The sequence below is a fragment of the Burkholderia ambifaria AMMD genome, from assembly GCF_000203915.1.
In the GTDB taxonomy this organism is placed as follows: domain Bacteria; phylum Pseudomonadota; class Gammaproteobacteria; order Burkholderiales; family Burkholderiaceae; genus Burkholderia; species Burkholderia ambifaria.
Window position 1 is genome coordinate 2,116,501 of the sequence record NC_008391.1, and the last position, 55,911, is coordinate 2,172,411.

General features: G+C 67.1%; 56 protein-coding genes (2 of these 56 cut by a window edge). 21 read left to right on the forward strand and 35 right to left on the reverse strand.

Annotated elements, in window-relative coordinates; all coding sequences use genetic code 11:
- From BAMB_RS25435 to BAMB_RS25445, 3 genes are all read right to left on the reverse strand, one after another.
- Positions 1-116, reverse strand: the start of a protein-coding gene (locus tag BAMB_RS25435) for a histidine-type phosphatase (RefSeq protein ID WP_011660022.1). The gene continues 1,507 nt to the left of window position 1, outside the view; the window shows 116 of its 1,623 coding nt (coding positions 1-116); it begins with the start codon at positions 114-116; its stop codon lies beyond the left edge, outside the window.
- Between the two features lie 185 nt (positions 117-301).
- Positions 302-736 (reverse strand): HAD family hydrolase, encoded by a 435-nt coding sequence (locus tag BAMB_RS25440; RefSeq protein WP_011660023.1) that lies wholly within the window; start codon positions 734-736, stop codon positions 302-304.
- Positions 737-1,052: 316 nt separating this feature from the next.
- Positions 1,053-2,411: an NAD(P)/FAD-dependent oxidoreductase gene (locus tag BAMB_RS25445; RefSeq protein ID WP_011660024.1), complete on the reverse strand. Its 1,359-nt coding sequence runs from the start codon at positions 2,409-2,411 to the stop codon at positions 1,053-1,055.
- Positions 2,412-2,511: 100 nt separating this feature from the next.
- On the opposite strand from BAMB_RS25445, the gene BAMB_RS25450 reads away from it, so the two are divergent.
- Entirely contained in the window at positions 2,512-3,465 is a 954-nt protein-coding gene (locus BAMB_RS25450; protein WP_006749336.1) for a LysR family transcriptional regulator, read from the forward strand.
- Between the two features lie 39 nt (positions 3,466-3,504).
- Here the strand turns inward: BAMB_RS25450 and BAMB_RS25455 are convergent, their stop codons facing one another.
- Entirely contained in the window at positions 3,505-3,702 is a 198-nt protein-coding gene (locus BAMB_RS25455) for a hypothetical protein (RefSeq protein ID WP_041491567.1), read from the reverse strand.
- Between the two features lie 192 nt (positions 3,703-3,894).
- On the opposite strand from BAMB_RS25455, the gene BAMB_RS25460 reads away from it, so the two are divergent.
- On the forward strand, positions 3,895-4,800 hold the full coding sequence (locus tag BAMB_RS25460) for an AraC family transcriptional regulator (protein WP_011660025.1): 906 nt from the start codon (positions 3,895-3,897) through the stop codon (positions 4,798-4,800).
- 283 nt (positions 4,801-5,083) lie between these two features.
- Complete coding sequence (locus tag BAMB_RS25465) at positions 5,084-5,971, forward strand: NAD(P)H-binding protein (RefSeq protein WP_011660026.1); 888 nt, start codon at positions 5,084-5,086, stop codon at positions 5,969-5,971.
- 34 nt (positions 5,972-6,005) lie between these two features.
- On the opposite strand, the gene BAMB_RS25470 is transcribed toward BAMB_RS25465, so the two are convergent.
- Together BAMB_RS25470 and BAMB_RS25475 are read right to left on the reverse strand one after the other, a co-directional pair.
- Positions 6,006-7,208: a benzoate/H(+) symporter BenE family transporter gene (locus BAMB_RS25470; RefSeq protein WP_011660027.1), complete on the reverse strand. Its 1,203-nt coding sequence runs from the start codon at positions 7,206-7,208 to the stop codon at positions 6,006-6,008.
- 224 nt (positions 7,209-7,432) lie between these two features.
- Positions 7,433-8,458, reverse strand: coding sequence for a fatty acid desaturase (locus tag BAMB_RS25475; protein WP_011660028.1), 1,026 nt, complete (start codon positions 8,456-8,458; stop codon positions 7,433-7,435).
- Between the two features lie 306 nt (positions 8,459-8,764).
- On the opposite strand from BAMB_RS25475, the gene BAMB_RS25480 reads away from it, so the two are divergent.
- A complete protein-coding gene (locus BAMB_RS25480; RefSeq protein WP_011660029.1) occupies positions 8,765-9,589 on the forward strand; it encodes a phosphate/phosphite/phosphonate ABC transporter substrate-binding protein in 825 nt (274 codons plus the stop codon).
- A gap of 40 nt (positions 9,590-9,629) precedes the next feature.
- Here BAMB_RS25480 and dbpA read toward each other — a convergent pair whose 3' ends face one another.
- The 5 genes from dbpA to BAMB_RS25505 form a co-directional block, all read right to left on the reverse strand.
- Positions 9,630-11,027 carry an ATP-dependent RNA helicase DbpA gene (gene dbpA, locus BAMB_RS25485; RefSeq protein ID WP_011660030.1) on the reverse strand — a complete coding sequence of 466 codons (1,398 nt, stop codon included), beginning with the start codon at positions 11,025-11,027 and terminating at the stop codon, positions 9,630-9,632.
- Entirely contained in the window at positions 11,024-11,221 is a 198-nt protein-coding gene (locus BAMB_RS25490) for a hypothetical protein (protein WP_006756243.1), read from the reverse strand. Before BAMB_RS25490 ends, dbpA begins: the two co-directional genes overlap by 4 nt.
- Before the next feature lie 476 nt (positions 11,222-11,697).
- Complete coding sequence (gene mqo / locus BAMB_RS25495) at positions 11,698-13,380, reverse strand: malate dehydrogenase (quinone) (protein WP_011660032.1); 1,683 nt, start codon at positions 13,378-13,380, stop codon at positions 11,698-11,700.
- 486 nt (positions 13,381-13,866) lie between these two features.
- The gene (locus tag BAMB_RS25500) at positions 13,867-14,172 is read right to left on the reverse strand and encodes a hypothetical protein (protein WP_011660034.1); all 306 of its coding nucleotides are present in this window, start codon (positions 14,170-14,172) and stop codon (positions 13,867-13,869) included.
- Positions 14,173-14,240: 68 nt separating this feature from the next.
- The gene (locus tag BAMB_RS25505) at positions 14,241-14,729 is read right to left on the reverse strand and encodes an Lrp/AsnC family transcriptional regulator (protein WP_011660035.1); all 489 of its coding nucleotides are present in this window, start codon (positions 14,727-14,729) and stop codon (positions 14,241-14,243) included.
- A gap of 125 nt (positions 14,730-14,854) precedes the next feature.
- Here BAMB_RS25505 and BAMB_RS25510 point away from each other — a divergent pair, with 125 nt between their 5' ends.
- Both BAMB_RS25510 and BAMB_RS25515 read left to right on the forward strand, forming a co-directional pair.
- Positions 14,855-15,892 (forward strand): histone deacetylase family protein, encoded by a 1,038-nt coding sequence (locus tag BAMB_RS25510; protein WP_011660036.1) that lies wholly within the window; start codon positions 14,855-14,857, stop codon positions 15,890-15,892.
- Between the two features lie 69 nt (positions 15,893-15,961).
- Positions 15,962-17,107 carry a branched-chain amino acid ABC transporter substrate-binding protein gene (locus BAMB_RS25515; RefSeq protein ID WP_011660037.1) on the forward strand — a complete coding sequence of 382 codons (1,146 nt, stop codon included), beginning with the start codon at positions 15,962-15,964 and terminating at the stop codon, positions 17,105-17,107.
- A 49-nt stretch (positions 17,108-17,156) separates the two neighbouring features.
- Here BAMB_RS25515 and BAMB_RS25520 read toward each other — a convergent pair whose 3' ends face one another.
- Positions 17,157-18,035, reverse strand: coding sequence for a mechanosensitive ion channel family protein (locus BAMB_RS25520; protein ID WP_011660038.1), 879 nt, complete (start codon positions 18,033-18,035; stop codon positions 17,157-17,159).
- Positions 18,036-18,366: 331 nt separating this feature from the next.
- Between BAMB_RS25520 and BAMB_RS25525 the strand changes: the two genes are divergently transcribed.
- Positions 18,367-19,737 (forward strand): M23 family metallopeptidase, encoded by a 1,371-nt coding sequence (locus BAMB_RS25525; RefSeq protein WP_041491569.1) that lies wholly within the window; start codon positions 18,367-18,369, stop codon positions 19,735-19,737.
- Positions 19,738-19,849: 112 nt separating this feature from the next.
- On the opposite strand, the gene BAMB_RS25530 is transcribed toward BAMB_RS25525, so the two are convergent.
- On the reverse strand, positions 19,850-20,587 hold the full coding sequence (locus BAMB_RS25530; RefSeq protein WP_011660040.1) for a fucose-binding lectin II: 738 nt from the start codon (positions 20,585-20,587) through the stop codon (positions 19,850-19,852).
- A gap of 920 nt (positions 20,588-21,507) precedes the next feature.
- On the opposite strand from BAMB_RS25530, the gene BAMB_RS25535 reads away from it, so the two are divergent.
- Complete coding sequence (locus BAMB_RS25535) at positions 21,508-21,789, forward strand: hypothetical protein (protein ID WP_011660041.1); 282 nt, start codon at positions 21,508-21,510, stop codon at positions 21,787-21,789.
- Between the two features lie 67 nt (positions 21,790-21,856).
- Here BAMB_RS25535 and BAMB_RS25540 read toward each other — a convergent pair whose 3' ends face one another.
- The 12 genes from BAMB_RS25540 to BAMB_RS25595 all read right to left on the reverse strand — a co-directional run bounded on the left by BAMB_RS25540 (position 21,857) and on the right by BAMB_RS25595 (position 36,961).
- Positions 21,857-23,290 (reverse strand): hypothetical protein, encoded by a 1,434-nt coding sequence (locus BAMB_RS25540; RefSeq protein ID WP_011660042.1) that lies wholly within the window; start codon positions 23,288-23,290, stop codon positions 21,857-21,859.
- Positions 23,287-24,654, reverse strand: coding sequence for a glycoside hydrolase family 71 protein (locus BAMB_RS25545; RefSeq protein WP_011660043.1), 1,368 nt, complete (start codon positions 24,652-24,654; stop codon positions 23,287-23,289). Before BAMB_RS25545 ends, BAMB_RS25540 begins: the two co-directional genes overlap by 4 nt.
- Positions 24,651-25,943 carry a polysaccharide biosynthesis protein gene (locus BAMB_RS25550; protein ID WP_011660044.1) on the reverse strand — a complete coding sequence of 431 codons (1,293 nt, stop codon included), beginning with the start codon at positions 25,941-25,943 and terminating at the stop codon, positions 24,651-24,653. Before BAMB_RS25550 ends, BAMB_RS25545 begins: the two co-directional genes overlap by 4 nt.
- Complete coding sequence (locus BAMB_RS25555; RefSeq protein ID WP_127456227.1) at positions 25,931-27,109, reverse strand: glycosyltransferase; 1,179 nt, start codon at positions 27,107-27,109, stop codon at positions 25,931-25,933. The genes BAMB_RS25550 and BAMB_RS25555 overlap by 13 nt, the downstream gene beginning before the upstream one ends.
- Positions 27,069-28,163 (reverse strand): polysaccharide pyruvyl transferase family protein, encoded by a 1,095-nt coding sequence (locus BAMB_RS25560; RefSeq protein WP_011660046.1) that lies wholly within the window; start codon positions 28,161-28,163, stop codon positions 27,069-27,071. Before BAMB_RS25560 ends, BAMB_RS25555 begins: the two co-directional genes overlap by 41 nt.
- On the reverse strand, positions 28,150-29,211 hold the full coding sequence (locus BAMB_RS25565; RefSeq protein ID WP_011660047.1) for a glycosyltransferase family 4 protein: 1,062 nt from the start codon (positions 29,209-29,211) through the stop codon (positions 28,150-28,152). Before BAMB_RS25565 ends, BAMB_RS25560 begins: the two co-directional genes overlap by 14 nt.
- Positions 29,208-31,460 carry a polysaccharide biosynthesis tyrosine autokinase gene (locus BAMB_RS25570; protein WP_045554965.1) on the reverse strand — a complete coding sequence of 751 codons (2,253 nt, stop codon included), beginning with the start codon at positions 31,458-31,460 and terminating at the stop codon, positions 29,208-29,210. Before BAMB_RS25570 ends, BAMB_RS25565 begins: the two co-directional genes overlap by 4 nt.
- Positions 31,461-31,485: 25 nt before the next feature.
- Positions 31,486-31,923, reverse strand: a complete 438-nt coding sequence (locus tag BAMB_RS25575) for a low molecular weight protein-tyrosine-phosphatase (protein WP_011660049.1) — start codon at positions 31,921-31,923, stop codon at positions 31,486-31,488.
- Between the two features lie 47 nt (positions 31,924-31,970).
- Positions 31,971-33,086, reverse strand: a complete 1,116-nt coding sequence (locus BAMB_RS25580; RefSeq protein ID WP_227739338.1) for a polysaccharide biosynthesis/export family protein — start codon at positions 33,084-33,086, stop codon at positions 31,971-31,973.
- Positions 33,087-33,218: 132 nt separating this feature from the next.
- Positions 33,219-34,625: an undecaprenyl-phosphate glucose phosphotransferase gene (locus tag BAMB_RS25585; RefSeq protein WP_011660051.1), complete on the reverse strand. Its 1,407-nt coding sequence runs from the start codon at positions 34,623-34,625 to the stop codon at positions 33,219-33,221.
- A gap of 647 nt (positions 34,626-35,272) precedes the next feature.
- Positions 35,273-36,082, reverse strand: coding sequence for a TlpA family protein disulfide reductase (locus tag BAMB_RS25590; RefSeq protein WP_011660052.1), 810 nt, complete (start codon positions 36,080-36,082; stop codon positions 35,273-35,275).
- A gap of 288 nt (positions 36,083-36,370) precedes the next feature.
- On the reverse strand, positions 36,371-36,961 hold the full coding sequence (locus BAMB_RS25595) for a DUF4410 domain-containing protein (protein ID WP_011660053.1): 591 nt from the start codon (positions 36,959-36,961) through the stop codon (positions 36,371-36,373).
- Positions 36,962-37,053: 92 nt separating this feature from the next.
- On the opposite strand from BAMB_RS25595, the gene BAMB_RS25600 reads away from it, so the two are divergent.
- Entirely contained in the window at positions 37,054-38,115 is a 1,062-nt protein-coding gene (locus BAMB_RS25600) for an RNA-guided endonuclease InsQ/TnpB family protein (protein ID WP_011660054.1), read from the forward strand.
- A gap of 244 nt (positions 38,116-38,359) precedes the next feature.
- On the opposite strand, the gene BAMB_RS25605 is transcribed toward BAMB_RS25600, so the two are convergent.
- The gene (locus BAMB_RS25605; protein WP_011660055.1) at positions 38,360-39,364 is read right to left on the reverse strand and encodes a hypothetical protein; all 1,005 of its coding nucleotides are present in this window, start codon (positions 39,362-39,364) and stop codon (positions 38,360-38,362) included.
- A gap of 305 nt (positions 39,365-39,669) precedes the next feature.
- Between BAMB_RS25605 and BAMB_RS25610 the strand changes: the two genes are divergently transcribed.
- On the forward strand, positions 39,670-40,395 hold the full coding sequence (locus tag BAMB_RS25610; RefSeq protein ID WP_011660056.1) for a class I SAM-dependent methyltransferase: 726 nt from the start codon (positions 39,670-39,672) through the stop codon (positions 40,393-40,395).
- Between the two features lie 31 nt (positions 40,396-40,426).
- Here the strand turns inward: BAMB_RS25610 and BAMB_RS25615 are convergent, their stop codons facing one another.
- The gene (locus BAMB_RS25615) at positions 40,427-40,903 is read right to left on the reverse strand and encodes a GNAT family N-acetyltransferase (protein ID WP_011660057.1); all 477 of its coding nucleotides are present in this window, start codon (positions 40,901-40,903) and stop codon (positions 40,427-40,429) included.
- Positions 40,904-41,034: 131 nt separating this feature from the next.
- Here BAMB_RS25615 and pdxR point away from each other — a divergent pair, with 131 nt between their 5' ends.
- A complete protein-coding gene (gene pdxR / locus BAMB_RS25620) occupies positions 41,035-42,513 on the forward strand; it encodes a MocR-like pyridoxine biosynthesis transcription factor PdxR (RefSeq protein WP_011660058.1) in 1,479 nt (492 codons plus the stop codon).
- Positions 42,514-42,567: 54 nt separating this feature from the next.
- Here the strand turns inward: pdxR and BAMB_RS25625 are convergent, their stop codons facing one another.
- Positions 42,568-43,605 (reverse strand): aldo/keto reductase, encoded by a 1,038-nt coding sequence (locus tag BAMB_RS25625; RefSeq protein WP_011660059.1) that lies wholly within the window; start codon positions 43,603-43,605, stop codon positions 42,568-42,570.
- A gap of 129 nt (positions 43,606-43,734) precedes the next feature.
- Between BAMB_RS25625 and BAMB_RS25630 the strand changes: the two genes are divergently transcribed.
- The 5 genes from BAMB_RS25630 to BAMB_RS25650 all read left to right on the forward strand — a co-directional run bounded on the left by BAMB_RS25630 (position 43,735) and on the right by BAMB_RS25650 (position 48,073).
- Positions 43,735-44,622 carry a LysR family transcriptional regulator gene (locus tag BAMB_RS25630; protein WP_011660060.1) on the forward strand — a complete coding sequence of 296 codons (888 nt, stop codon included), beginning with the start codon at positions 43,735-43,737 and terminating at the stop codon, positions 44,620-44,622.
- A 187-nt stretch (positions 44,623-44,809) separates the two neighbouring features.
- On the forward strand, positions 44,810-45,109 hold the full coding sequence (locus tag BAMB_RS25635; RefSeq protein ID WP_011660061.1) for an ArsR/SmtB family transcription factor: 300 nt from the start codon (positions 44,810-44,812) through the stop codon (positions 45,107-45,109).
- Between the two features lie 20 nt (positions 45,110-45,129).
- Entirely contained in the window at positions 45,130-46,482 is a 1,353-nt protein-coding gene (locus BAMB_RS25640; RefSeq protein ID WP_011660062.1) for a pyridoxal phosphate-dependent decarboxylase family protein, read from the forward strand.
- Between the two features lie 232 nt (positions 46,483-46,714).
- Positions 46,715-47,182 carry a cupin domain-containing protein gene (locus BAMB_RS25645; protein WP_011660063.1) on the forward strand — a complete coding sequence of 156 codons (468 nt, stop codon included), beginning with the start codon at positions 46,715-46,717 and terminating at the stop codon, positions 47,180-47,182.
- Positions 47,183-47,251: 69 nt separating this feature from the next.
- Positions 47,252-48,073, forward strand: coding sequence for an SDR family NAD(P)-dependent oxidoreductase (locus BAMB_RS25650; protein ID WP_011660064.1), 822 nt, complete (start codon positions 47,252-47,254; stop codon positions 48,071-48,073).
- Between the two features lie 105 nt (positions 48,074-48,178).
- On the opposite strand, the gene surE is transcribed toward BAMB_RS25650, so the two are convergent.
- From surE to BAMB_RS25665, 3 genes are all read right to left on the reverse strand, one after another.
- Positions 48,179-48,958, reverse strand: a complete 780-nt coding sequence (surE, locus tag BAMB_RS25655; RefSeq protein WP_041491572.1) for a 5'/3'-nucleotidase SurE — start codon at positions 48,956-48,958, stop codon at positions 48,179-48,181.
- A gap of 187 nt (positions 48,959-49,145) precedes the next feature.
- Positions 49,146-49,448 (reverse strand): AzlD family protein, encoded by a 303-nt coding sequence (locus tag BAMB_RS25660; RefSeq protein WP_006749368.1) that lies wholly within the window; start codon positions 49,446-49,448, stop codon positions 49,146-49,148.
- Positions 49,438-50,175: an AzlC family ABC transporter permease gene (locus BAMB_RS25665; RefSeq protein WP_011660066.1), complete on the reverse strand. Its 738-nt coding sequence runs from the start codon at positions 50,173-50,175 to the stop codon at positions 49,438-49,440. Before BAMB_RS25665 ends, BAMB_RS25660 begins: the two co-directional genes overlap by 11 nt.
- A gap of 124 nt (positions 50,176-50,299) precedes the next feature.
- On the opposite strand from BAMB_RS25665, the gene BAMB_RS25670 reads away from it, so the two are divergent.
- From BAMB_RS25670 to BAMB_RS25680, 3 genes are all read left to right on the forward strand, one after another.
- Positions 50,300-50,758 (forward strand): Lrp/AsnC family transcriptional regulator, encoded by a 459-nt coding sequence (locus BAMB_RS25670; protein WP_041491573.1) that lies wholly within the window; start codon positions 50,300-50,302, stop codon positions 50,756-50,758.
- 217 nt (positions 50,759-50,975) lie between these two features.
- Positions 50,976-51,545, forward strand: coding sequence for a hypothetical protein (locus tag BAMB_RS25675; RefSeq protein WP_041491714.1), 570 nt, complete (start codon positions 50,976-50,978; stop codon positions 51,543-51,545).
- Positions 51,546-51,694: 149 nt separating this feature from the next.
- Positions 51,695-52,420, forward strand: a complete 726-nt coding sequence (locus tag BAMB_RS25680) for a YebB family permuted papain-like enzyme (protein WP_011660069.1) — start codon at positions 51,695-51,697, stop codon at positions 52,418-52,420.
- Between the two features lie 82 nt (positions 52,421-52,502).
- Here BAMB_RS25680 and BAMB_RS25685 read toward each other — a convergent pair whose 3' ends face one another.
- From BAMB_RS25685 to BAMB_RS25700, 4 genes are all read right to left on the reverse strand, one after another.
- Positions 52,503-52,790: a helix-turn-helix domain-containing protein gene (locus BAMB_RS25685; protein ID WP_006761397.1), complete on the reverse strand. Its 288-nt coding sequence runs from the start codon at positions 52,788-52,790 to the stop codon at positions 52,503-52,505.
- A 155-nt stretch (positions 52,791-52,945) separates the two neighbouring features.
- Positions 52,946-53,578, reverse strand: coding sequence for a LysE family translocator (locus tag BAMB_RS25690; RefSeq protein ID WP_011660070.1), 633 nt, complete (start codon positions 53,576-53,578; stop codon positions 52,946-52,948).
- A 201-nt stretch (positions 53,579-53,779) separates the two neighbouring features.
- Positions 53,780-54,577: a protein kinase family protein gene (locus BAMB_RS25695; RefSeq protein WP_249174977.1), complete on the reverse strand. Its 798-nt coding sequence runs from the start codon at positions 54,575-54,577 to the stop codon at positions 53,780-53,782.
- A 72-nt stretch (positions 54,578-54,649) separates the two neighbouring features.
- Entirely contained in the window at positions 54,650-54,982 is a 333-nt protein-coding gene (locus BAMB_RS25700; RefSeq protein ID WP_011660072.1) for a DUF2322 family protein, read from the reverse strand.
- Positions 54,983-55,199: 217 nt separating this feature from the next.
- Between BAMB_RS25700 and BAMB_RS25705 the strand changes: the two genes are divergently transcribed.
- Together BAMB_RS25705 and BAMB_RS25710 are read left to right on the forward strand one after the other, a co-directional pair.
- Complete coding sequence (locus BAMB_RS25705) at positions 55,200-55,526, forward strand: thioredoxin family protein (protein WP_011660073.1); 327 nt, start codon at positions 55,200-55,202, stop codon at positions 55,524-55,526.
- Positions 55,527-55,536: 10 nt separating this feature from the next.
- A protein-coding gene (locus tag BAMB_RS25710; protein ID WP_011660074.1) for a secondary thiamine-phosphate synthase enzyme YjbQ crosses the window boundary here: on the forward strand, positions 55,537-55,911 show its 5' portion. It continues 45 nt past the right edge of the window; the window shows 375 of its 420 coding nt (coding positions 1-375); the start codon lies at positions 55,537-55,539; its stop codon lies beyond the right edge, outside the window.

Here is a 55,911-nt window from a genome sequence, read left to right on the forward strand (position 1 = left end):
TGCGTGCCGCTGTTGTCTGCCGACGTGGCGGGCGTGCTGGACGTCTCACCGCCGCACGCGGCGAGCAGCAGGCAGAGGACAGCGATGGCGGAGGCGGTGCGGGTCGGGCGTGTCATCGTGGCTTGAAACGGGCGGGGCGACGCAGGAAGTGCGTCGTTCCATCTCCGGGCGGGATCGGTCGAACCCGGAAGTGTTGCAAGCGACTTTGACAGCAGAATGTCAGGCTTCGGTCGGGCGATCGTCGGCATTGCGCCGGATTGCCGCCGGCCGGCGCGAGCCGGCCTGTGTGCAGGTGCTCAGTTCAGTGCACGCCTGCCGATGCGATCGATCGCACCGTGTCGGTGATGCGCACGCAACGCGACAGGCCGAACGTTTCGGCTTCACGGCGTTCCGGTTCGCTGCTCGCGACACCCACCGCGCGCTCGGGCGGCACGCCCAGCGCCTGCAGCGCGACGTCGAACGGATGCTGATTTGATACGGAATCCTGCTGATTGGCGTCGGTCACGACGACCGAGAAGCGGTCGAGGTTCGCACGGCCGAACTGGCCTTCGAACATGTCGCTGAGCCGGGCGGCCGGCAGCGTCGTGACGAGACCGAGTCGGTATCCATGCTCCGACGCGCTGTCGAGCCACTGGATGATCGCATCGCGCTGGTTGCGCGATTCGTGCGAATCCGGTGTCGCTTCGATCTGCGCGAAGGCGGCGTCGAGACGGGTGACAATGGCTTCGATGACCACGGTGATTCCTCTCCTGAGACGTGACGATCCGTTCGCGGACGGGAATGCCACACACCTTAGCGTCGATCCGGAATAGGCGACCAATTAATATTTATGTCCGACTCATACGATTCGACTAATGAATGGGGTGGCAAGCCATAGCCAGCGCGGAAGGCGCGCGACGCGGTGCGTGTCGCACGATTTGCATCGTATCGATGGGCTTGAACTTGATGCACCAAAGGTGCGCGCACGATGACTGCACCGGGTATGTGCATCAGGAAAAACGGCGTATCGGGCCCGATACGCCGTCATGCGATGCCGTGTGCGAACCAACTGATCAGTGCAGCTTGATCGACGGCTGGTTGCGGCTTTGCAGCCAGTGGCTCAGCGACTGGAACAGTGCGCGCTTCAGTCCGTACACGCTGAACAGGTGCTTGCGGTACAGGAACTTGTACAGCCCGATCGCGGCGAGCCCGTCGACGATCAGCGAGCGCGAACGCACGCCGAGGTCGCCCTGATACACGGCGCCGGCCTGGCCGAGCGACACGACGGTGCCCGCGTCGCGGAACGTGAAGCCCGCGACGGGCTTGCCGGCGAGGCGCCGCGCGAGCGCTTCGCCGAGGTACACGGCCTGCTGGTGCGCGACCTGCGCGCGCGGCGGCAGGAAACCGCTCGCATCGGCCGACGGGCACGCGGCGCAGTCACCGAACGCATACACATGCGGATCGTCGGGCGTCTGCAGCGTATCGGTCACGATCACCTGGTTCGACCGGTTGAGCGCGATGTCGCCGAGTTCCCGCAGGATCGCGGGGCCCGCGACGCCGGCCGCCCAGATCGTGATGTCGCTCGCGAGTCGCTCGCCGGTTGCGGTGGTGACCGCATCCGCGCCGACTTCCGCGACGCGCGTATCCGTCAGCACGTCGACGTTCAGCGTGCGCAACTGCGCGTGCATCCTGGCCGACAGCCGTGCGTCGAGCGCCGGCAGGATGCGCGGGCCGCCTTCGATCAGGCGGATGTGCACGTCGCGTGCGGACACCAGCGCCTTGAAGCGATACGTCGTCAGCTGCTGGATCGCGTGGCGCAGCGCCGCGGCCAGTTCGACGCCCGTCGCGCCCGCGCCGATCACGTTGATGCAGATCGGTGCCGCGGGTCGCGCCGGTTGCTGCTCGGCCACATGGTTCGCCTTCGTGCAGGCGGCGAGGAACTTGCGGCGGAAATCCTCGGCCTGGTCGAGGTTTTCGAGCGGCAACGCGTGGCGCGCGGCGCCCGGCACGTTGAAGAAGTTCGTCACGCTGCCGACGGCCAGCACGAGATCGTCGTAGCCGAGCGCGCGCTGCGGCAGGATCTCCGTGCCGTCCGCGTCCTGCACCGCGGCGATCGTCGCCGTGCGTGCCGCGCGGTCGACCCGGTGCAGCGCGCCCTGCACGAAGCGAAAGCCGTGGCGCTTCGCCTGCGCCGCGTATTCGATCGTGTGCGACGCCGGATCGCGATGGCCGGACGCGGCTTCGTGCAGCAGCGGCTTCCAGAAGTGCGTCGGATAGCGGTCGACGAGCACGACGTCGGCTTGCCCGCGGCGGCCCAACGTGTCGCCGAGGCGCGTGGCGAGCTGCAGGCCGCCGGCGCCGCCGCCGACGATCACGATGCGCGGCACGCGCGGTGCGCGATCCGTTGCAAGGGTAGGCGTGATGTTGTCCATGTTGTGGCTCCCGCTGATGACGATTCGGATGACATTGCTCAAGAACCGACGATATAGTTTCGAACCTACTAGAACAATTCAATGTTTATAAGCGACTCATATGTATTCACTTATAGGAAAGACCGCGACGTTCCGGCAGCTGAAGGCGCTGGACATGATTGCGCGGCTCGGCAGCGTGTCGCGCGCGGCCGAGGAGCTGAACCTGACGCAGCCGGCCGTGTCGCTGCAGGTTCGCCTGCTCGAGCAGGCGGTGGGCGCCGCGCTGCTGCAGCGGGTGGGGCGCGGCGTGCAGCTCACCGCGGCCGGTGAAATCGTGTCGCGCTATGCGCGCGAGATCCTCCATCTGTGGAGCGAGGCCGGCGACGAAGTGGCCGCGCTGACGGGTGATCTCGGCGGCACGCTGCGGATCGGCGCGATCACGACGGCCGAGTACCTGATCCCGCCGCTGCTGGTGAAGTTCACCGCGACGCGCCCGCACGTGAAGACGTATTTCAAGGTCGGCAATCGCGACGACATCATCCGCATGCTCGCGACGCATGAAATCGATCTCGCGGTGATGGGCAGCGCGCCGAAGGAACTGCGCACGCACGCGGTCGAGTTCGCGAAGCATCCGATGGTGTTCGTCGCCGCGCCCGGTCATCCGCTGATGCAGCGCAAGCGCGTCGCGCTGAAGGATCTCGAATCCGCGCACCTGCTCGTGCGCGAGCGCGGCGCGGGGACGCGCTCGACCGTCGAGAGCCTGTTCAAGACGTCCGGCTACCGCTTTCATGTGGGCTCCGAACTGTCGAGCAACGAGGCGATCAAGCAGATGGCCGAAGCGGGGCTCGGCATCGCGTTCCTGTCGTTGCACGCGTGTGCACTCGAGCTGCGCACCGGGCTGCTCGGGCAATTGCCGTTTCCGGGCAATCCGATCGTGCGCGAGTGGTACGTGATCACGCTCGCCGACCGGCGGATCTCGCAGGTGACGGGGCTGTTTCGCGATTTCCTGATCAAGCAGGGCGCGCCGGTGATCGACGGCGCGACGGTCGCGTCGCACGAACGGCGACGCAAGTAGGCGGATCAAGCCCGCGCGTGACGCCGTGCGTGTCGACCGTCAGACGAGCCCGAAGTCGTCGTTGCTGTCGGGAATCGATGCGAGCAGCCGTTCGAGCCGGTACCAGCCGATCATGCGCAGGCACCACAACGCGATACCGATCCGATCGTGACGCGGCGCGGGCCGGGCAGGGCGGCATGCGCCGCGGGACGGTGAAGCGGTGGTGAACGCCGCGCGTTGCGGGCAGTAATGGGGCATGACGGTCTCCGGAAGTGTCGGATGAGGCCATCGTAAGCGGCGCCGCGCCCGTCGGCGCGCACGCAAGGATGGGCCGGAGCAGAAACGGATGATCATTTTTCCGCGTGGCGCGGGAATGGCCGTGCAAGCCCGGCGAGCGGCCGGAAAAAGCGTCACAATGCGCGTTCGACCCACGACTGGTGGAGCAGAACCATGAGCGATCCGATTCCCGCCGCGCCGACCGACAACGGCGTGCCGGTCAGCCTGCGCTCGAGCCGCGGGCGTGGCTGGCATGGCTTCGGCGCGTCGCTGCTGGAGATTCGCGCGGGCACGTACCGGATCCCGGCCGCCGAGCATCACCGCATCGGCGTGCATATCGGCTCGCCCGTGCGCGCGGATTGCGTGTGCGACGGCGCCCGCGTGTCGCGCATCCAGGCGCATGGTGACGTCGACGTGATTCCCGCCGGCCTGCCGGGCGAATGGACCGACAGCGCCGACTGCCGGATCCTGCACATCGCGCTCAGCGATACGTTCGTGCGGCGCACGTTCGACCAGCTCGAGCTGAAGCCGTCGCAGGCGCAAATCCGCCGCCGGCTGCAGGTGCGCGATCCGCGGCTGCAGCACATCGCATGGGCGATGGCCGCCGAACTCGAAGCGGAAGACGCGTCGGACCCGCTCTATGCTGAGAGCCTGTGCACCGCACTCGTCGCACGGCTGGCCGACAGCCAGCCGGCATTCCGCGAGCACCGGCGTACGCTCGCGCCGAAGGCGGCGGCGCGCGTGATCGACTATGTCGAGGCCAACCTCGAGCGCCGCATGACGCTCGCCGAACTCGCGGCGCTCGTGTCGATCAGCGTGCCGCATTTCAAGGTGCTGTTTCGCGAGACGCTCGGGATGCCGGTGCATCAGTACGTGGTGCGGCGCCGGGTCGAGCGCGCGAAGGCGTTGTTGCTCGAAGGCCGGCTCGGCATCAGCCAGATCGCGCTCGAAGCCGGTTTCGCGCATCAGAGCCACATGGCGCACTGGATGAATCGCGTGCTGGGCGCGACGCCGACGGAGATCGCGCGGTCGGGCGCGCGCGGTGGGCTGCGGCTCGCTTACGACGGCGAGGACCGTTGATCGACCGTCGCGCGAGATGGGTTCTCCACGCGGGCGCCGATCGGCGAGTCTACGCTCCATCAGACGTAGGACCGCTCCAGCTTGGCCGGCAATGCCCGGTTAGTCTCTAATCCAAGCCGATTGTCCAACGGCCTGTTGGACAATACCGGGTCCTGCCATGCAGCGGACATCGTCGGCAATCGCCAAAACCGTCATCCGTTCCTGTCCGGGGCATCCGTCTGTGCGCGCCACGTTGGCCGCGCGTGCCGACAATCACCTCACCTTCATCCACCAGGAGCGGATCGTGTTCGTGATTTTCGGAGCATCAGGCAACGTCGGCTTGTGGACCGTGACGACCTTGCGCCAGGCAGGCCATCCCGTGCGCGCGGTCCTGCGCGACGCAGGCCATCGTGAACGTTTCGCACAGCTCGGCTGTGACGTGGCGATCGCCGACCTGACGGACGCGCGCGCGGTCGCCGCCGTGATCGATGGCGCGCAGGCCGTGCAGATGCTGTGTCCGGTGCCCGTCGCCGACAGCGACCCGGCCGCGACGATGGCGCGGACGATCGACATCGTGACCGGCGCACTCGCCGCGAACCCGCCGCCGGCGCTGCTCGCGCTGTCGGACTACGGCGCGGAGCGCGATGGCAACACGGGCATCACGCGGCTCTTTCATTATCTCGAGGAACGGCTGAAAACGGTCCCGACGCAACTCACGCTGCTGCGCTCGGCAGAACACCTGCAGAACTGGACACGCGTGTTGCCCGTCGCGCTCGGGACCGGCGTGCTACCGAGCTTTCATCATCCGGTCGACAAGCTGTTCCCGACAGTCTGGGCGCCCGACGTGGGCGTCGCGGCGGCGCGGCTGCTGCTCGATCGGACCGAAGCGGGCAACGGGGCACGTATCGTCAGCATCGAAGGACCGCGGCGCGTGAGTGTGCGGGAGATCGCCGACACGCTTGCCGCGAAAGCCAATCGGGAGATCGTCGCGTGCGAACTGCCGCGCGATGCATGGACCGCGACGCTGTTGCGCGCGGGGCTCAGCGAACGTCATGCACAACTGATCGTCGATCTGTACGACGTGCACAACGCGGGGCAGATCGATGTCGAGGCCGGTGTGTCGGAGCGGGTGTACGGCACGACGACACCGGCGGAGGCGCTCGCCGCGCTGGTGCGCGAACACGCGCGGTGAGCCACGCGGCGGCCGAAGCCGCGCGCGATGCGCGTTACGCCTGCCGCCGCACCCGGCTCAATACCGCATACGCGATGGACCCGATCACGATCCCCCAGAACGCGGAACCGAGCCCGAGCCATGTCATCCCCGATGCGGTCGCGAGGAACGTGATCACCGACGCTTCGCGATGATCCTCGTCCTCGAAGATGCCGTGCACGTTCGCGCCGATCGCGCCGATCAGCGCGAGCCCCGCAAGGATCGCGACGAAGGCCTTCGGCAACGCGAAGAACAGCGTGACGATCGTTCCCGCGAAAAGCCCGCCGATCAGGTAGAACACGCCGTTCGCGAGGCCCGCGATATAGCGCCGGTCCGGATCCTCGTGCGAGTCCTTGCCGGTGCAGAGCGCCGCGGTGATCGCCGCGACGACGATCGTGATCCCGCCGAAGCACGCGACGACGAGCGACATCACGCTGGTCGTGGTGATGATCGGCCGGGCGCTCGTGTGATAGCCCGACACGCGCAGGATCGTCATGCCCGGCAGGAACTGGCCGGTGAGACTGACGACGACGAGCGGCAGCGCGAGGCTGAGCGTGGTGCCGAGCGTCCATTCGGGCGCGATGAAGATCGGCCGCGCGATGCTCGGCGACACGCTCCCGAGCTGCGTCATGCCGAGCAGCGTCGCGAGTGCCGCGCCCGTCAGCAGCACGAGCACGATGCTGTAGCGCGGCAGCAGGCGCTTGAAGATCACGTAGGCCGCGATCATTCCGAACCCGAGCACCGGCTGCGCGGTCGCGGCGGAGAACGCGTGCATGCCGAACGGCAGCAGGATACCGGCCATCATCCCGCAGGCGATGCCGCGCGGAATGTGACGCACGAGCCGGTCGAAATAGCCGGTGATGCCGATCACGAGGATGATCAGCGCGGCCGTGATGTACGCGCCGACGGCCTGGTTCAGCGTCAGTTGCGGAAAGAGGCCGACGAGCAGCGCGGTGCCGGGCGCCGACCACGCGGTCACGACCGGCACCTTCAGCTTCCAGCTCGCGAACACCCCCGACACACCCGCGCCGATCGAGATCGCCCAGACCCACGACGTCACCATCGCGTTGGACGCATGCGCGGCCTGCGACGCCTGGAAGAAGATCGCGAGCGGGCCCGCATAGGAAATCAGCACCGCGAGAAAGCCCGCGGTGATCGCGGAGACGGACCAGTCGTTGCCGATCGAGCGGATCGCGCCGGGCGAGGTGTTCGGTTGCATCGTCGTAGGGGAGTGCGGCGCGCGGCCGGAAGGCTGAGCCGGGGCGAATGATTGTTGGAAGCCCCGGACGAGCCGTCATTCTGCGCATTGCCGATGGAATTGGCAATTCGCCGATGAGGGGCGATATTGTCGGCTTTTCGTAAGGAATGTGGCGCGGCCGGATGGCCTTGCCGGTGCGCGGTCGACTCGGGCGGCGTCACGATGCAGCACGGCCCGAGCGCGCATCACGTACTGATCTGAAGATAGCCGTCGATAGCGGCCACCGTCGCGCCGCTGCCGGTCGACAGCGACGCCGTGCCCTGGTCGAACGGATGCACGGGCGTGTCGGTCGGCGTCCACGCGTGGCGCGCCAGCAATTCGCGATACCCGCCGCGAATCACGAAGCCGCCGCATTTTTCCGCGTACGCGTCGCGCCGCATCCGGTACGCGCGCGGCAGGTCGTACCACGGCAGCTTCGGCAGGTCGTGATGCACGAGGTGATAGTTGTTGTTCAGGTACAGCAGCCGCATCGCGAAGCCGGCTTCGTTGATTACGATGCGCGCCTTCGGATGTCGCGCCGCGCGGTGCTCGAACAGCGAACGGATCATCGCGAGCGACAGCGCGGGCCACGTGACCGCCAGCAGGTAGTACCACCACGGCACGCCGATTGCCCATTGCAACCATGCGAGCAGCGCGACCACGCAGGCGGCGTGCGTGATCCACATCCGCAGATAGCGGAAGTCGCCGCGCCGGAATGTGCGGAACGTGTCGATGAACATCGCGATGACGCTCATGGGCGGCCCGAACACGAGCCGTCCGACGAAAGTGGTGCGCGCAACCGTCAGTGCGCGACGCCAGCGCGGCAGCCGCGCCCACTGCTCGCGCGACACATAGTTCGTTTCCGGATCGACGCCCGGTACGGTCAGGTCCTCGTCGCGGTGATGATCGAGGTGCGTGTCGCGGTACAGCGTGTACGGATACCAGATCGTCAGCGGCGGATAGCCGAGCAGCCGGTTCACGAACGCGGAACGCGTCGGATGGCCGTGCAGCAGCTCGTGCTGCAGCGACATGTGCCACGCGCCGAGCAGGATCAGCGGCGGCGTCGCGGCCGCGAGCGGCAGGCGTTCGGCGCGCACGAGCAGCAGCACGGCGAGCCAGCCGCCGTAGATCGCGGCGACCAGCAGCCAGGTCGGCCACTCGATGCGGGCGGTGAAGCGTGCGTCGAGCCTGGCGATCGCGCGCGCGTGGTCGACGTCGAAGTATTCGGCCATGGTGCTGAAGCGGGATGAAACGGGTAGTGCGGGCGATGCGGGGAAGCGGACGAGCGCGCCGGTGCGGGGCGCGATGCGATGGGCCGACAGACGTCGCGGCTCGCGGTCGACCGCTACAGCGGCATGCGACCGCGTTGCGACAGTGGAACGCTAACCGGGCCGCATCGTCAGGCCAACCAAGCAATTCGCATTTGCTTATCGGTGCGCGACCGATAAGCATTGGCAGCCACCGCCGCGTGCCGAACCTTGCGGAAATATGGGCGAGCCGGCTTTCTCCCGGGCACCATCGATGCGTAGAATGCGCGCATGAGCCAATGGATCGCCGGACTGCCGATGTACAACGTGACGCCGCGCCACGCCGCACTGTGGCGCGCGTTGCTGCGTGACGCGCTCGACGCATTCGCGCGCACCGGCGGGCCTGCCGGCGTCGTGCTGCTGGATGAACCTTTCGGCGATCTGCACGCGCTGTGGCGGCGCAACGACCTGCTGTTGTCGCAGACGTGCGGCTATCCGTACCGGATGCGCGGCTTGCGCGATGCCGTGCACCTGATCGCGACGCCGGCTTTCGATGCGCCCGGCTGCGACGGCGCGCGCTACAGCAGCGTGCTTGCCGTGTCGGCGCGCGTGCATGCGGGCGGTGCGACGACGCTGGCGGCGTGTCGCGGATTGCGGGCTGCATTCAACGGCGACGATTCGCACAGCGGGATGAATGCGTTCCGGCATGCGGTCGCGCCGCATGCGCATGACGGACGTTTCTTCGGTTCGGTCGTGTCGTTCGGCTCGCACCTGAACGTGCTGCGCGCGTTGGCGGCCGGCGACGCCGATTGCGCGGCGATCGACTGCGTGACGTTCGCGTACGTGCGCGATGCGCTGCCCGAGCTGTTGAACGAGATCCGGATCATCGGCATGACGGCGTCGGCGCCGGGGTTGCCGTTGATTGCGTCGAAGGCGCTGGAATGGGAGCGGGTGGAGGCGTTGCGGGATGCGCTCGATCACGCGGTCGCGGTCGATCCGGAACGGGCGAACGTGCTGCGGCTGAAGGGATTCGAGCGCCTGCCGCCGGGCGCGTACGACACGATTGCCCGGTTCGCGCGGGACGCAGCCGCGCAAGGGTATCCCGAGCTGGCGTGATGCGGCGGCGCGGCTGCCGTGACAGCCGCGCCGCTCGAGGTTACTCCTCGTCCATCAACCGGACCTTGACCCGCTTGCCCTTGATCTTCCCCGCATTGAGCTTGCGCAGCGCGTCGTGCGCGACGCCGCGCTCGATCGCGACATACGTCGAGAACTCGGTCACGTTGATCTTGCCGATCTGCTTGCCGTCGAACCCCGCATCGCCGGTCAGCGCGCCGAGCACGTCGCCCGGGCGGATCTTGTCCTTGCGCCCGCCGAGGATCTGCAGCGTTTCCATCGGCGGCAGCAGCGTGTCGTTGCCGGCCGGCTTCAGTTCCGCCAGCGGATGCCATTCGACTTCGCGCTTCAGCGCCTGCTCGATCGCGCCCACGCGACCCATCTCGTCCATGCTGGCGAGGCTCAGCGCCCAGCCTTCCTGATCAGCACGGCCGGTGCGGCCGATACGGTGCACGTGCACCTCGGGGTCGGGCGTCACGTCGACGTTGATCACCGCCTCGAGCTGCGCGATATCGAGCCCGCGCGCGGCGACGTCGGTGGCCACCAGTACCGAGCAGCTGCGGTTCGCGAACTGGATCAGCACCTGGTCGCGCTCGCGCTGGTCGAGCTCGCCGTGCAGCGCGAGCGCGTGGAAGCCCTGCGCGTGCAGCACGTCGAGCAAGTCCCGGCATTGCTGCTTGGTATTGCAGAACGCGATCGTGCTCACCGGCCGGTAGTGGTTCAGCAACTGGCCGACCGCATGCAGACGTTCGGTTTCCGCCACTTCGTAGAAGCGCTGACGGATCTTGCTGTTGTCGTGGCGCTCCTCGAGCTTCACTTCCTTCGGATTGCGCAGGAACTGCTGGCTCAGCTTCGCGATGCCGTCCGGATAGGTCGCCGAGAACAGCAGCGTCTGGCGCGTCGTCGGACACATCCGCGCGACTTTCGCGATGTCGTCGAAGAAGCCCATGTCGAGCATCCGGTCGGCTTCGTCGAGCACGAGCGTGTTCAGCGCGTCGAGCTTCAGGTTGCCGCGGTCGAGGTGATCCATGATGCGGCCGGGCGTGCCGACGACGATGTGCGCGCCGTGTTCGAGGCTCTGCGCTTGCGGACGCATCGGCGTGCCGCCGCACAGCGTCAGCACCTTCACGTTCTCCTCGGCGCGCGCGAGGCGGCGCACTTCCTGCGCGACCTGGTCGGCGAGTTCGCGCGTCGGGCACAGGACCATCGCCTGCACGTCGAAGCGGCGCGTGTCGAGGCGCGCCAGCAGCGCGAGCGAGAACGCGGCGGTCTTGCCGCTGCCCGTCTTCGCCTGCGCGATCAGGTCGTGGCCGGCCAGCGCGATCGGCAGGCTCGCGGCCTGGATCGGCGTCATGTCGACGTAGCCGAGCTGCGTGAGGTTCGCGAGCGCGGCGGGCGTGAGCGGCAGCGCGCTGAAGGGCGTGGCGGTCGGCTCGGTCATTCCACGTCTCCGAGGTAAGGGCGGCCGGCCATCTGCTCGTAGACGACCGTGCCGTCTTCCGCGTCGAAGCGCTCGAGATAGTTGCGCGCGCCACATAGCGGGCAGCGGAACAGCAGCCCCTGGCCTTCGTCCTTGATCACGACGTCGGACGTCTCCCACTGCGTGCCGCAGCTCTGGTTTCTGCAGGTAAACACGGTCATTCTCCAGCTGAATTCGGTTGGTGGCGCGCCCGGCGGGCGCGGCAACGGGGTGCGGCGCTCGCGCGGTTCGGGCGCGGGCCGCACCGGCGGTCGCGTGGACCGCATCGATGCGGATGGTGGATCGGGGGCGACAGCGTCGCGCGTGCCCGCAATTCTAGCGGATGCGGAGGGCCGGCGGCGGAGGGGCGGTAGCGGTCTATCGGCAATGGCCCGGCTGGCGGCGGTGGGGCGGTAGCGGATGACCGGTCGCGGACGGTCGGCGGCGGCTGTCCAGCGGGAGGAGGGCCGGCAGCGGGGTGCCGGTGCCGCTGGCGGAGGGCCGCTAGCGGCCTATCGCCAGTGCGCCGGCCGGCCATCGGCAACCGGCGAGGACGCCCACCAATCGTCGCGCGGCCTCCCCCGCATCAGCCATGTAAAACGGCCGCCCCGGAGGGGCGGCCGTGCGACGCGACCAAACGGGGCCGGACGCGTTACAGCGCCATGTCGGCCGATGCCTTCGCGGGGCGCGCCGGAGCCGCGCCCGTCGCCAGTGACGGCGTCGTCAGGTCGATCTTCGGCGGCGGCGACAACTGCAGCACGTCGCTCGTATAGGTCCATTCCTCGACGACCTTCGCCGGGCTGTCGTTCAGCTTCGTGCCGTAGCTCGGCACGATCTGGCGCATCTTCTGCTGCCATTCGGGCGTCGCGACCTTGTCCTTGAACACCTTCTGCATCAGGTTCAGCATGATCGGCGCCGCCGTCGACGCGCCCGGCGATGCGCCGAGCAGGCCCGCGATGCTGCCGTCCTGCGAGCTGACGATCTCGGTGCCGAGCTTCAGCACGCCGCCCTTCTTCGGGTCGCGCTTGATGATCTGCACGCGCTGACCGGCCTGCCACAGGCGCCAGTCTTCCTTCTTCGCGTCGGGGAAATATTCCTTCAGCGCGTTGAAACGGTCGTCGTCGGACAGCATCAGCTGGCCGGCCAGGTACTGGACGAGCGGGAATTCGTCGACGCCCACACGCATCATCGGCGCGACGTTGTGCAGGTTCGTGCTCTTCGCGAGGTCGAAGTACGAGCCGTTCTTCAGGAACTTGGTCGAGAACGTCGCGAACGGCCCGAACAGGATGATCTTCTTGCCGTCGATGATCCGCGTGTCGAGGTGCGGCACCGACATCGGCGGCGAGCCGACCGACGCCTTGCCATACGCCTTCGCGAGGTGCCGCTTCACGACCTCGGGGTTGTCGGTCACGAGGAACGAGCCGCCGACCGGGAACGCGCCGTAGTCCTTCGCCTCGGGGATGCCCGACGCCTGCAGCAGGTGCAGCGCGCCGCCGCCGGCGCCGATGAACACGAACTTCGCGTCGACGGCCTGCGGCGGTTCATCCGAGTGCAGCTTGACCCACGACACGTGCCACGTGCCGTCCGCGTTGCGCGAGATCTCGCGCACTTCGCTCGACAGCGACAGCGTGAAGTTCGGCTGCGTCTTCAGGTAGCCGACGAACTGGCGCGTGATCTCGCCGAAGTTCACGTCGGTGCCGATCGGCGTCCAGGTGGCGGCGACTTTCTGCGAGCGGTCGCGGCCTTCCATCATCAGCGGCACCCACTGCTTGATCTGGTCGTAGTCTTCCGAATACTGCATCCCGCGGAACAGCGGGCTCGCCTGCAGCGCGTCGTAGCGCTTCTTCAGGAAGCGGACGTTGTCGTCGCCCCACACGAAGCTCATGTGCGGCGTCGAGTTGATGAACGAATGCGGGTTCTTCAGCACGCCCTGGCGCACCTGCCAGGCCCAGAACTGGCGCGAGATCTGGAACGACTCGTTGATCTCGATCGCCTTCGAGATGTCGACCTTGCCGTCCGCCTTCTCCGGCGTGTAGTTCAGCTCGGCGAGCGCCGAGTGGCCGGTGCCCGCATTGTTCCAGCCGTTCGAGCTTTCCAGCGCGACGCCGTCGAGGCGCTCGACCATCGTCATCGACCAGTCGGGCTGGAGCTCGTGCAGCCAGACGCCGAGCGTCGAGCTCATGATGCCGCCGCCCACCAGCAGGACGTCGACCTTCTTCGTATCGGCGGCGTGCGCGGACGACGCGGCGACGCACAGCGCGAGCGCCGACAGTATTACCCGTAACGTTTTGATCACAACAGATCCCTCTTCAACTTGAATGCATCGGTTTGCCATGCCGCCCGGCCGACGCCGAATCGCAACCGGCTCGCGCATCCGGAGATCCGGACCGCGAATCCGGAATTCCGGATCGACCGTGTTCGCCGTTGCATTTGCGCACGCGCAGCCGTCGCGAAGGACACCTTCGGATCGGCTTGTCGCAGTCAGGCAAATGCGTGCGTCGCGATGGCGCGCAACGCGCCGGGGCCCTCGCTGCAGGCCTGCGCGGAAGGCGCTTCGGGCTGCGTGGAAAGAGGCCGCGCGCGACGCGTTTTGCGGGGGCGGTATGGCAAGGGGCGCGTAATGTAACCGAACTCGTTTGCTGTGTCACAAACGAAAAATGCCCTTGTTTTTGTGGGGTTTTTTGCGTGTCCGGGATTCCGGAACGACGGTCGCCGGAACCGGAAAAGATGTGGATAACCGGGCGGGAGGGGATGGAATGCGGGCGCGTCATGTCGCGGCATCGCGCCGCGACATGATCGCTTTACGTCAGGTCAGGTCACGTCACTTCGCGAAATTGTTGTGGCAAAACTGCTCGTACGCTTGCGCCGAATTCGCGAACCCCTTCTGCTTCGCGAGCTCCCACGGGCGTTCGCATTGCTGGGTCTGTTCGCACCACGAATAGCCGGCCGAGCCGATGCAGCCGTGCGCGTCGCGATCGCCGCCGACCATCGGCGGGGCGGCCGGCGCGGCAGGTTGCGCGGGCGTCGACGAAGCGGCCGGTGCGGACGATTGCGCCGCACAGCCGCTCAATGCGAGTGCGCAGGCGATCGTTGCGGCAAGCGAGAAGGAAGGTAGAAGACGTTTCATAGGTTGCGCTCCATGAAGTGACGATCGACAGCGGATGCCCGCGCGCGGGCGCATGACAACACGAACGATCACGCATCCGGCACCGGCACGCGCGACGAGAACTTGACCTCGCGCAGCGCGAGGCTCGATTGAATCGACGACACGCCGGCCTGCTTTCTCAGCACGCGTTCGACGAATTCCGCGTACGCGTCGAGATCGGCCGCGACGACCTGCAGGATGTAGTCGGCCGCGCCGGTGATCTTGTGGCACGACGTCACTTCGTCGTGACGCCGCATCACCTCCTCGAAGTGATCCGGATCCTGGTCCGAATGCATGTTGAACGTGATCTGCACGAACGCGAACACGTTCATGCCGAGCGCGCGCCGGTCGAGGTTCGCCTGATAGCCAGTGATCACGTGCTCGTCCTCGAGCCGCTTGCGGCGGCGCCAGCACGGCGTGACGCTCAGCGACAGCTTCTCGCCGAGCGTCGCGTTCGACAGCGCGCCGTCTTCCTGCAGCAGGCGAAGCATCGCGCGGTCGACGCCGTCCAGTTCCACCGAAGCGCGATTTTTGCTCATTGTCGGGTCTCCGTAGGCGGTTTTCTCAAAATTGTACGAAACGAAGGGGTGGAAAGCAAAGTTATTGCCGGCCGGCATCAATAGACTGTTTTCACCCCTCACAGCCTTCACTGCAACGGTCAATCATGCTCACGGTCTACAGCAGCGATCACCATCTGCATCGCGGCGTCGAACTGAAGGACGGCGCGATCACCGAGTCGTTCGAGAACCCCCTGCGCGCCGAGACGGTGCTCGCGCAGGTGCGCGCGGCCGGACTCGGCGACGTGATCGCGCCGCGCGCGTTCGACCGCGCGTGCTATGCCGCCGCGCACAGCGCCCGCTATGTCGAGTTCCTCGCCGGCGCGTGGGACGAATGGACCGCGACCGGCCGTACCTGCCAGGCGCTGCCGCTCGTGTGGCCGGTGCGCGCGATGCCGTCGTCGGCGACGCTGCCCGAGTTCATCGACGGCAAGCTCGGCTTCTTCGCGATGGACGCCGGCGCGCCGATCAACGCCGGCACGTGGGCCGCGGTGAGCGCGAGCGCGAACTCGGCGCTCACGGGCGCCGACCTGCTGTCGAACGGCGGCGCGCGCGCGGCGTTCGCGCTGTGCCGGCCGCCCGGCCACCATGCGGGCCGCGAGTACATGGGCGGCTACTGCTACCTGAACAACGCGGCGATCGCCGCGCAGCACGGCATCGCGAGCGGCGCGGCGCGCGTCGCGGTGCTCGACGTCGACTTCCACCACGGCAACGGCACGCAGGACATTTTCTACGACCGCGCGGACGTGCTGTTCGCGTCGACCCACGGCGAGCCGCCGGTGTCGTATCCGTACTTCTCCGGCTACGCGCACGAGCGCGGCAGCGGCGCGGGCGAGGGTTTCAACCTGAACCTGCCGCTGCCGAAGGGCACGCAGTGGGACACCTACGCGGCGGCGCTCGACCACGCAGCCGCCGCGATCGCCGCGCATGCGCCCGACCTGCTCGTCGTGTCGCTCGGCGTCGACACGTTCGAGCACGACCCGATCAGTCATTTCCGCCTGCGCTCGCCCGACTACCTGCGCGTCGGCGAAGCGCTCGCGCGCCTGAACCTGCCGACGCTGTTCGTGATGGAAGGCGGCTACATGGTCGACGAAATCGGTATCAACGCGGTGAACGTGCTGCTCGGTTTCGAAGGGCGCGCGTGACCGTATCGCTTTGCCTTTGATGAACGACGATCCCGTCACGAACGAAGCGCGACAACGAAGGAGACGAACATGAATCGACATCGGAACAAGACGGCATGCGCAATCGCGGCCGCGCTGGCGTGCGCATGGTCCGCGCTGCCCGCGCATGCGGACGAGATCGTGCGCATCGGGCACGTCGCGCCGCTGACCGGTGCGATCGCGCACCTCGGCAAGGACAGCGAGAACGGCGCTCGGCTCGCGGTCGAGGAGATCAATGCGAAGGGGCTCGTGATCGGCGGCAGGAAGGTCACGCTGCAACTCGACGCGCAGGACGACGCGGGCGACCCGCGCACCGCGACGCAGGTCGCGCAGCGGCTCGTCGACGACAAGGTGGTCGGCGTCGTCGGCCATCACAACTCGGGCACGTCGATTCCGGCGTCGCGCGTCTATCGCGACGGCGGCGTCGTGCAGATCTCGCAGGCCGCGACCAACCCGATGTACACGCAGCAGGGCTTCAAGACGACCTATCGCGTCGTCGCGACCGATGCGCAGCAAGGGCCCGCGCTGGCGATGTATGCGGCGAAGCAGCTGGGCATCAGGACGGTGGCCGTGGTCGACGATGCGACCGCGTACGGGCAGGGCCTCGCGACCGAGTTCGAGAAGGCGGCGAAATCGGCCGGGATGAAGGTCATCTCGCGCGACGCGACCAACGACAAGGCGATCGACTTCCGCGCGATCCTCACGAAGATCAAGGGCGAGAACCCCGATGCGATCATGTACGGCGGGATGGATGCGACGGGCGGCCCGCTCGCGAAGCAGGCGCGCCAGCTCGGCCTGCGCGCGAAGATCCTCGCCGGCGACGGCGTGTGCTCGCCCGACCTGCCGAAGCTAGCGGGTCCGGCGTCGGACAATGTCGTGTGTTCGGAAGCCGGCATCGCGCTCGAGAAGATGCCGGGCGGCGCGGCGTTCGTGAAGCGTTACGAAGCGCGTTACCACCAGCCGATGCAGGTGTACGCGCCGTTCTCGTACGACGCGGTGTACATCATCGTCGACGCGATGCAGCGCGCGAATTCGACGGACGCAGCCAAGGTGCTGGCCGCGATGCCGGCGACCGACTATCGCGGCGTGATCGGCGAAACGAGCTTCACGCCGCAGGGCGACCTGAAGCACGGCGCGATCTCGGTGTTCACGTACAGGAGCGGCAGGAAGGCGCTGCTCGATATCGTCAGGATGTGACGCAGGCGGGGCGCGCCGCGCGGCATGCGCGGTCGTGCGCCCCGACGTGTCACGACGCCTGTACGCGGCGCGGCTCGATCTGCTGCGGCTGCCGTTCGACGTCGTGCACGATGTGCAGCTCGCGCGTGCGGATCGGCAGCGCGCAGTCCGCGTCCGCGAGCGTCTTGCGCACCTGGCGCGCGAGGCGCCAGCGCATCGCCCAGAACTTGTCGGTGTGCGTCCATACGCGCATGTTCGCGACCGCCGTGCTGTCGTCGAAGCGCATCACCATCACGTCCGGCGCGGGATCCTTCAGCACGTCGGGATCGGTTTCGGCCAGCGCGCGCAGCGCATCGAGCGCACGATCGATGTCGTCGTGCACGGACACTTCCACTTCGAGATCGAGACGGCGGGTCGGATTGCGCGTGTAGTTGCGGATCGCGCTGCCCCACAGCGCGCTGTTCGGCACGTATTCGCAGATGCCGTCCGGCTTCGTCAGCCGCGTCATGAAGAGCCCGACCTCGTCGACCGTGCCCGCGACACCCGTGCCGCCGTCGATGTAGTCGCCCACCTTGAACGGCCGCAGCAGCAACAGCATGATGCCGGCCGCGATGTTCTGCATCGTGCCTTGCAGCGCGAGCCCGATCGCGAGGCCGGCCGCGCCGAGCACCGCGACGATGCTCGCGGTTTCGATGCCGAGCTGTGAAAGCGCACCGACGATCGCGACGATGCGGATGCCCCATACGGCGACGTCGCAGAGGATCGGCCGCAGCGTGTCGTCCACGCGCTCCTTGTTCGTGAGCAGCCGGCTCAGCCAGTTGCCGATGCGCTTCGACAGCCACCAGCCCGCGACGAGTAGCGCGAGGGCGGCGCAAAGCCTGAGCGAAAGCGTGGACAACGCGTTCCACAGGAACGTCCAGCGTTCCGGATGAAGATGATCGAGAAACATGACGGGATTCCGGTTTGAGGACAGAAGGCGCGACGGGTGGCATCGTCCGCCTTGGTTGGGCGGGCATCCGCTCGTGCGTCGGCAGCCCTCGACTGTACACGCCATGGGGTATCACGCGTCAATGCTTGGGACCGTATTTCGCGTGTCTTCGCCGTGAAAATGGCGCTTTGGTTTGTGTACTAATCGAGCATCCCAACAAATCAGACTTGTCCTATTTAGCTGTGTTGACCGTGCCGGTACACTCGCTTCCAGGCTACCGGATCGCGATGATCGTTCCTCCGCGATAACCGGTTTTCCCCCTCCTTTTTCATTGATAGCGAGTGACGACGCAATGCGGCTTGACCTGTGTTTACGTCTCGCACGCGAACAAGGTCGGCCCGCGCGCTGCGGCGCCATCCGCTTTCCGATTCGCCGCGCGCTGGTGCGCGGTGTCGTTGCTGCGGCGTCGCTTGCCGGCATGCAGGGTGCGGTGGCGTGGGCATCTTCCGATGCCATGTCGTTTTCGCCCATGACTGCGCAAGCGGCCGACCTTGTCGACGTGCCTTTTTTCAATTCCGCCCGGACCATCTGGGGCGGCTTGCTGGCGTCGACTGACGTGCCGCGTGTCGCGCTGGAGCCGCATGCGACGAGCGCGCGCACGGACGCTCCTTCGGTCACGTTCACGATGCGTGCCGGTGCATGTGCGCCGTACATCGTCCTCTGCGATGCGGCGCGCGATGCGATCGAGCGCGATTACGCGGCGCGCTTCGCGTACGGTTTTGCGTCGCCGCTTCCGGCAATCGGCGCTGCGCCGGCGTTCGACGCGCGTCCTGTCGATCTCGCGTCCGCCGAGCCGTTCATGCTCGCGGAGCAGGAGCACGGCACGCGAGCCGGCGCGATCACCGGCAGCCTGCGCGCGTCGCTCGCGCGCGCCGATCTACCCGCCGACGTCGCCGCGCAGATCACGCGCATGCTGGCCGGGCGGATCGATTCGGCGCAGCGCGGCGCGATGGGCGATACCTTCCGCGTCGCCTTCGAACCGGACGACAGCGCAACCGCGCCGGGCCGCGTGCGCGTGACGGCGCTCGACATCCGCTTTCGCGGCCAGCGTGTCGCGGCCGTGTGGTTCGCGCCGCAGGCTGGCTCGCCAGGCGCGTACTACGATCTCGACGGCATGCCGCTCGCCGGTGCGCGGTTCGCGATGCCGGTCAACGCAACGCGAATCAGCTCGCAATTTGGCGCGCGCGTGCATCCGGTCACGGGCGTCCGGCACGTCCATTCCGGCGTGGATCTGGCCGCGCCGACGGGCCGTGCCGTCCACGCGTCGGAGCGCGGGGTCGTGGCTTTCATCGGCACCGAGCCGGGCGGCTACGGCAAGTACGTGGTGATTCGGCACGACGGCGGCTATGCGTCGTACTACGCGCATCTGTCGGCGTTCGAGCCGACGCTGCGAACCGGCGCGCGGGTCGTGCGCGGCCAGCGTGTCGGCGCGGTCGGCAGCACAGGCACCGCGACCGGCCCGCATCTGCACTTCGAGGTGCGGCGACATGCCCGCCTCGTCGATCCGATCGAACTGGTGCAGGCGGCCAGGGCGGCGAAACTGAAGGGCGAGCAGCGGGTGGCGTTCAACCGCGTGGCCCGCGCCGCGCGCACCCAGCTGGCCGCGGCCACGTTGGCGCCGTCGCTCGCGATGTCGCAGCACGGCGCACCGAGCGACGGCTGACCGTCGAGCTGGGGCGGTCGCCGCCGTGGGTGGCGGCGCGCACATCTATGCTGCGTACCAATGCGAACCGCCACGCCGGGCGGCGTGGCGATGATTGGCAGGACGCGGCTGCTTAGCCGAGCGGCCAGTTCAGGATGGCGATGCCGTCGTTGTAATCGCCGTCCGTTCCGTCTTCCGACCCGACGAGCCCGAAGTAGGTCTTCTTGAAGATGTCGACCTGACGCGAACCGATCTTCGACGGTTTGCCGTTCGCCGTCACCACCACGCGCACCTTCCCTTTGCCCGAGTTCACGATCTGCGTGTTCAGGTTCGCGTCCTGCGTGCCCGCGCCCTGGAACGTCGCGGCCGGCTTCGGGTTATCGTCGACATAGACTTCGATCGTCTGCTGCGCGGACGAATTGACCAGTGCCGTCACGCCGAACGCGATGTTCGGCGGCAGATTGAAGATGCCGTCGCGTTCGCCGCCGCCGGTCGTCGTGCCCGGCTGGGTGGGCTCCGGTTGCGGCGTTGCCTTCGAGAAGTAATTGACCACCGCGCCGACGCCGAACTTTGCCGCGGCCCCCGGCAGCACGCCGGGCGCGCCGGCCCACGTAACCGTGCAGGCGATCACCTGCCCCGCCGCATCGGCCTTCACCTTGTTCTGCCAGCTGCCGACGTCGAAGCTGTACGGGATGGTCGCGATGTCGACGAACACATCGTATTGCGGCAGCTTTTCCACGAGCTGCGTGGTCATGAACTGGCGCATCCGGTCGAGCACCGCCTGATCGCCGTTCGCTTGTACGGCGGTTGCATCGTTGCCGGCGAGTTGCAGCAGTGCGTAAAGATCGTCATGGGTAAACGGTTGTGACATGTCGTCCTCGTCTCGATGATAGGTCTCGCGTCGCGCGGCCGGCGAGTGGTCCCGCCGTTGTCGCGCGCGGAGTACAGCGTGGGACTGCAAATGACTGCTCGATTGAATCGATTCGCAATGCGTGGAGTACCCCCGGCGATCGATCGGTAAGGCGCTTCACCGTGTCGCGCAAACGTTTGCTGTTTTAAACACGGCTCGGCCAGAATGGCGAAAAATAAATAGAAAAATATTCGGCCGGGAATGGAAAGGGTTCAGAAAATCGAAAGCTGAAACAGTCCGATTTAATGGCGTGAATTCGATTGATTGTCGATCGATATAATCGCGAAATTATGTCGATGCATGTCGCGAATTATTGAATGATGGGCGGTGCGGGCGGGAATGGAGGAGGGATCCGGCTTCGGAGCAGGCGCTCGGCGTTCGCATATGGCAGCGTGTTGTTTCAACATCGTCTTTCTCTGTCGTGGCCGCGCCCACCGGCCACCACCGAACGCCCACGCCGAAGCCGGATCGCAACGAGAGGGGTGTGCGGCGCCGGCGAAGGTTAGTGACCGGCTCAGTCCGAACTTGAACAAGACATTCCACCGGCACCACACCCGATAAGCATATCGACCCGCTGTCGCGGCGCCTATCGGACGAGGCTGATTCTTGCGTGCGATGTTGAAACGCGCCGGCCTGACATACCTGACAGGCGATCAATTTCGAGATTGGCGGTATCGTGCACGCAACGCGTGCGCCCGATGTTCGGCGCTTTTTTGATTCAACCGGCCCATTGCGGGGCCCTCACGAGGACAGTGCGATGACGAAACCCGATATTCTGAAAGGGCGACATCAAGGAGCAGGCCCAGGAAGCAGACCGTCACAATCTGGCGCGGCCCGCGGTCAATGGCGCACTGTGGGCGCGCGGCCTGACGACGCAGCGCGTGGCCGACCTGTTCAGAACGCTGCCCGGCCTGCCGGGACACTGGATGCAGCTGCAGAACGAAGTCAACGCCGGGAATCGCTATTTCTATGGCGTTCAGAACTGTCACCAGACCACCGACGAAGGAAAGGAACTGATCCGCTGGATTGCCGACGCGGTGGTCAGCGCGGCGCAGAAGGCCGGGTTCGATTTTCCGTTGCAGCAGCTTCGGTTTACGGCCGATACCGGGTGGCTGAAGCTGCAGCGCGTGTCGGGGCGGGTGATGGTGTTGTCGCGGCCTTGAGATCACAGGCGTGCGCCGCGACGCCGGATCATCATCGGACCGGCGGCGCGAGCGTGTCGGTGGCCGTCTATCGCGATCGTCGCGGTTGCCTGAGCACGAACGCCATCGGCAAGCCGAACAGCAGGATCCATCGCACCGTGTAGTACACCATGACGTTCGAGTCGAACAGAAAGAACAGGAACGGCAGCGGCCACATCACCGCCTGTAGCGGCAGCCATCTACGGGAGCGGATTCCCGTGTTGTTTTGCACGACAAGCAGAATGGCGGGAATCGCAAACGACAAAACGAACCCGGCGATGCCGAAGTTCACCAGGAATTCCCCCGGCATGCCGAACAACAGGGTCGTCTTGTCGAGCGCGGTGCGCTCGAGATCGCGCATGATCTCCGATTTTTCCAGCGCGAACGTGTCGGGCCGATCATTCCACAGCGCACTGGGAACGATCGACGCGATCGCACCGACGAAGCTTCGTCCCATCGGGTACGCATAGGTCGGTTGCGTGACCGTATCGATCGCGAGTGCCTGCACGTCGAAGCGCGACAGGTCCCGAAACAGGAACACGCTGACCGGCCCCATGCTCAACTCGAGATCGCGCTGTTCGGCAAACCGCTGCGACAGATTCGCGATGTCGTCGTAGCCGAGGCCGAATTTCAACGGCATCAGCAGCAGGCCAGTCAGCGCCACGCCGATACCGGCGATCCTGATGGTGCGCGGCCTGATTCGCGCGACGAAGCTGTGATGGATGAACAGTGCGAACACGAGCACGAAGACGACACCCTGACGACTGCCGGCGATGCCGGACGACAGCCAGCTCAGCACGCCGAGCTGAACGAAGGCCACGGCCGTGAGCACGACGCTACGGCGGCGTCGCATCATGAGGCAGACGAATATCCACAGCGGCGACGTGTTGGCCAGCGCCTGAATGACCCCCAAACCGCGAAACGGATCGTTGTCGGTGCCGGTTTGCTCGACGCGCGTGTCGTACAGCTCGACGATTCGTGCGTAACCGCCGAGCTTCACGTAGATGAACGCGAGCGCGCCGAGGGACAGCAGCGCGAACAGATAGGCGAGGCTGCTGACGCGCATGCCGGGTTCGAACGGCAAGCCGGCGTTGCCGAGGCGGCTTGCGTTGAGGTCGAGCGTCAGCTTGACGACCAGCACGCCGGCGAGGCTCAGGAAATACCAGAGCGCGACGGCCGGATCGTCTTGCGGCAACAGTCGCAGATAGATCTCGTCTACCGCCAGCAGTTGCCACAGCGGGAACACGCCGAGAATGAAGAACAGAAAGATCCGGAACCAGCGTACGGTCGGGGTTCTCGGCCGAATGGCGGCGATCGCCAGCAACAGCGCGACGTTCAGTAGCAGCAGCACGCCATGCATGCGCTGGGTAATCAGCAGCGTCGCGACGATCGCGGCAAGCGCGCCGACGGCGAACGTCGTCCACACCATGTGCCGGTGGTCGCCTGTCCGGCGCAACGCGAGGTTCGAACGCAAGGAATTCATCGAGATTGTCCGTCGATCGCCCAACCGCTGTAGTAGCCGTACTGGCCGCCGCCGCCGGGTTCTGTCACCGCCAGCTCGCCCGCACACTCGAGCACGACCCGCTCGTCACGAACGATCGAGAACGTCGGCAGCCCGGGCGTGCTCGGGACATCGACGAACGAAATTCCGGCCGGTAGCGACCGGCGGTCCTCGCGTGCGTTCTGGCCGATCGTGAGCAACGCGGGTTCGGTCAGGAATACACACACGAAAATGCGATCGACGAGCGGCCCGTGCGGCATGCGCGGCGACCCGTATGTCGACGCCGAACGACCATAGGCGGACGCTTCGCGTTGCCCCGCCAGGCCCGGACGATAGAAAAAGAACAGCTCGTCGCGCACGATCGGCGGTTCGCTGCCCGTCTTGAACCAGCGGATGTAATGACGCGACGCGCGCAGATAGCCTTCGTGGTTCAGGATCGGGCCGAAGCGTGCGTCATACACGCAGGCCTGGCGGGCTGCCCCGGTCGGCGCGACATACGTCGATTCGGCCCAGTCGTTCCAGGTCACGATCTGCACCCAGGTCGCGCGGGACTCGATCGCCGCGCGCCATTCCTCCGCCATGCCGGCGAATCCGCGCGTCTCGAACGCGCGATAGTTCGTGCCTTGCGGCAAACCCCGGTAGTACGGCGTCACGGGCGCCATGAAGACCTTGCCGGCGTCGCGCAACGCGGGAGCCAGTGCGCGCGTGGAGCGGGCCAGCAGCGACGGCGCGCCCGCCGCACCGAAATAGAAATAGCCGTCCGCGGAACGGATTTTCCCGACGATCTCGGCCGCCACGCTCGCGTCGATTTCCCGTTCTCCGGTGCTCGGAGACAGATGCGGGACAAAATACGCCCCGAGGCGTCTGGCGGTCTCGATCAGCGATCGTGCGCCGGTGCCGTGTCGCCCGCCCAACGCGTACGCGGAGAGCACGGGCCGTCCGTCCACCGTCAACTGCGCGCGGCGTCCGCGAACCGTCCGGATGATGTCCGCGAGTTCGTCCTGCGCGTTGCCGTCGGCGGACACGAACAACTTGAACGCCCCGTCGAACCGGTCGGCCGCGTCGTAGATCGTCTCGACCCGCCGCTTGTAGTACGGCTCGGAAGCGTGCCACCCGCCGCAATTCAGTGCGAAGCCGTCGATGCCGGCCGCCATCGCGTCACGCATTTCCTGCGCATATTGTTCGGGGCCGGCCGTCTTTCCGCCTCTCGGCCAAGCCACCATGTAGTGGGCGAAAACCTGGCGCGTGCCCGGCGCGTCGCTCGTCTCGCGGGTACGCGCGCGAAGCAGCCCGCCCGGCGCCAGCGCGGTCGCGACCGTCGTCGTGATGAAGGATCGTCGTTTCATGGCTGCTCCCGCCCGGCGTTCGCCGGAAGCGGCGCGGCGGGCGTGGCGTGACGCGTCAGCAGGACGCACGACGACGACAGGATGACGAACGCCGCCGTGCCGACGCCGCAAATCGCGCCATAGGCGCCGAATTTCCAGCCGAACGCCGCGACCAGTGCGAGCGTGAGGGCTGCCTCGAACGTCGCCATCTTCACGAACGCGCGCCGGCTCCGCGCATACAGCCACAGCGACAGGATCCTGCAGAGAAACACGAGGCAGGCGCCCAGCAGCACGGCGAACACGAACGCAAACTGGCTGACCCGGCTGCTGCTGAGCGAATGCACCGGAAACAGCCGTATCTCCAGCAACGCGTACGATGCCGCGGCCAGAACGACTAACCCCGCCAACAGGCCCGCCGCGAGCTTGCGTGCGAACCCGGCCTCGCCGATCAATCGGAGCGCCCGCCCGCCGTGTCCGCTGATCGCCAGCGAAACCGATTGGCCGAAATTGAAGGCCAGGTTGTTGAAGCCTTTGGCGACGCGATACAGCGCGGCACCGGCCGGCCCGGCCACAGCGGACACGATCAGCACGTCGAGGTGCTTGGCACCGGACAGCACCGCGTTCGCGTACCAGCTGCTCAGCATTTCGCCGCGCGCCTGCGCGATAAAGTCGCGATACCAACGCAGCCCGCCGCCCACGGTCGGCGGATATCGGCTGGGTTCCGAACCGGTCGTGCTGCCGCGCGTCACCCACAGATAGGCAGCCAGCAGCAGCGCGCCATACACGGCTTCGACCAGCAGCAGCAGATCGGGAAGATGGCCGCGCAAGCCGTGGTATTCCGCGAGCACCGCAATGACAGCCAGACGCGAAAGCGCCGAGATCGTCGAGATGACCAGCACGACGCCATTGCGCCTCGTCACCCGGAAGAATCCGAGCGCAAAGTGCGACAGCCCATAACAAACGGGCGCGAGGACGAGCATGGCGGTCCAGTTCGGCAGCGCGATCGAGCCGGTTCGGCCCAGCAGCGCGCACGCCAGACAGAACAGCACGGTCGAGCCGAGCGCGCTGACGCAGTCGAGCCGAAGCAGGTTCGGAAACCGCGCCCGGATGCGATCGATCGTGTAGATGCGCGCGGACCCGAAGTTGAAGGCGTCGATGGCGACGTAGAACAGGGCGAGCAACGCATACGAGCGACCGACGAGCACGGGGTCGAGCAGATGCAGCGCCAGTGCGGCCACGACGAAATTCACCAGGGCCGGCAAGCCGGTGCTGGCGACGACATGGATCAAGTCGGCGTTCAGGCGGCGCATCGCTCGACCAGGTAACGGCAGTACGCGTCGTACTTTGCCTGCAGTGCCGAATGGGAAAACGCGGCGGCTTTCGCCTGCTGCCGGATGCGCATGTCGACGAGCTGGGCGCGGTCGCGTGCGACCGCCTCGACCGCGCCCACGATCGCGTCGACCGAGCCGGCCCGGATCAAGTCGCTCGCAGGCAGCACTTCCGGTATGCCGCCCACGCCGGTTCCGAGCACGGGCGTGCCGACTGCCATCGCTTCCAGCATCGCGCGCGGCATCCCTTCTTGAAGCGACGGCAGCACGAACAGATCGTGTTCGGCGACGATCGCGCAGGCTGTTTCCGACGAGACCTGTCCGCGGAATGCGACGACGTTGGCGATGCCCAGCGTACGTGCCAGCGCCTCCAGTTCCCCGCGCAACGCACCGTCGCCGACGAGCGTCAGCACGACCGGCACGTTCTTGCGCTTCAGGCGCGACACGGCTTCGAGCAGCGACACGTGGCCCTTGCTCCGGTTGTGCATCATCGAGACGTTGATCAGCCGCAACGACCCGGATCGCGCGAGCGCGTCGGCGTCGCGCGCCGCGAAGAGCCCGTTTGGCAGGTAGGCATCGCTGAAGCCGAACGAATCGGCGCGCGGGCGCGCCGGATACTTCGCCTGCAAATAGGTTTCCGTCACGTATCGCACGCTTTGTGCGCGCCGCGCGGCGAGCGCGGTCGAGCTGCAATGGATCCACTTCGCGACGCGGCGCAACGGATGCGTGGACGCATCCTTGCTGAAGTAGTCCTCCGGATCGGCGACGATCTCGGCCGAGAACGGCTTTCTCGTGATCCAGCACAGCAGCAGTGCGAGCGTTGCCACATTGCCCGGAAAGCGGATCATCAGTGTTTGCGCGCTCCGGATGACGCGGAACAGCTGTACCGCCGTACGCGGCAAGCCCGTCAGCCAGCGGCGGCCGCCGCGAACGGCGCCCAGGTCGACGAACGACGTGCGCGGCCCGGTGACGACCGAGCCGATCGGCCGGGTTTTCGGAAACGCGCGTGCGACGATGCGCACCGCGTCGAAATGCGGCGCGAACCGGCTCGCGAACTTCTCGTGGCCCATGTGAGGACTGTAGATTTCGTCGCCGACGCGCGAAAAATTACCGTCCATCACGAAGGTGATTGAACTGCTCGATTTCATGACGGATCCTTTCGACCATCTCGTTGTAGCGCGTCGCGTCTGCCGTGCGCAGCGCCTGCCAGTACGCGCTGTCGTCGTGCGCAAGCTCGCGAGCGAGCGCGGCGACGCGGTCCGCGCCGAAGTCGCTGGCGTGCACCACGTAGCGCGACAGGCCGAGGTCGTCGTACGCGGCGTGACCTTTGCGCTCGTACGCGATGTGAATGCTCGGCACGCCGGCCAGCACGCTTTCGAGGCTGCCGTGCAGCCGGACGGAGACGACCACCGGGCGCTCGCGCGCGACGAGCGTCGCCAGATCGTCGACCTGCCCGACGCCGAACGTGTCGCGATAGAACGTGTCGTCGCCGTTGCCGCGGCCACTGCTTTGCAGCGCGAACCCCGCGCGCGGCAGCCGCTTCGCGACGCAACGCAGACGGCTGACGTAGTCGTCGCGATACGGTTTGCCCTTCAGGTCGCGGAACACGAACCGGATCGGGCGCGGGTGTTCGGCACGGTGCTCCGCGTCCGGCTGGCTGCGCGGTGTCCGGCCGATCTCGAGCACGACCAGATCCCCCGTGCGAATGCCGTGCGGGTGTGCAAGCTCGTCGACGCTCTGGTCGTCGCGCAGGAACACGACGTCCACGCAACGCCGGACCAACGCCGCCAGCAGGGTGCCCGGCAGCGACTTCAGCGGACCGATGCTCTGCGGCAGATAGATCGATCGCTTCGAGCGCCGCAACGTGGTGCAGGCCAGCTGGCTGCCGTGCGCGATAAGCGATTTCCAGCCTTCCATGCCGCTGGACGCACGCAGGTAACCGCCGCCCACGCCGAAGAACAGCGCCGGCTTCGCGCGGCCGAAGCGGCGCACCGATTCGATGCAGAAACGGGCCAGCGACCAGAGACGGATGTTCGCGTCGTCGAGATAGCCGCGGAACGATTCGGGATCGAGGCAGACGATCGTGACGACGCCGTCGATGCCGGCGGCGCGGATCGCCTTCAGGCTCAACTTGACCAGGAGGCCGTCGCCGCTGTTTCGCGAGCTGTACGCGTGCAACAGATAAACGTCAGGCTTGTTCATAGATCCGCATCAGCGATTTCAGGAAATGTTCCTGCCTGAAGGTCTGGTCGAATACGTGCCTGGCGTTCTCACCCATGCGCCGGCATTTGTCGACCGTCAGGCGGTTCAGGTTGTCGGCGAGGCATTGCCCGGTGAGCTCGGTGAGGATGATCCCGTTGTAGCCATGGATCACCTGCTCGGGCAGCGAGCTTTCGCCGGACACGACGAGCACCTTGCCGGCGCGCATCGCCTCGATCGGCACGAGTGCGAGCCCTTCCCAGCGGGACGGTACGATCACGACGTCCATCGCCTGCATGGCGTTCTTCGTCGCGGCTGCATCGACCCAGCCGTGGTAGACGATCCGGTCGTCGCCGGCCTGCTCCGCCGCGACGCCGCCGCGCACCGCCATGCCGTACACGTTGATCTCGATGTCCGGTTTCAACGCCGGCACCGCGTCGAGCACGACGTCGAAACCCTTCTGGTAATCGAGGCGGCCGAAATAGCCGACGCGTATCGTCGAGCCGCCGGACGGACGGTCGAGGGCGGCCCTCGCCTCGTCGCCGGCAATGCCGGTGTAGACGAGGTCGACCTTCGACATCGGCAGCCGGTACTTGCGTGCCGCGCGCAACTCGTCCAGCGACATGCAGACGATCCGGTCGCATCGGGTTGCCAGCACGCGCTCGATCAGCGCATAGCCGAGCCGCGTGACGGAGCCGACGTCCTTCTTCAGGAACGCCCACGCGTGCGGGGTGTACAGGACCTTCGCGTGTCGATGCCGGAGCAGCCGCACGTACACGCCGGGGAACGTGCTGTGGCAATGGATCACATCCGGGCCGATGGCCTTGAGCAACGCGCGGATCTCGCGCGCGACGCTGGCGATGCGCGCCGGATGCCGGCTCGACCGGTATCCGATCAGCGTCAGTCCTTCGACGCCGGTCGTGCCGGTCATCTTGTCGGGATCGCAAATGAGCAGGACTTCATTGCCCATCGCGATCTGCTCGCGCGCCAGCGCGCCGACGTAGGTGGCGATACCGCCCACCCAGGTTTCCACGACGTGAACGATCTTCATGACGCCTCCCGCTCGCGCGTTGCGGACGCGTCGTTCGCTTCGGGCGCTTCATACGGCGCATAGCGATACGCGCCGTATCGGGTGCGATAGCCGAATGCGCGCGTGTCGATGCCGTTGAAGAGGACACCGAGCAAGCCCGACGAAATCCTGTTCAGCTGCTTCGCCGATTCGGCGATCTCGTCGATCGTCGTTTGTCTCGCGCGGGTCACGAGGAAGATCGTCGCGCAGTGCGGCGCCAGAATGCTGGCGTCCGCCACCGCGAGCACCGGCGGCGTGTCGATGATCACGACGTCGTAGGTGGCGCTCATCTCGTCGAGCAACGGGGTCGTCGATTCACCCAGCAGCAGCTCCGAGGTGGATTGCGAAGCGGCGCCCGTCGGGATGAAGTCCAACCCTTTCGAGACGCCGCGCCGCGTGGCGTCCTGCAACGAGGCGCGTCCTGTCAGCAGGTCCGATAGCCCGGGTGCGCTCCGCACGCCGAACGAATCGTGCAGGTGACCGCGCCGCATGTCCGCATCGATCAGCAGCACGCGATGGCCGGCGGCGGCCATCACGGCCGCCAGATTGGCCGACACGAAGGACTTGCCGACACCGGGGCTCGGCCCTGTCAGCAGCACCCGGTTGTTGTTTGCGTCGAGCAAGGTGAGGCCGACGGCCGTGCGCAGGCTTTTCAGGCTCTCGACGGCGGGGTCGAAGGGGTTCTCGTTGGCCAGCAACGACGGGATGGTCCCGCGCCGCGCGGCCGATGCGGCTGCGCCCCGTTGCATCGGCGAATCGGGGATCGTGCCGTAGACGCTCAATCCGGTGCGGCGCTCGATGTCGGCCGCGTCCTTCACGCCGCCGAACAGCGCCTCACGCGCGACCGCCGCCGCGACGCCCAGCATCACGCCGAGAATGGCGGACAGCGCGACAATCAATGCCTTGCGCGGCTCGACCGGCTCTTCCGGGACGGCTGCGTTGTCCACTTCGCGAACGTTGCCGACCTTGCCGGCCGACACCAGCCTGAGCTGCTGGATATTGTTCAGCACCCCGACATACATTTCGTTGCCGACTTCGACGTCGCGACGAAGCCGGAGCTCGTCCTGTTCGATATCGGGGAACGCGCGCAGACGCGCCGACAGCCCGTCGATCTTCCGTTTCGCGCCATCGATCTGACGATCCAGCGCCTGCATCTCGGGATGGCCGGCCGCGAACCGGGTCGACGCCTCCGCGCGCTTCTGCTGCAACGCCAGCAGCGTCGCCTGGGTTGCGATGCTGTCCTGCAGGTAGGCCTGCGCCTCGATGCCGAGGTCGAACGTGCCGCGCTTGCGCCGCATCGCGTTGTATTTCGCTTCGGCCTGTTCCAGGTTCTGTTTCAGTTGCGGCGCGACGTTCTCGAGGAACGCGAGGGACTTCTCCGCCTCGGCCGATTTCCGCTTGACGTTCTGCGCGACGTACGCCGAGCCGATCGTATTCAGAATGTTCGCCACTGTGTCGGGGTCTTCGCCCTTCAGCGACACGTTGATGACGTTGCTCTGCTTGCGAATCTCCGACACGGCCAGGTGTTTCTGCAACCGCTGCAGCGTCTTCAGTTCGGAATGACGTTCGACCTGGAACACCGCGCCCGGCCGCGCGTGGAGTGCATCGACGCGGATCCGGAACGTGCCGCCGGCCTGCGTCGATTCGACGAGCTGCCCGAGCGCGCCTTCGATCGGCCGGTCGAGATCGCCGTTTTCCAGCCGGAAGCGGCCGTCGGGCAGTGCCGTCAGTTCGAACCGGTCGCCCTCGAAGGTTTTCGGAACGTCGAACGTGCCGATCTCGATCGACTCGGTGCCCCAGCCGTATCCGCCGAACCCGAACAAACCTGGCCGGGACAGGCCGTGTGCGCGCGCGGCGATCGCCTCGCCGATCAGCGGGAAGCGCTTCGGCGTCGCGTCGATATACAGGCGCAGGGTCTTGACGGCATGGCCGACCACCATTCTCGACTGGAGGATCTCGATCTCGGCCGCCGCCTGGATCTTGCCGTCGAAAAGCGACGACACGCTACCGAGCAGGGAGTCGGACCCGCCCGTGCTGTCTTCGACCTGAATCAGCAGATTCGACGCGTAGATCGGGCGCGCGAGCAACGCATACGCCGCGCCCGCGGCAAACACGACCGCCGCGATGCCGGCCACCAGCCAGCGGTTCGTCAGCAGCAGATCGACATACCGCACGAGTTCCGGCTCGTCGCCCAGGTCCGCTTCGGGTAACGGGTTCGGTGCTTTGTTCATGGAAATTCCGTTCATCGTTCGATGCTCATCCCAAGGCCTGGATCTTCGGCACCCACGCGTTCACGCCTCGTTCGATCAGGGAATAGGCATGCCTGAACGCATCGATCGGCTTCAGGTACGGATCCGGCACATCGATGCCGTCCCGTCCGTCGAGCCGGAACACGCGCCCCAGCGAAAATGGATGGCGCTCGACGATCTCGCGATGCTGGCCTGCTTCCATCGTCAGCACGATGTCCGCACGACGAATCAGTGCCGCGGTGAGCTGCTGCGCGCGATGCGCGGAAATGTCGATCCCGGCTTCGGCCGACACGGATGACGCGAGCGCGTGCGCCGGGGCGCCGACGAGTGCCGACGTGCCGGCGGAGATCACCTCGATACCCGGCAGTCGCGACCGCAGCAGACCCTCGCCGATAGGGCTGCGGCAAATGTTTCCGGTGCAGACGACGAGAATGGTTCGAATCATTTTTCCTCCGGCTTTTCTGTTGTGGATGCCGTATCGATGGCTTTCGGTCATTTCGTGACGATCGCGCCCGTCAACCCGGCATTGATCGCCGGCAACAGCAGATTCAGCACGCGGCTGAACCGGACGAGGCTGTTGCTGTCCACGTAGACGACATCCTTCGGCTGAAGGTCGAACTGATTGGCGAGCACCATCGCGACGGGCGAGCGCGCGTCGAGGTGGAACACGCGCGGCGCATCGCTCGACGCGCCGCGGATCACATAGAGTTGCGCGGCGTCGGCGCTCGCGCTGTTGAAGCTGCCGGCTTGCGACAGCGCGTCGCTGAGCGTCAGCCGGCCGGTGCGCAACGGCAGCGCGGTGACCGGACGGGCCACTTCGCCCATCACGTAGACGCCGTTCTCCTCGCGCGGCAGCACGCGCAACAGATCGCCGTCGCGCAGCAGCAGGCCGGCGGGATTCGTGCCGCGCGCCAGCATGCCGGGCAGGTCGAGCGGATACGACACGCCGCCGCGCACAAGCACGAGGCGGCTCTGATCGGCCGCCGGCAGGAAGCCGCCCGCGCGGCCGACCGCTTCGTACAGCGTCATCGGCACGTCGTTGACCGGCACGGTGCCGGGCGTGCGCACCTCGCCGTCGACATGCACATGCTTCGCGCGGAACGATGCGACGCGCACCGTGACCTTCGGCGCGACGAAGTAGCGCGCGAGCGCGGCCGAGATCGCGCGGCGTGCACCGTCGACGGTCAGGCCGGCGACCGGCACGTTGCCGGCATAGGGCACCTGCACGTTGCCCGCGTCGTCGATCACGAACCCTTGCGGTGGATCGGACGGCCGCACGTTGGTCTGCTGCAACGGCCCTTGCGCGATGGTCAGCTCCGGGTGGTCCCAGACGGTCACCTGCAGCACGTCGCCCGCGCCGAGCGTGTAGGCGGCGGGGCGGCCGAGCAGCGCATCGACCTGGTTCCCGGCGGCCGCGTGCGCGTCGGCCTTCAACTGGCGGATCAGCGTCGCGTCGATTTCGGCGATCGGTACCGGCGGCGTCGCGGCAGGTGCCGGCGCGTGGCCGTTCGAACCCGGCAGGCCGGTTGTTGCAGGCATCTTCATCCCGGGCGCGAGCGCACAGCCCGACAACACCGCGCAGCACAGCACGCCGACGCATGCGCGCACGGTGCCACGCGCAGGCGATGGGGCGTTCGCGGACGTACGATGGCGGCGACCGCCGAAGGATCGGAACAGAGATAACTTCAAGGTTGAGCCTATTCGGACGTGTGAAGCGGGTGGACGATCTGCATGCGGTGCTCAGTACGCGTTCTGATGGCCGAAGCCGCGCAACACCGTCGCACCGATGATTCGCAGGTCCAGCGCGAACGACCAGTTGCGCAGGTAGTAGAGGTCGTACTCGACGCGGGACTGCATGCTTTCGAGCCGTTCGGTCGCGCCGCGCAGCCCGTTGACTTGCGCCCAGCCGGTGATGCCGGGCTTGATCCGGTATCGGTGGATGTACCCGTCGACGAGCGTGCGGTACTGCGCGTCATGCTCCACCGCATGCGGGCGCGGGCCGACCACCGACATGTCGCCGAACAGCACGTTGACGAACTGCGGCAGCTCGTCGAGGCTCGTGCGCCGCAGGAACGCGCCGACCTTCGTCACGCGCGGGTCGTTGCGCGTGGCCTGCGCGACGGTGCCGGCTGGTTCGGCATGCACGCGCATCGTGCGGAACTTGTAGATGTCGAAGGTCTGGCCATCCGCGCCGCGCCGCTTCTGCGTGAACAGCACGGGCCCCGGCGACGTCAGCTTGATGGCCGCGGCGACGACGAGCAGCAGCGGCATCAGCACGACCAGCACGACGGCCGCAAAAGCGCGGTCGAAGATCGCCTTCGCGAGCCGTGCACCGCGCGACAGCGGCGGTGCGGCCAGCGAGATCGCCGGTTCGCCGAGGATGTCCTCGACACGGCTGCCGAACAGCGCATGCTTGCTGACGTCCGGCATCAGGCGCAGTTCGACGAAATCGTGGCGGAATTCGTTGATCACGCGGGTGATCGTGGCGTCGTCGTCAAGCGGCAGCGCGATCCAGATCTCGTCCACGCGTTCGGTGCGGGCAAGGGCCGAGAACGACGCAAGATCGGTGGCGACGAACGCGCCTTCGCCGAACGTGGCCGCGTGCTCGGTGGTGCGATACGCGCCGACGAACTGGTAGCGCGACGCGCCGGCCGTGTCGATCGAGTCGGCGACGCGTTCGAGCCATTCGCCGCCGCCGACGATCGCGACGCGCGACGGCGTGCACGGCACATGCAGGCTGCGGTGGCGTGCGACGCTCAGGCCGACCCGGAACACGGCGAGCGCGATCGCGACACCGAGCGTCCAGTAGAAGAACCACGCCAGCAGCGTCATCGTGACGGGCGTCAGCGCGATCATCTTCAGTAGAACGAATCCTTGGACGACGAGCCAAAGGGCGAGTGTGCGCAGCGCGTACCGCGTGCCCGGACGCGTTCGGCCCTCGAGGCCGATGCCGGCGAGCCGCAACATGAACGCCGCGAGCAGTGCGCTGACGCCGATCAGGATCCATTCGATTCGGAATGCGCCGAGAGTCCACATTGAACCTCTGTGCGTGATCCCCGCGATGACGATGATAAGGAGGACATCGACGGCGCATATGGCTCTTGTTGCGCGACCTTTTTCCCGCTTGCGTTTCATACCTATGTTCATTCAGCTTGATGCACGGTCAATCCGGTGTGCGGCATGGACTGATCGCTGACGTGTCGGGGCGAACCAGATCTGACATCGATAATTAAAAATGACAGTTGGCAAGGAAGAAACCGAGTTTATGGGGGGGGGCATCTCGGAACCATCAGACAACGTGTCGTCCACCGAAGAAAAGCGGTAGGACGAGTACTAATTTCGTTGATAATGCCGCGGCGGGAAACAACGAAACGTTGTCGGGGAAAGGGCGGGAGAGCAGGCGCGGTCGATGTAGGGCCGCTCCGATGAAGATCGGTGCCTCTACGCTTCTAATACGAGCGTTTCATCCGACACGAAGTACTGAAAGGGGGTGATGCTGATTGCCGCGACTGATCTTCCACGCGACAACGTGCAACCACTCTAGCCGAGTTTGGCTGCTATCAGGTGCGGGTTAGGTGGGTTTTCATCGGCGCAGGCTGTCAGCCGATGCTGTGCTTGCGCGCAGCCGCCCAATGATTTCGGGGCAACCGCGCTGGCTGGTCAAATCGTCGCTTGGTTGCAGATGTGTCAGAAACCGTGTCGGTCGAACGCTTCTGCTCGTCGGCTGCGCGTCGCACGACGATGTCGTTCGCGTCGCGCGACGTGCGTTCGAACTCGTGCGCGGAACACGGTCGTCAGGGGCGCAAGCCCGCGCTCACGGTGTCCTTCAGCCGCGCGGCGGTGATTTCGCCCATGTGCGATTCGACGAGATTGCCGTTCGCGTCGAAGAACAGCGTCGTCGGCAGCCCGCGCGAACCGTAGGCCTTCATCGTATGCAGCGTGCGATCGAGCAGCACGTGATCGAACCGCAACCCCTTCCGTTCGAGGAACGCGCGCACGGTCTGCGCGTCTTCGCCCTGATTGACCATCAGCACCGTGATGTCCGGATGATCCTGCTGCGCCTGCGCGAGGATCGGCATTTCGCGTTGGCACGGCGGGCACCAGGTGGCCCACAGATTGACGACGACGGGTTTGCCGGCAAAGCGCTGCGGCGCGACGGGCGTCGCGTCGAGCGTTTCGAGTCGCAGCGCGGCAAGCGGCGGCGCACCGCGCTGCAACGTCGCGAGCGTGCCTTGCGCGATGCCCCACGCGGCGAGCCCCGCCAGCATGCCGGCCAGCACCGGGCGACGCAGCGCGGGCAGGCGGCGCAGTCGCCAGCCGGCGAACACGAGCGCAGCGGCGACGCCGATGCGCCAGTCGAAGCCGCCGTCGCCGAGCGCGACGATCGAGCGCGGGGCGGCTGAATACTCGGACCACCATTGACCGACGTAACCGACGCGCGCGGCGATCAGGCCGAGCAGCAGCGTGTCGAGGATCAGGCTCGCCGCGCTCTTGTGCTGGCCGTCCGGCGGGCGGCGCTGCATGAAACGGGCGACGAGCCATGCGATCAGCGCGGCGGCGGCTACCGCGACGACGCGGATCGAGAAGGGACCGATGCTCAGCATGGAAGCGACACGATGAGGATGGAGGGGCGACCGGTGAAAACGGCACGGTCGAATGGCATGTCGCGTTTCGACCCGACATCGTGCGCGGGGTTCCCGCGGCGGCCGTGACGGCGCGTGTCACGTCCGACGATCCGGATTCCTCGGACGGGCACGCCTCACCCGGCGGCGATTTCTTTCGTGATGCCCCGTGAAGTGCGTCGGGCGACGAACCGGCAGCGTCGCCCGACGATGCGCACGGCGACTGCCGCCCGGCGGGCCGTGATTGCGCGATCCGCCGGGCGTCGGACCTTACAGCTTCTTCGACGTGTCCGGTGCCGTGGCAGCCTGCTTCGCAGCCGTTGCCGGATCGAGCGTTGCGAGCGTCTGCTCGGTGAATTTCTCGTACAGCCAGTCCATGCGCATGCTGTCGATGCCGGCGATGCCGCCGAGCGCGTACGACGCCGACACCTTGAAGTGGTCGACCGGATGATTGTCGGCATCGACGAGCGTCACGGTGCCGTTGACATGATCGTTGCCCGCCATGAATCCGAACATGACCGCGGAAAAGCTCGACCGCACGCGAATGCCGGTGACTTCGACATTCAGGTGCATCGCATCGGTGGAATCTGCTTTGGCGAGCAGTTTGCGTGCGTCCAGTGCGCTTTCGATTTTCTCCTGCAGTTTCTTCGCGTCGAACTTCAGGTTGTCTTTCAACTCTTCCCGCGCGGTATCGTCGAGCGTGACCTTCACGATCACGGGTTTCGTGCCGAAGCGGGCGGTCGATGCGGTCACGGGCGCCCCCGCCGAATTGCTCGTATCGCGTGTCACGCTGCTTGCGCAGCCCGACAGGAAGCCGATGGTCACCAGTGCCAGAGCGGCATGACGGAAAAGAGATTTCATCAGAATTTGCTCCGAGAAACCCCGCCATTGATGGCGGGAAGGAAAAGCGTGCTGTTGACAGGCAGCTTCTTCCACGGGTTAGGATCACCGGCATGATCCTTGTCTACCGCTACCGCGTGAAGTCGCTCAACGGACTGCTCAACAAGCAGAGCCGTGCGGTGAACTACGTCTGGAACTTCTGCAACGACACGCAGAAGCACGCGCTCAAGTGGAGCAAGAAATGGCCGACGGGATTCGATCTGAACGTGCTGACGACGGGGAGCAGCAAGGCGCTGGGCATCCACTCCGGCACGATCAACGCGACGTGCGAGCAATATGCGAAGTCGCGCAGTCAGCGCAGTCAGCGCCGTCGGCCCTACCTGCGCTATCGCGGCAGGAAATCGCTGGGCTGGGTGCCGCTGAAGGGGCGTGACGTGAAGCGCGAGGATGATGCGTTTCGCTTCGCTGGCAGCACCTTTCGCGTGTTCAACAGCCGCCCACTTCCTGAAGGCAAGATCAAGGATGGGACCAACTTCGCACAGGATGCGCGCGGCAACTGGTTTCTCAACATCGTGATCGAGATGCCCGATGTGCAGGCCCGCCCGGTCCGTTCCGGTGTTGGCATCGATCTCGGCCTGAAAGACTTCGCCACACTTTCGACCGGCGAGAAGCTGCCCAATGACCGATTCGGCCGACGCGCGGCGGAGAAACTGGCGAAAGCTCAACGGGCGCGCAAGCACAAGCGACATATCGCGAAGCTGCACGCCAAAGTGGCGGATGCCCGTGCCGATTTCCAGCACAAGCTCGCGCTCGATCTGGTGCGGCGTTTCGATTACATCGCGGTCGGCAACGTGTCGGCCGTCAAACTTGCCAGAACCAGGATGGCGAAGAGCGTCTACGACGCATCCTGGTCGTCCTTCCGAAGCAAGCTCCGCTACAAGGCGATCGCGCACGGGGCCACGTTCGAGGAAGTCGACGAAAGCGGTTCTACCCAGTCCTGTTCGGCGTGCGGGTCGAAAGACAGCACGACGCGGCCGAAAGGTATCGCGGGACTGCGAATGAGAGAGTGGGCCTGTAGTGAATGTGGTGTCGAGCATGATCGAGATACCAACGCTGCGCTGAACATTCTCCGATGCGGACGTGCATCGCCAGGTGTGGGAATCACCTGCCTTTAGGCGGGTGAGGACGTCAAGGTTTGGTCTTTTGATTGGGGTTATTTGAACAGGCTTGGTAGCCGGAACTGAATCTAGCATGGGGCAATTCGATTCAATTCGTCGAATTGACGGGAAAGATCGCGAATCGGTTCGGCATTTGTTCACCGGGGCGCCGACGCGGCGATGAATGATCCGCGGCGCGGTCAGCGATGACGAGTGCCGGAGATTGGCCGTTGCTATCGCGGCGCCGGCGATTGACGCGCGATTACCGTCCGTGGCCGGATACCGCACCGCCCAGCCGATACGCGGTGAAGAACTCGTACCACGGCGACCCTTGCGCGACCGGCACGCCGAGCGCCGACGTGCGCTGCTTCAACGCGGTGAACACGTCGTTGATGCGCGCGGCCTGCGCGGCATCGCCGAACGGATGCGGCTTTGCCCGGCCGGCCGCGAACGCGCCGTACGCGATCGCGAGCAGGCGCGCGCCGTCGTCGATCGAGAGAATCGAGCCGTTGATCGCTTCGACGAAGCGCGGCCGGTCCGCTTCACGCGATGCGGCGATGCACTGAAACACGATCGCCGACACTTCATGCAGGTCGTTCTCACGCAGCAATGCGGGCAGGCGCGCGGCGATCCGGTCGGCCGGTTCGTCATGCAGCGCGGCGCCGAAGTCGAGCACGGCGGCCATCGGATTGCGGTCGTGCGTCACGCGATCGAGCGCCGACGCAGACGACGCCACCGCCGCTTGCGCGTCGTCGCCGGGCGCGGCCCGCAGCACGTCGGCCACTTGCTGCCGCCACTCCGGAAAAATCATCCGCACGTTGCCGAACTGCTCGCCGCCTGGCGCGGCCTGATTCCACCGGTAGACGATCGTGCCGCCGTGTATGAACGGCGAATAAAGGTGCTCGGCCGTTTGCGGCAGCGGCCGCCGGTTGATCGGCAGCCACGCGAGCGTCAGCCAGTCGTAGCGCCCGGTGGCGGGCACCGACGGGCTGGAGCTCGCGACGACCTGCCAGATGCCGCGGTTCGCGTAGCGCCGCCGTGCATCGGGCACCGCGACGGTCTGCTGTTTCGCGGAATCGAAGTAGGTGGTGCCCGTCACGTTTTCGCCGCTGTCCGGGGCCGGCGTGATGGTGGCGATGACCCACGATGCACCGTCGGCAGAACGATAGTCGGCTGGCTGCAGCGTGGCGACGTCGTGCACCATGCGCGTTTCGGCGGCGACGGGGCTCGGCGGGAGATGGGCGGGACCGGCGACGATACTCGGCATGGACATCCCTCGGAATCGGGTGCGTATCGGCGGACGGGGCCGATACGCGGCGGTGCATGATGTTGCTCCTAACTGTAGGACGCCGTGGCCGGAAACGGAAACCAGCCGAGGTGGCTCCGGCGACGGCAGCGACGCCAGCGACCCCAGCGACCCCAGCGACGCCAGCGACGCCAGCGACCCCCGCGACGGCAGCGACGCCATCGACCCCATCGGCCCCGCCAGCGCCAAGCCCCGCTCACGCGCTCCGCCACTTCGGCTTACCATGCGCACGTGGGCCGGAACGACCCCGCCGATCGAGAGCGAACATGACCGACACGAAAGCCATCACAGCGCACTGGACGCACGTCGCCGACCAATGGATCGACTGGGCCGGCAGGCCGGGCCACGATGCGTTCTGGAAGTATCGCGAGGGGCTGGCCGCCTACCTCGGCCGCGGAGCGGGCCGCGCACTGGAGATCGGCTGCGGCGAGGGCCGCGTGAGCCGCGAGCTGAAGGCGCTCGGCTACGACGTGACCGCGAGCGACGCGGTGCCCGCGATGCTCGACGCTGCGCGTCGCGCGGATTCCGCGCACCGCTACGCGCTCGCCGACGCCGCATCGCTGCCGTTCGATCCGGCCAGCTTCGACGTCGTGATGGCATACAACGTGCTGATGGACCTCGACGACATGGCCGCCGCGCTGCGCGAGGCGCGCCGCGTGCTGAAGCCGGGCGGGCTGCTGTTCGTGTCGCTCGTGCATCCGTTCCGCGATCGCGGCCGTTTCGCGGGGCCGCAACCCGACGCGCCGTTCGTGCTGGAAGGCACGTATTTCGGCAGCGAGCATTTCGAAGGCGTGGAAACGCGCGACGGGCTGTCGATGCACTTCGCGGGCTGGTCGCTGCCGCTTCAGGCCTACATGGATGCGCTGGAGTCGGCCGGCTTCGCGATCGTGTCGCTGCGCGAACCGCTGCCCGACCGCGCCGACACGGACACGCTGAAGCAGTGGTCGCGCGTGCCGCTGTTCCTGTGGATCAAGGCGCGGCCGCTGGATTGAAGCCGCCGCGGCCGCGCTGCGTGCGGCACGATCAGCGCGGCAACACCTTCCGGTAGATCACGAACCCGGACTTTTCCGCGACCGTGTCGTACAGCCGCATCGCCGTGTGATTCGTTTCATGCGTCTGCCAGTACACGCGTTCGGCGCGATGCGCCTGTGCGGCGTCGTACACGGCTTCGATCAATGCGCGGCCCACGCCCTTGCCGCGTTCGCTGTCGAGCGTGAAGAGATCCTGCAGATAGCAGGTCGGCCCTGCCAGCGTCGTGCTGCGGTGATACAGGAAATGCACGAGCCCGACGAGCCGGCCGTCGCGTTCCGCGACACGTGCATGCACGGACTCATAGCCGTCGAAGAAACGCGACCACGTGAGCTGCGTGATCTCGCGCGGCAGCGCGGTGTCGCCGAAGCGGCCGTAGAAGCGGTTGTAGCCGTCCCACAGCGCCAGCCAGTTGTTGAAATCGTCTTCTCGCACGGGGCGTACGGTCAGGCCGGCGTCGGTAGCGTTCACGGTCGCGAACCTCATCGATGATGTTGGAATGAAGCGTTGCCAGCACGGTCGGCAACGGGAGCAGATCGTTACAATAGAAAGTTCGTGGCACCATGTGTAGACCCATGACATCTATCCATTCTGGAGCCACGATGGATTACGCCGTGTTGCTGTCGACCTTCGAGCGTGAGGCGGGGCCGCACGCGGCCACGCGGATGTCGCAGCAGCAGCGGCTGTACGCATGCCTGCGCGATGCGATCCTGGGCGGCCGGATCGCCGAAGGCGCGCGGCTCGCTGCCTCGCGCACACTCGCCGACGAACTCGGCATCGCGCGCAACTCGGTGCTGTACGCGTACGAGCGGCTCGCGTCGGAAGGGTTCGTGACCGGCTCGCGGCAAGGCACCGTGGTCGCGCGGATGGGCCTGCGCGGGTCGCGGGTCGGCGCCGCGGCGCCAGCCGGCGATACGACGGTGCTGTCGCGGCGCGTCGCGCGGGCCGAGCGCGCGACGAGCGGCCTCGACGAATCGCTGCCGTTCATGCCGGGCGCGCCGGCCGTCGACAAATTCCCGCTCGCGCAGTGGCGGCGCTGCATCGAACGGGCATGGCGCACGGCGGGGCCGGCGCAACTCGGCTACCAGTCGGCCGAAGGCGATGCGGTGCTGCGGGACGCGATCGCAGGCTATCTGCGTGCGTCGCGCGGCGTGCGCTGCGACGCTGCGCAGGTGATCGTCACCGACGGCACGCAAGGCGCGCTCGACCTGTGCGCCCGCGCGTTGGCGGACGCGGGCGATGTCGCGTGGATCGAGAACCCCGGTTATCAAGGTGCGCGCAACGCGTTTCTCGCGGCCGACCTGCGCGTCGAACCGATCGGCGTCGATGCACAGGGGCTCGCGCCGCATCCGGACGACTGGCGTGATCGTGCGCCGAAGCTCGTCTACATCACGCCGTCGCATCAGTATCCGCTCGGCGCGGTGATGAGCCTCGAACGGCGGCTCGCGCTCGTCGCACAGGCGCGCGCAGCCGGCGCGTGGATCGTCGAGGACGACTACGACAGCGAGTTCCGCCACCACGGCACGCCGCACGCGGCCGTGCAGGGGCTCGCCGACGATGCGCCCGTGATCTATCTCGGCACCTTCAGCAAGGTGATGTTTCCCGCGTTGCGGCTCGGCTTCATGGTCGTGCCGCCCGCGCTCGCGCAGCCGCTGCGCGACGCGGCGGGCGCGCTGATGCTGCAGGGCCGCGCGGTCGAGCAGCGCGCGCTCGCGGATTTCATCGACGCGGGGCATTTCACGCGGCATCTGCGGCGCATGCGTCGCGTCTATGCGGAGCGGCGCGACGCGTTGCACGATGCGCTGGCGCGGCGGCTGGGTACGCGGCTGACGGTGTCGGGCGGCGCCGGCGGCATGCATCTGTCCGCGCGGCTCGACGTGCCGGTGGCCGACACGGAACTGAGCCGCGTCGCGCAGGCGCACGGGCTGATCCTGCGGCCGCTGTCGTCGTTCTGCATGCCGGGCACCGCGCACGGCTACAACGGGCTCGTGCTCGGCTACGGCGGCGTGCCGGCCGAGCGGATGGACGCGCTCGCGCGCCGGATCGGCGAGATGATCGACCGCGTGCTGGCCGCGCGGTGACGGGCGTCGCGCCGCGTTCCGATGGCGTCGCGGCGCGACGGCGCGCGGCCGCGCTTAACCGCGCATCGGCGGATTGATGCGCGCGAACGCGTCCTGCCGGCGATACGGGAAGTACGGATACGGCGCTTCGACCGCACTCGCCGCATCGAGCTTCGCGATTTGCGCGTCGGTCAGCGACCAGCCCACTGCGCCGAGGTTCTGACGCAGCTGTTCCTCGTTGCGCGCGCCGACGATCACCGACGACACGGTCGGCCGTTGCAGCAGCCAGTTCAGCGCGATCTGCGGGACGGTCTTGCCGGTTTCCTCCGCGATCGCGTCGAGCACATCGACCACGTCGTACAGCCGTTCGTCGTCGACCGGCGGCCCGAAGCCGGCCGTGTCGTGCAGGCGGCTGCCTTCGGGCAGCGGCGCGTTGCGGCGGATCTTGCCGGTGAGCCGGCCCCAGCCGAGCGGGCTCCATACCAGCGCGCCGAGGCCCTGGTCCGCGCCGAGCGGCATCAGGTCCCACTCGTAGTCGCGGCCGACGAGCGAGTAATAGACCTGGTTCGCGACGTAGCGCGACCAGCCGTGCCGGTCGGCCGCGGCAAGCGACTTCATGATTTGCCAGCCGGCGAAATTCGATACGCCGATGTAGCGCAGCTTGCCCGCGCGCACCAGGTCGTCCAGCGTCGACATCACTTCCTCCACCGGCGTGGCCGCGTCAAACGCGTGAAGCTGCAGCAGGTCGATGTAGTCGGTGCCGAGCCGGCGCAACGCGTCGTTCACCGCGCGAATCAATCGCGAGCGCGACGTGCCGGCGTCGTTCGGCCCGTCGCCGGTCGGCAGGCCCGTCTTGGTCGAGATCAGCACCTGGTCGCGCCGTCCGTGGATCGCGGCGCCGAGCACGCGCTCGGAGGCGCCGTCGGAATACACGTCGGCCGTGTCGAACAGGTTGACGCCGGCTTCGAGGCAGATGTCGATCAGGCGGCGCGCTTCGTCGACGCCCGTGTTGCCCCACGCGCCGAACAACGGGCCGGTGCCGCCGAACGTGCCCGCGCCGAAGCTCAGTACGGGAACCTTGAGGCCGGAGCGGCCGAGCGTGCGGTATTCCATGTCGTGTGCCCTCTCTGGATCGGACGCCGGCGCGAGTGGGCCCCGGCAAGGTAGATCCTCACTCTAGCGCTTGCGGTTCGGCCGGATAATTGGGCAGACTTCGAAAATATCATTCGGAGAAAGCGAAGAATGCTGCTCGATAACCTCGCGCTGTTCCTGCGCATCGTGGAAAAGGGTGGGCTCGCCGCGGCCGGCCGCGAGGTCGGCCTGTCGCCGGCCACGGTCTCCGAGCGGCTGGCGGCGCTCGAGAGCCATTACGGCGCGGCGCTGCTCACGCGCACGACGCGCGCGATCAGCCTGACCGACGAGGGCCGCACGCTGGTCGCCGGCGCGCGGCGCCTGCTTGCCGAAGCGGATGAACTCGAAAGCCGCGTGCGGCTCGGTGCGCAGACGCTGTCGGGGCCCGTGCGGCTCAGCGCGCCGGCCGACCTCGGGCAGGCGCGCGTCGTGCCCGTCGTCGACGCGTTCCTGGCCGAGCATCCGGGCGTCACGGTCGACCTGCATCTCGGCGACGGCTACGTCGATCTCGTCGGGCAGGGGCTCGATTTCGCGATCCGGCGCGGCACGCTCGCGGACAGCGCGCTGCGCAGCCGCTCGCTCGGCCGGTCGCGCCGCGTGGTGTGCGCCGCGCCCGCCTGTCTCGCCGCGCACGGCACGCCGCGGCATCCGGACGAACTCGCCGCGCACGACTGCATCGTGATGCGTTTCGGGCAGGAGCTGTATGCCGAGTGGCCGTTCCGCATCGACGACGCACTGAAGCGCGTGATGGTGCGCGGCCGGCGCGTGGCCAACGACGGAGCGCTCGTGCGCGCGTGGTGCGTCGCGGGGCACGGGATCGCGCTGAAGTCGCTGCTCGACGTCGAGCAGGATCTGGCGTCCGGCGCGCTCGTCGAGATCCTGCGCGACTTCTCGCCGGGCGAAGTCGACCTGCAGATCGTTTATCCGGGCGGCGCCGCGCAGCCGCGGCGCGTGCGCGCGCTGATCGAGCAGCTCGCGCAGGCGCTGGCAGCGGGATGACTGTAACCGGATCGCGCCGCACCGGGTGCCTCTGCGTCCCCGACACGACGTGATGACGTCGGATGTGGTGCGATGGCGGAAGAAGCCGCTGCCAGCACGACAGCGAACGCAAAAACCGCCCGCCACACCGGTTGTCCACGTTTCGTCATTTAGCTAATATTCGAAACGTCAAACGAAACCGCAACCCATGGACGACGTCACCCGCATCAGCGCATTGGCCAACGAAAGCCGTCTGGCCGTACTGCGCTGGCTCAAGCAGCCGCGCGAGCATTTTCCGCCGCAGCCGCACGGCGACTTCGACGAACTCGGCGTGTGCTGCACCTACATCACTGAGAAGCTCGGCATCGCGCCGGCGACGACCACGCGGCACATGCGCATCCTCGCGGATGCCGGGCTCGTGCAGGCGACGCGCGTCGGCAAGTTCACGTACTACAGGCGGATCGACGATGCGCTGCATCAGTTGGGCCGCGATCTCCTGCAACTCTGACCTTCACCGAGGCAATCGACATGGATGAACTCGCCCTGCTGGCCGACGCCGACCGGCGCGCGCATGCGTATCTCGCCGCGACGAACGAACGGCGCGCGTATCCCGACGCAGCCGCGCTCGCCGGTCTTGCGGCCTTCGACGAGCCGCTGCCCGACACGGGCCGTCCGGCCGACGACGTGCTGCGCTTGCTCGACGAGCACGGCACGACCGCGACCGTCGCATCGAACGGCCCGAACTACTTCGGCTTCGTGATCGGCGCGACGCTGCCGGCCGCGGCGGCGGCCGAGCGGCTGATGCTCGCGTGGGACCAGTGCGCGTCGTCGTTCGCCAATTCGCCGGTGGCCGCGACGATCGAGCGGCAGGCCGCGCGCTGGATCGTCGACGTGCTCGGGCTGCCCGAGGGCAGCGCGGTCGGCTTCGGCACGAGCGCGACGGCCTGCACGCTCGTCGCGCTGGTCGTCGCGCGGCGTGCGCTGCTCGCGCGCAAGGGCTGGGACGTCGACGAGGACGGCCTGATCGGCGCGCCCGAGGTCAAGGTGGTGGTCTCCGAGCTCGTGCACGTCACGGTGAAGAAGGCGCTGCGCGTGCTCGGCTTCGGGATGAAGCGCGTCATCGTCGCGCCGGTCGACACGCACGGCCGCATCGATTCCGCGCAGTTGCCGCCGCTCGACGACATGACGATCCTCTGCGTGCAGGCCGGCGAAGTGAATACCGGCGAATTCGATCCGTTCGCGGCATTGATTCCGCTCGCGAAGGCCGCCGGTGCGTGGGTGCACGTGGACGGCGCGTTCGGGTTGTGGGCGCGCGCGTCGTCCAAGCGCGCGCTGACCAACGGCGTCGACGGCGCGGACAGCTGGACGACCGACGGCCACAAGTGGCTCAACACGCCGTACGACGCCGCGATGGTGATCTGCCGCGACGCGGCCGCGCTCGCGACCGCGATGAACAGCGACGCCGTCTACCTGAGCGGCGCGCAGGACGCGCAGAAAAACCTGAACCTCGAATTCTCGCGGCGCGCGCGCGGCATTCCGGTGTGGGCCGCGCTGCGCGCGCTCGGCCGCGCCGGCGTGGCGACGATGATCGAGCGGCATTGCGCGCAGGCCGCGCGTGTCGCGGACGGCCTGCGCGTGGCGGGCTACGACGTGCTGAATCGCGTCGTGCTGAATCAGGTGCTCGTGCGCGCCGGCACTGACGACGAGACGACCGCGATCCTTCAGGCCGCGCAGGATTCGGGCGACGTATGGTTCGGGCAGACCGTGTGGCAGGGACGGCCGGCGTTCCGGATCAGCGTGTCGTCGTGGCGCACGGAGGACCAACACATCGATCGTCTCGTCGCGTTGCTGACGAAGCTGCGCGGCGTGCACGTGGGCTGAGCGGCGGCGGCGGCGTGCGCGACCTTGGCGCGGCGCTTGCGTCGCACATGTGTCGCCAACCCGCGGAAGAAGCTGTCTCGTTGTGCCTCAGACCGGGCAGTGGTGTGCGGCTATGCGGGCGTGCGCATACACGTTTCTCATCCGCATGAAAATGCCGGACAATAACGCGGCATGCGCGCCGCGCCGGCCCGGGCGGCCCGTTCAACCGCTACATCACGCTGACGAGATCCCCATGTCCACGACACCTCCCCGGGAACTGCTGAAAGCTGCCGACATCGCGAAAATGGAACCGACGCGCGCGGTGCATTCGCTGAATCCCAATGCCGTTCGCCTCAAAAGGCAGCTCAGCGATCTGACCGGCCTCACGCAAATCGGCGCTCACCTGCTCACGCTGATGCCCGGTCACGAATCGGCCGAATATCACCGTCACCTGTACGAGGAAGAATGCGTGTACGTGCTGTCCGGCACCGGCACGGCCACGATCGGTGAGCGCGCTTTCGATATCGGGCCGGGCGATTTTCTCGGCTTTCCGCGCGGCGGCGATGCACACACGTTGCAGAATACCGGCGACGTGCCGCTGCAACTGTTCATCGCCGGCCAGCGCCTCGAACACGACGTATGCGAATACCCGAGAATCGGCAAGCGGCTTTACATCGCCGGCGAACTCGAGGATTTCGTCGATCTGCCGAAACGGCCGTAGACGGCACACATTCGCATCGGCCGCCGCCGCGCCTATGATGCAGGAACGCTACTCACGGGATTCCACGCCATGGACGCGCCGCATCCGCCGATGAATGCCCCCATTTCCGAAACGGAACCTGAAACCGAAACCGTCGCCGAACCGCGCGCGTCACGCGTGCATCGGCCTGTCGCGCTCGTCACCGGATCGACGTCGGGGATCGGCGCGGCCATCGCACGGCGCCTGTCGGCGGATGGCTATGCGGTGATCCTGCATTCGCGCAGCTCCGCCGAGACCGGTCGCGCAATGGCGGCCGAGCTCGGCGCAAGCTACGTGCAGGCCGATCTCGCCGACGATGCGCAACGCGTGCGGTTGATCCGCGACGCGCTCGCGGTGCACGGACGGCTCGACGTGCTGGTCAACAACGCGGGTGCGAGCCGCGTGATTCCGCACGACGATCTCGCCGCCGCGACGCCCGACGTGTGGCGCGAGATGCACGAGATCAACGTGATCGCGCCGTTCCGGCTCGTCGCCGAGGCGCAGCCCGCGCTGCTCGAAGCGGCGTCGAGCGGGCGCGCCGGGTGCGTGATCAACGTCAGCTCGCATGCGGGCGTGCGGCCGAAGGGCGCGTCGATTCCGTACGCGGCGGCGAAGGCTGCGCTCAATCACACGACGCGCCTGCTCGCGCGCACGCTCGCGCCGGCGATTCGCGTCAACGCGGTGGCGCCGGGGCTCGTCGATACGCCGCTGACGGCCGACTGGACCGAAGCGCAGCAGCTCTGGCACGAGCGTGCGCCGATGCGCCGCGCGGCGACGCCGGACGACGTCGCGCAGACGGTCGCGATGCTCGTCGCGTCCGACTACGTGACGGGCGAGATCGTGATGCTCGACGGGGGAATGAACCTGACGTGATGCGGTGCGGTAACGTCGTGATCCGGCGGCGCGGCGAGGCCGCCGAGCGGTCTCGATCCGGCGTCATTCGCTGGCGGCCAACGCTTGCCGGCGCGATCGCACCGTTCAGCCCAGGTTCGCCCGCAGCCGCGCGAGCGCCTGATCGTGCGTGCGTTCGAACTTCAGCGGCGTGACCGCGATGTAGCCTTCGCCGAGCGCGACCGTTTCCGAATCCGCATCGTCGTCGCGCGGTGCGCGCGTCAGCTTCAGCCAGTGATATTCGATGTCGCGCGGATCGCGCCCCGACACGATGTCGACGCCCTGCAGCGTGCCGGCGCCCTGGTTCGTCACCTTCAAGCCGCGCACGTCGTCGGCCGGCCGCGGCGGGAAATTCACGTTGAGGCACGCATCGCGGTCCCAGCCGGCCGCGACGAGCCGGCGAATCACGTCCGGCGCGTGCGTGCGCGCCGTATTCCACGGCACGTCGTTGCGGTCGCTGAATGCCTGGCTCAGCGCGATCGCCGGCACGCCGACCAGCATGCTCGTCATCGCCGCGCCGACGGTGCCGGAGAACACCGTTTCGGTGCCGAGGTTCGCGCCGCGATTTACGCCGGACAGCACGAAATCGGGCCGCGCGTCCTTCATCAGGTGGCTGACCGCGATCGCGACGCAATCGCCCGGCGTGCCGCGCACGGCGAAGCGGCGCTCGCCCTTGCGATGCACGCGCAGCGGCTCGTGCAGGCTCAGCGAATGCGACGTGCCGCTCTGGTCTTCGGCCGGTGCGACGATCCACACTTCGCGCGCCAGTTGCATGGCAACCTGTTCGAGCACTTCAAGGCCGGGGGCGTCGAATCCGTCGTCGTTGGTGAGCAGGACGCGGTCGAACAGCGGGCGGGTTTCTTGCATCGGGATGATCCTCGCAGGTAGGCAATGAGAGGGGAAAGGCATCGCGGGTACACCCGGAAGGCTAGCATTGCGTCGTGATGCGTGTCGTGCCGTGCAGTGCCGCGCCTTGCGCGCATGCGAAAACGGGCGCATGACGCGCCCGTTCGTTGGTTCGATGTGTGTCGCCTGCGCGGCGGGCCGGACCGCGTTACCCGAGCAGATGCCGCAGCAGCCCCGCCGACACGACGCCGACGATGACGGTCGGCAGGATCGACAGGCGTGTGGCCGCGACCAACGTGACGGCGAGCGCGAGCAGGTCGGCCGGGCGCGTCGACACGAAGGCCGGCGCGATCACCGAGATCAGCACGCAACCGGGCACGTTCTCCATCACCGATGCCATCCGCGGGCTCAGCGTGCGGTTGCGCAGCAGCACATAGCCGAGCACGCGCGACAGGTAGGTCGTCGACGCCATCAGCACGATGGTCGCCACCGTCGCGAAATCAGGCAGCATCGCGCGGCTCCCACAGCAGCGCGGCGACCAGCCCCGCGCACGCGCCGGCCGCGACGTACCACGCACCGGGCACGGCCAGGTGCGTGGCGGCCGCGACGACGAGGCTCACGAACCACGGACGGCTCGCGCGCATGCCCTTCCACATCCCGCGCAGCAGCACCAGAAACACGGCCGTAAACGCCATGTCGAAGCCGTACTGCTCGACGTTGCCGATCGTCGGGCCGACCGCCGCGCCGAGCGTCGTCATCGAGATCCACGTCAGGTACAGCCCCGAGCACACGCCCGCGTAATAGGGGACGCTGATGTGCGTGGCCGAGCGCGAGCGCGCGTCGGCGAGCGACATCGCCCAGCTTTCGTCGCACATGAAGAACAGCGCGGCGAACGCGCGACGGCGCGGCAGGCGCCGGATATACGGCGCGAACGCCGCGCCCATCAGGATGTGACGCGAATTCACGAGAAACGACATCGCGACGATCAGCGCGATGTGCGGCGGCGACGTCCACAGATGGATCGCCGCGAATTCGGAGCCGCCGCCGAAATTGAGGCCCGTCATCATCGGCACCTCGAACAGGCTCAGCCCTTTTTGCGCGGCCTGCGCGCCGAGCACCAGCGCGAACGGCACGAAACCCAGCATAACGGGCAGCGCCGCGCGCAATCCGCGACCCATCTCGGCGACCTGGGCGGACTTGTCGCGAAGCCCGGACGACGTTGAAACGCTACTGCTCATTACTCCTCCTTGGGGACGAGGATTGTCTGCTTTTTTGACTCGAATCGGGTTGCGTTGTGGCCAGATCTTCCGGAGAATTTGGCATTCAACGTGTGTTTTGCCATTTTTTTGGAATTTGATGCCAATGAAGCTCGACGCTATCGACCGGCGGATCCTGAGCGCACTGCAGCGCGACGGCCGCATGCAGAACGTGGAACTCGCGCATGAGGTCGGGCTGTCGCCGTCACCGTGCCTGCGGCGCGTGCGGCTGCTCGAGGAAGCGGGCGTGATCGAGAAGTACGTGGCCGTGCTGAACCCGGCGAAGGTCGGCAAGGGGCTGACGATCTTCACGCGCGTATGGCTGAAGGGGCAGGACGCGGAATCCGTAAGCCGCTTCGCCGAGGCCGTCCAGCAGATGCCGGAAGTGGTCGAGTGCCACCTGATGGCCGGCGACTGCGATTTCCTGTTGCGCGTGGTGGCGGCCGACATCGACGACTACCGGCGCTTCCAGATGGAATACCTGACGCGCATTCCGGGCGTGCTGAGCGTGAAGACCGACATCCCGATGCAGAAGGTCAAGCTCACGTCGGCGCTGCCGACGTAACGCGGCGCGAACGCGCGACGATGATTCGGCGGATCGTCACCAGCCAGTGACAATCGGCCGATACACTGGCGGGACAAGCCGCTTCGCCGCGCACCGGTTGCATCGCGGTGCGCGTTCGATGCGCAAGCAACTAACGGTCAACCGCGAGGCGATCGGACAGGCGCGCTGCGCGCGACGCGATCCGCCGGGCGGTGCCTTTTTTCTGGTCGAGCCATTCATGCAGCCATTCAATACGCCATGGAATTCGCTGGAAATCGTCAAGCTCGTGCTCGGTGTGCTGACGCCGTTGTCGGTCGCGTGTCTCGGCTGGCTCGTCGCGCGCCGGCTGAAGCGGCTCGAGCTCGTGCAGTGGACCAACCAGCGGCTGATCGAGAAGCGGCTCACGCTGTACGATACGGTCGCGCCGCAGCTCAATGCGCTGCTGTGCTTCTACACGTGGATCGGCTACTGGAAGGACATCTCGCCGGACGACGTGATCCGCGCGAAGCGCGACCTCGACCGCACGTTTCACATCTATCGCTACCTGTTCGACGAGGACGTGTACGACGCGTATCACACGTTCATCCACGCGCTGTTCGAGATGCATACGGGGCCGGGGCGTGACGCGCGGATCCGTTCGCTGATCCACGCGCCGGACGGCGACCGCAGCGTGCACGGCACGTACGAATGGAACGCGGCGTGGGCCGAGCGGTTCTCGACCACGAACGTGACGGACAAGGCCGACGTGGTGCGGCACTACACGCGGCTGATGGAACGGCTGCGCGTCGCGCTCGGCGCGAATCGCTGACGATCGCGCACGCACGCTCCCTTGCGCTACGCGCCGGTACCGGAATTCGCTACCCGGCGGCGCGAATGGATTCCCTCACGCACATCGCGGATGCGCGATGCGGCTGCGGCTGACATGCTCGTGGCCATGTCCACTCGCGTGAGGTTCGCATGTTCATCGACACGGGTTCTCGGTCGCCGGCGATATGCCGGCCGGGCGTGCGCAGGCGGCGCCTTTTCGCTGTGGGTACGGCCGGTCCGGGCACGATGCCGTTGCCGGCCGAACCCGAGATCGGCGACATCGTCTTCATCCGCGTGATGGTTCGGCCGTTTCTCGAAGTGGCGAGCGCGACGCGCTCGTGGACGAATCACGTGGGGATCGTCGTCGGCGAGCGCGGCGGCGAGCCGCTCGTCGCGGAGAGCACGTTTCCGCTGTCGCGCGTGACGACGATGTCGCGGTTTCTCGCGCGCTCGGATCGCGGCGCGTGCGTGATCGCGCGCTTGAAGCAGCCGCTCGACGCCGCGCAACGGCGCCGGCTCGTCGACGCGGCCATGCGCCGGCTCGGCGTGGTCTACGACACAGGCTTCAATCTCGCGTCGCGCCGGCAGTTCTGCTCGCGTTTCGTGCGCGAGGTGGTGCGCGATGCGACGCGGATCGTGCTCGGCGACGTCGAGACGTTCGATGCGCTGCTGCGCCGCAATCCCGATCATCCGCTGGGGTTCTGGAAGATCTGGTATTTCGGCCGGATTCCGTGGCAGCGCCGTACGGTGACGCCGGCGAGCTTGCTCGCCAGCAGTGAGTTGCGCGTGGTGGCGGATACGCGTGGGCGCGATAGCGGCGCGCGGGAGCCGCGAGGTTCGGAAGATGCGGAAATCGGCGACGCATATGACCGTTGACGCAGCACGTTCCGGGTGTTGGACGACCGTGGCGGACGGCGGGTTTCGGCCGCTCAAATGACGGGCGGCCGGGTACGACGCATCAAGCGAACGAGATCACGAGTTTCTTGCCGCAAGCTGCCGCGTATTTGCGCAGCGTATCGATGGACGGTGAATGCTGGCCCGTTGCGAGCGCGCGCTCGAGTCGTGTCACCGCCGGTGCTTTCGTACCCATGCGCTCGGCCACGTCGGCTTGCGACAAGCCAGCGTCTCGCCGGGCAGCCAGCATCACGTCGAGCAGGGCGAGTTCTTCGCGGTTCAGCCGTTCGTATTCGGCGCGCACGTCGGGGTTCGACAACGCGCGCTCGCGCAGCTCCTTATACGTTGCCATCTTGAACCTCCTTGAGTCGACGTGATGCCCCCGTCTACACGCGTATTGAAGAGTTGAGGTACGAGGTAGGCTGAACAGTAACAAATATGTTATGTCGATGCAAATGGAGTGTCCGGCCGCGGCGTTGGTGGCGCAGCTTGGACGCGCCGGCAGGGTCAACTCCGTCCCGCCACCGCGAGCCGCGCGGCGAGCCCGACGAATACCGTGCCGAGCAGATACTGCGGCAGCTTCGACGGCCGGCGGCGCGCGCCGATTCGCTGGCTCAACCGGCTCGCGGACAGGATCACCGCGCCGTTGACCGCGAGCCCGATCAGGTTGAGCACCGTCGCGAGCATGAGGATCTGCACGGCGATCGAGCCGTGCTCGGGGCGCACGAATTGCGGGAACAGCGCGAGGACGAACAGCGCCATCTTCGGATTCAGCAGGTTCGTCGTCAGGCCCTGGCGGAAGATCGCGGCGGTCGAATGGCGGCGCGGTGACGCGACCGGCGACAGCGCGGTCGCATCCGAACGGAACGTCTTCCACGCGAGATAAAGCAGATAGGCGGCACCCGCGAAGCGCACGGCGTCATAGGCGAGCGGCACCGCGACGAAGAGCTGCGACAGCCCGAGCGCGGCCGCGAGTGCATGGCAGTAGGTGCCGGCCTGAATGCCCGCGAGCGTGGCGAACCCGGCGCGGCGGCCCTGGCTCACGCTGCGCGATGCGATCAGCAGCATGTCGGGGCCGGGTGTGACGGTCAGCGCGAGGCAGGCGCCGGAGAACAGTGCGAGCGTGGAGAGGTCGATCATGGAGTCCCGTCGTGCCGGAGTGGCGTGAAAGGGAGATCAGTGTAGGAGCGCGTCCGGCGCGGGTCAATTGACCGAACGGCCTATGATTCGATGTGCCGGCACAGCCGATCGCCAACGGATTCACTCCGTTCACGACGCGCCGACGAACTCATGCCAAGCGCGCCACGCGCGAATCGAGCGCACGCGCCGTCGCGCCAGTTACTACTTCCGGCAAGCCACCTGATAATCGATCACGGTATTCGCCGACGGCGTGTCGGGCTCACCGCCGGCCGTCGTCACGCCGAGCACGCCGGCCGCGCTCCGATACCGCAGCGCGCAATACCCCATGCCGGTGCCCGAGCATGCTTCGGCTTCGATGATCCCGTGCTTCGCGAGCGTCGCCGCGCCATCCATTTCGTTCGGTTTCTCGTGCGGACGCAGCGGCTGCCAGCCGTGCGAGATCAGGATCTTGCGTGCCTTGTCGAGCGGTTTGCCGTACACGTTGGGCACGACTGCACGGCCGTGACAGTAGGTGCGTTCCGCGGCGACCGCGGTCAGCCGCAAGCCGCCATGCTCTTCGCGCAGCTCGCCGACGGGCGCCGACGGACCATCGCCGCCCCACACCAGCAGTGCGCCGCTTTCCAGCGGCTCGACCGAGCCGAGTTGCCAGCCGGCCGCGCGCGCCGTATAGCCGAGCGCGACGAGCGTCGTGCCGTCGAAGGCGCCGATGTTTGCGTTGCGCGCAAAGCAGATCGCGCTCGTCCCCGGCTTGAACCCGCTCGCGAACGTGACGACCGTATAGCGGCCGAGCGGTGCCTCGGACGTCACGATCCAGCCGAGCTTCGCGACGTCGCGGCCGGCCGCGGTTGTGGTCTTCGCGCGATATTGCGCACAAAACGCGTCGAGCGTGCCGTTCTCGGGCGAGTGCGGCAGCGCGCCGAGCGCAACCAGCGACGCGCCGGCGATATCGGAAGCCGTACGCAGCGCCTCGGCCTCAGCCGACGCCGCGCCGCCGAGCATGACGCACGCGAGTGCCGCGAGCGATGCGACGCGGCGGGTCGACGGCAGGGCAGCGATGCGGCGCACGTCGGCTCAGTCCTGCGCGATCACGTCGATCCGCAGTGCTTCGCCACCGTCGACGATCGCCAGCAGACGATCGACGTTCGGATGCGCACCCGGGCGGTTGCGTGCGTCGGCGGTGTGCTCCGCGAACACGGCGAGACCATGTTCAGCGGCCTTCGCATCGAGCGTGCCGAATGCCTGCTTCAGGTAGTGGTACACCGCGAGCGAGCCCTGCTTGCCCGGCTGGTTCTCGATGCTCGCGACCACGTCGCCGTTCGCGCCGACGAGATCGATGCGTGCAATGCCGTCGATGGCCGGCAGTTGCGCGAGGTTGTCCTTGAATACTTGGGTCGGTTGAATCACTGAAACACTCCGTCGGTTCGGTCATGGGCCAATCGGGCCGTATCTTATCCGATCGTCATCCGGCCGGCCGCGGTGTACCGGCGAGCCGCACCGCGCTGCCCGCCACCGTCGGCATCGCACGGGCTTTTCCGCTAGAGTAGGAGATCACCGGCCGCATCCGCCGCCCACGCCGGCGCGGCGGCCACGTCCCGCCATTGCATTGCACACGAGGGCCCCGATGGACATCGAGCAACGCTACACCGCCAATGCGCCGACGCGCGCGGAAGTCGACGCACTGGCCGGTAACACCGTGATCGAATTCGGCGCGAACTGGTGCGGGATCTGCGCGAGCGCGCAGCCCGCGATCGTCGCGTCGCTCGCCGCGCATCCTGCCGTGCGGCATCTGAAGATCGAGGACGGCCCGGGCCGGCCGCTCGGCCGGTCGTTCCGCGTGAAGCTGTGGCCGACATTGATATTCATGCGCGACGGGGTCGAAGTCGCGCGCGTCGTGCGCCCCGCCGACGCGAAGCAGATCGAAGCCGAAGGCTTCGCCGCACTCGCCTGAGGTGGCCATCATGCAACAGGCCATCACGCACATCGGCGTTGAAACGCACGGGAGCGGCCTCGTCGAGTTCACATCGCAGGCGCGTGCGTTCGTCGACCAGCAGGCAATCCGCACCGGGTTGCTGACCGTGTTCTGCCGCCATACGTCCGCGTCGCTGCTGATCCAGGAGAATGCGGATCCGTCGGTGCAGCGCGATCTCGAACGCTACTTCGCGACGCTCGCGCCCGAGGACGCCACGCGCTACGAGCACGACACCGAAGGGCCCGACGACATGCCCGCGCATCTGCGCACGGCGCTTACGCAGGTGCAACTGTCGATCCCGGTCGAGCATGGACGCATGGTGCTCGGCACCTGGCAGGGCATCTATCTGTTCGAGCATCGTCGC

Coding starts and splice junctions, on each gene's coding strand:
- BAMB_RS25550 (WP_011660044.1), bottom strand. CDS start 25,943: ATGCGCCGCCTGAACGCCGACTTGATCCATGTCGTCGCCAGCACCGGC.
- BAMB_RS25505 (WP_011660035.1), bottom strand. CDS start 14,729: ATGAGCAAAAATCGCGCTTCGGTGGAACTGGACGGCGTCGACCGCGCG.
- mqo (WP_011660032.1), bottom strand. CDS start 13,380: ATGGCAAACCGATGCATTCAAGTTGAAGAGGGATCTGTTGTGATCAAA.
- surE (WP_041491572.1), bottom strand. CDS start 48,958: ATGCAAGAAACCCGCCCGCTGTTCGACCGCGTCCTGCTCACCAACGAC.
- BAMB_RS25695 (WP_249174977.1), bottom strand. CDS start 54,577: ATGCTCGGCGGCGCGGCGTCGGCTGAGGCCGAGGCGCTGCGTACGGCT.
- BAMB_RS25645 (WP_011660063.1), top strand. CDS start 46,715: ATGTCCACGACACCTCCCCGGGAACTGCTGAAAGCTGCCGACATCGCG.
- BAMB_RS25515 (WP_011660037.1), top strand. CDS start 15,962: ATGAATCGACATCGGAACAAGACGGCATGCGCAATCGCGGCCGCGCTG.
- BAMB_RS25600 (WP_011660054.1), top strand. CDS start 37,054: ATGATCCTTGTCTACCGCTACCGCGTGAAGTCGCTCAACGGACTGCTC.
- BAMB_RS25635 (WP_011660061.1), top strand. CDS start 44,810: ATGGACGACGTCACCCGCATCAGCGCATTGGCCAACGAAAGCCGTCTG.
- BAMB_RS25585 (WP_011660051.1), bottom strand. CDS start 34,625: ATGAACATAGGTATGAAACGCAAGCGGGAAAAAGGTCGCGCAACAAGA.
- BAMB_RS25605 (WP_011660055.1), bottom strand. CDS start 39,364: ATGCCGAGTATCGTCGCCGGTCCCGCCCATCTCCCGCCGAGCCCCGTC.
- BAMB_RS25460 (WP_011660025.1), top strand. CDS start 3,895: ATGAGCGATCCGATTCCCGCCGCGCCGACCGACAACGGCGTGCCGGTC.
- BAMB_RS25595 (WP_011660053.1), bottom strand. CDS start 36,961: ATGAAATCTCTTTTCCGTCATGCCGCTCTGGCACTGGTGACCATCGGC.
- BAMB_RS25680 (WP_011660069.1), top strand. CDS start 51,695: ATGTTCATCGACACGGGTTCTCGGTCGCCGGCGATATGCCGGCCGGGC.
- BAMB_RS25670 (WP_041491573.1), top strand. CDS start 50,300: ATGAAGCTCGACGCTATCGACCGGCGGATCCTGAGCGCACTGCAGCGC.
- BAMB_RS25560 (WP_011660046.1), bottom strand. CDS start 28,163: ATGAACAAGCCTGACGTTTATCTGTTGCACGCGTACAGCTCGCGAAAC.
- BAMB_RS25650 (WP_011660064.1), top strand. CDS start 47,252: ATGGACGCGCCGCATCCGCCGATGAATGCCCCCATTTCCGAAACGGAA.
- BAMB_RS25575 (WP_011660049.1), bottom strand. CDS start 31,923: ATGATTCGAACCATTCTCGTCGTCTGCACCGGAAACATTTGCCGCAGC.
- BAMB_RS25510 (WP_011660036.1), top strand. CDS start 14,855: ATGCTCACGGTCTACAGCAGCGATCACCATCTGCATCGCGGCGTCGAA.
- BAMB_RS25640 (WP_011660062.1), top strand. CDS start 45,130: ATGGATGAACTCGCCCTGCTGGCCGACGCCGACCGGCGCGCGCATGCG.
- BAMB_RS25545 (WP_011660043.1), bottom strand. CDS start 24,654: ATGAAACGACGATCCTTCATCACGACGACGGTCGCGACCGCGCTGGCG.
- BAMB_RS25555 (WP_127456227.1), bottom strand. CDS start 27,109: ATGAAATCGAGCAGTTCAATCACCTTCGTGATGGACGGTAATTTTTCG.
- BAMB_RS25665 (WP_011660066.1), bottom strand. CDS start 50,175: ATGAGCAGTAGCGTTTCAACGTCGTCCGGGCTTCGCGACAAGTCCGCC.
- BAMB_RS25570 (WP_045554965.1), bottom strand. CDS start 31,460: ATGAACAAAGCACCGAACCCGTTACCCGAAGCGGACCTGGGCGACGAG.
- BAMB_RS25450 (WP_006749336.1), top strand. CDS start 2,512: ATGTATTCACTTATAGGAAAGACCGCGACGTTCCGGCAGCTGAAGGCG.
- BAMB_RS25660 (WP_006749368.1), bottom strand. CDS start 49,448: ATGCTGCCTGATTTCGCGACGGTGGCGACCATCGTGCTGATGGCGTCG.
- BAMB_RS25500 (WP_011660034.1), bottom strand. CDS start 14,172: ATGAAACGTCTTCTACCTTCCTTCTCGCTTGCCGCAACGATCGCCTGC.
- BAMB_RS25625 (WP_011660059.1), bottom strand. CDS start 43,605: ATGGAATACCGCACGCTCGGCCGCTCCGGCCTCAAGGTTCCCGTACTG.
- BAMB_RS25705 (WP_011660073.1), top strand. CDS start 55,200: ATGGACATCGAGCAACGCTACACCGCCAATGCGCCGACGCGCGCGGAA.
- BAMB_RS25455 (WP_041491567.1), bottom strand. CDS start 3,702: ATGCCCCATTACTGCCCGCAACGCGCGGCGTTCACCACCGCTTCACCG.
- BAMB_RS25525 (WP_041491569.1), top strand. CDS start 18,367: ATGCGGCTTGACCTGTGTTTACGTCTCGCACGCGAACAAGGTCGGCCC.
- BAMB_RS25590 (WP_011660052.1), bottom strand. CDS start 36,082: ATGCTGAGCATCGGTCCCTTCTCGATCCGCGTCGTCGCGGTAGCCGCC.
- BAMB_RS25685 (WP_006761397.1), bottom strand. CDS start 52,790: ATGGCAACGTATAAGGAGCTGCGCGAGCGCGCGTTGTCGAACCCCGAC.
- BAMB_RS25445 (WP_011660024.1), bottom strand. CDS start 2,411: ATGGACAACATCACGCCTACCCTTGCAACGGATCGCGCACCGCGCGTG.
- BAMB_RS25630 (WP_011660060.1), top strand. CDS start 43,735: ATGCTGCTCGATAACCTCGCGCTGTTCCTGCGCATCGTGGAAAAGGGT.
- BAMB_RS25540 (WP_011660042.1), bottom strand. CDS start 23,290: ATGAATTCCTTGCGTTCGAACCTCGCGTTGCGCCGGACAGGCGACCAC.
- BAMB_RS25690 (WP_011660070.1), bottom strand. CDS start 53,578: ATGATCGACCTCTCCACGCTCGCACTGTTCTCCGGCGCCTGCCTCGCG.
- BAMB_RS25475 (WP_011660028.1), bottom strand. CDS start 8,458: ATGGCCGAATACTTCGACGTCGACCACGCGCGCGCGATCGCCAGGCTC.
- BAMB_RS25470 (WP_011660027.1), bottom strand. CDS start 7,208: ATGCAACCGAACACCTCGCCCGGCGCGATCCGCTCGATCGGCAACGAC.
- BAMB_RS25520 (WP_011660038.1), bottom strand. CDS start 18,035: ATGTTTCTCGATCATCTTCATCCGGAACGCTGGACGTTCCTGTGGAAC.
- BAMB_RS25675 (WP_041491714.1), top strand. CDS start 50,976: ATGCAGCCATTCAATACGCCATGGAATTCGCTGGAAATCGTCAAGCTC.
- pdxR (WP_011660058.1), top strand. CDS start 41,035: ATGGATTACGCCGTGTTGCTGTCGACCTTCGAGCGTGAGGCGGGGCCG.
- dbpA (WP_011660030.1), bottom strand. CDS start 11,027: ATGACCGAGCCGACCGCCACGCCCTTCAGCGCGCTGCCGCTCACGCCC.
- BAMB_RS25610 (WP_011660056.1), top strand. CDS start 39,670: ATGACCGACACGAAAGCCATCACAGCGCACTGGACGCACGTCGCCGAC.
- BAMB_RS25480 (WP_011660029.1), top strand. CDS start 8,765: ATGAGCCAATGGATCGCCGGACTGCCGATGTACAACGTGACGCCGCGC.
- BAMB_RS25565 (WP_011660047.1), bottom strand. CDS start 29,211: ATGAAGATCGTTCACGTCGTGGAAACCTGGGTGGGCGGTATCGCCACC.
- BAMB_RS25530 (WP_011660040.1), bottom strand. CDS start 20,587: ATGTCACAACCGTTTACCCATGACGATCTTTACGCACTGCTGCAACTC.